The following is a 57,671-nucleotide window of genomic DNA, read 5'->3' on the forward strand; positions in this document are numbered from 1 at the left end:
GCGCTGCGGATGACGCGGCTCGTCGGCGGCACCGAGGTCGAGACGATCCGGTCCGATCAGCGCGGCGCCTACTGCGGCGCGACGCAGTTCTTCGTGCACCAGGAGACCGAACACACCTACGGCGCTTCGGTGCACGCGGTCAGCGACCTCACCTTCCTGACCTTGCCCGCGGCCGAGTTCGCCACCGAGTTCCGCCGCTGGTTCCCGATGGCGACGCATCTGCTGGAGGGCATGTACCTCGGCTGGCGCAACAGCGACACCGTGATCGGTTCGCGGCGGCGGCTGCTGGCGCTCGGCGAGCTTTCCGCCGGGTTGACCCATGAACTCAACAACCCGGCGGCCGCCGCCGTCCGCGCGACCGCGGCGCTGCGGGAGCGGGTCGCCGGGATGCGGCACAAGCTCGCGATGCTGGCGAAGAAGAACGTCGACCCGGCGCTGCTGGAGCAGTTACTGGACATCCAGGAACAGCTGGTCAAACAGGTCGCCTCGGCCCCGAAGCTGACCGCGATGCAGCAGGCCGACCGCGAGGACGAGATCGGCGACTGGTTCGACGGCCACGGCATCGACCAGGGCTGGGACCTCGCCGACATCTACGTCCGCGCCGGGCTGACCGTGCCGGATCTGGACCGGCTGCTCGACTCGGTCGGGGAGACCTTCCTCGACGGCGCGGTCCGCTGGCTGGCGTACGCGCTCGAGACCGAGATGCTGATGGGCGAGATCGAGGATTCGACGACCCGGATCTCGGTGCTGGTCGGCAAGGCCAAGCAGTACTCCCAGATGGACCGTGCCCCGCACCAGTGGATCGACGTCCACGAAGGACTCGACTCGACCCTCGTCATGCTCGCCGGGAAGATCGGGCCGGGGATCCGGGTCGTGAAGGAGTACGACCACGCGGTGCCGAGGATCCCGGCATACGCGGGCGAACTGAACCAGGTGTGGACGAACATCATCGACAACGCGCTCGGCGCCATGGGGCCCGACGGCACGCTGATCCTGCGGACGTCCAGAGTGGACGATCACGTACACGTCGAGATCGGCGACACCGGGCCCGGTATCCCGGCGGAGGTGCGGCAGCGGATCTTCGAGCCGTTCTTCACCACCAAGCCGGTGGGACAGGGGACCGGGCTCGGCCTGGACATCTCCTGGCGCATCGTCGTCGAACGGCATCAGGGTGATCTCCGGGTCGACTCGGCGCCCGGCGACACCCGCTTCACCGTGTGCCTGCCGGTCTCGGAGCAGTCCGTGATCTGATTTTCCTTCTACCCCAACGGTTCGCCAGGAACTGACGACTTCTTTCGTTCATCGATCGTTCACTTCGAAATGGCTCACTCGCGCGTCAAAAGAGTCGAACGGGCTGAAAGATCGAGCTGGTGAACGAGGGGGTGGGCCGGTGAAACGCCGTCTGTCGATCGGCCTGGCAGTGGTGCTGCTGCTGGCCGTGGTCGCCGTGATCGTCTGGGGCCGGGACGGTGACGAGAACACCGCGCGGGGGGCCGAGCTGACCACGGTGCGCGGCGTCATCGGATCGGAGAAACTGGCCTTCTTCTCCGATCGGCGGGTGGCGGAAGCGTTCGCCAAGCACGGGCTGAAGGTCGAGGCCGACACCGCCGGTTCGCGGCAGATCGCGAGTATGGACCTCGGGAAGTACGAGTTCGCGTTCCCGTCCTCGTCACCGGCCGCGCAGCGGATCCAGCGCGACCACAAGGTGACCGGCGTGCACACGCCGTTCCAGTCGCCGATGGCGGTCGCGACCTTCGAGCCGATCGTGAACCTCCTGAGCGCCAACGGGATCGTGCGCAAGGGCGCCGGCGAGTATCAGGTGCTCGACATCGCGAAGTACCTCGAACTGGCGCAGAAGAGCACGCGCTGGGACCAGCTTCCCGGCAACACCGCCTTCCCGGCCCGCAAGAACGTGCTGCTCACGACCACGGACCCGCGCGAATCGAACTCGGCGGCGATGTACCTGTCGATCGTCTCCTTCGTCGCCAACGGGAACAACGTGGTCAGCACGCCGGAGGCCGAGGCGAAGGTGCTGCCCGCGGTGTCGAAGCTGTTCATCGACCAGGGCTACACGCAGAACAGCACCGAAGGCCCGTTCGAGGACTACCTCGCGGCGGGGATGGGCAAGACGCCGATGGCGCTGATCTACGAGTCGCAGTTCGTCGACAGGCTGGTCCGTGCCGACGGTTCGATCCGGCCGGATATGCGCCTGCTCTACACGGCGCCGACGGTGTACTCGAAGCACACGCTGGTCCCGTTGAAGCCGAACGGCGACCAGGTGGGCAGGCTGCTGGCGACCGACCCGGAACTGGGGAAACTCGCCGCCACCTTCGGCTTCCGCACCGGGGATCCGCGCTTGTTCGCCGACGTCGTCGCCGCGGCCAAGGCGCCGGTGCCCGCGGATCTGGTGGACGCCGTCGAGCCGCCGTCGTTCGAAACGCTGGAGCGTCTGCTCGACGCCGTGAAGAAGCAGTACTGATGGACGATTTCACGCTCACTCCACCCGAACCGGTGGAGGCGATCCCGGCCGAGCGGGCAGCGGGCCTGGTCACCCTCGCGCCGGAGGTCCACGCGGAGGTCGCGAAGCGCGCCGAAGACTTCGCCCGCCGCCTCGAAGCGCTCGACGTCCGATCGCCGGAGTTCACCCGGGTCCTGGACGAACTGCTCGCGGTCGGCGAGTCCGACATGCGGGCGGCCGCGACCGTCGCCGGCGCGCTGCTGGACCGCTCGACGCGGGCGCTGGCGGAAATCGGCTCACCGCAACAGCAGGCAGCGGTCAGCTTGGCCGGGCTCCGGCGGACAGTGGCGGAGATCGATCCGGCGAAACTGCCGATCACCGGCCGCAAACTGATGGGGATGATCCCGGTCGCGGGCAGCGCGAAGAAGACGCTGGACCGCTACCGCGCCGCCAACGAGCCGGTGAACGCGCTGGTACTGGAGCTGCGTGCGCGGCAGGACGTCCTGCGGCGGGACAACGCCGCGCTCAAGGGCGAGCGCGAGCGGTTGTGGGCGACGCTCGGCAAGTTGTCGGAAGCGGCCGCGTTCGCCGAAGCCGTCGACATCGCGGTCGAACGCCAGGCCGGGATCTTCGACTTCACCGACCCCGCGCGAGCCAAGTCGCTGCGGGCCGACGCGCTGCATCCGATCCGGCAGCGGCGCCAGGACCTGCTGACCCAGCTCGCGGTCAGCGCGCAGGGCTATCTGGCGCTGGATCTGGTGCGGCGCAACAACGACGAGCTGATCCGCGGGATCGAGCGGGCGGTGTCGACCACGGTCGCGGCGCTACGGGTCGCGCTTTTGGTGAGCGGGGCACTCGCCGGTCAGCGGGACGTCCTCGACGAGGTCCAGGCCGTGCAGGCCACCACCGACGGGCTGCTCAGGGCCAACGCGGAGATGCTGGAACTGCGCAGCGCCGAGATCCAGCGAGCGGGCAGTGATCCCGCGGTGGCGGTGGAGACGATCCGCGAGTCGTTCGAGCGGATCTACCGGAGCATCGACGCGATCGACGAGTTCAAGGCGGGGGCCGTCTCGACGATGGCGGCGACCGTGGAGGCGCTGTCGGGGGAGATCCGGCGGGCCGAAGACCATTTGCGCCGCTCTCACGAGACGGCGACGGCCGAGGGGGCATCGTGAAACGCTGGGCGGTCTTGGCGGTCAGCGCGGTTTGCGCGCTGTCACTGGTTTCGTGCGATTCGAGCGAAGGCGGGACGCAGAACCTGGGGGAGGCCGAGCCGGGCACGTTGCGGGTGCTCGCGGGCAGCGAACTGGCCGACCTGCGGCCGCTGCTGGAACAGGAGGCGGCCGCGACCGGGGTCAAGGTGAAGTTCCAGTTCACCGGCACGCTGGAGGGCACCGAATCGCTCGCGAACGGCAAGGTGGACGGCCAGTACGACGCCGTCTGGTTCTCGTCGAACCGCTACCCGGCGGCGGTTCCGGAGGCCGCGAAACGGCTGGGTGAGCAGGTGAAGATCATGAGCTCGCCGGTGGTCCTCGGTCTGTCGGCGTCGTCGGCGCAGCGGCTCGGCTGGACCGGACGGCCGGTGGGCTGGGGCGAGATCGCCGAGCAGGCCGGGAAGAAGGCCTTCACCTACGGCATGACCGATCCGTCGGCGTCGAACTCCGGTTTCTCGGCGCTCGTCGGGGTGGCGTCGGCGCTCGCGGGGGCGGGCAACGCGGTCGACGCGCGGCAGATCGCTTCCGTCACCCCGAAACTGACCGAGTTCTTCAGCGCGCAGGCGATGTCCGCGGGCTCGTCCGGCTGGCTTTCCGAGGCCTACCGACGACGGGCGACCGGCGAAGATCCCGGCAAGAAGGTCGACGGCCTGATCAACTACGAGTCCGTCCTGCTCTCGATGAACGCGAGCGGGAAGCTTCCCGAACCACTGACGCTGGTGTACCCGTCCGACGGCGTGGTCACCGCGGACTACCCGCTGACGTTGGTGCGGAGCGCGAATCCCGACGCGCGGGACGCGCACCGCAAGCTGGCCGAGCGGCTGCGGACGCCGGACACCCAGCGCAAGATCGTGGAGACCACGCAGCGCCGTCCGGTCGTGCCGGGTGTCCAGCTGGGGCAGCAGTTCGCGCGGAAGGACCTCGTCGAGCTGCCGTTCCCGGCGACGCAGCAAGCGGTCGACGCGTTGCTGGGCGCCTACTTCGACAAGATCCGGCGGCCGTCGCGGACGCTGTACGTGCTCGACACCTCCGGCTCCATGGCGGGCGACCGGATCGAATCACTGCGCACCGCGCTGATCGGGCTGACCGGCGCCGACGGTTCGCTGACCGGCCGGTACCGCCGGTTCCGCAGCCGTGAAGAGGTCACGATGCTGCCGTTCGACACCGTGCCCGGCAGCCCGGAGACGTTCACCGTCCCGGAAGGCGATCCACAACCCGCGCTGGACAAGATCAAGCGATTCGCCGAGGGCCTCGACGCGAACGGCGGTACGGCGATCTACGACAGCCTCCACCGCGCGTACGACATCATGGGACCTTTGGTCGCGCGCGACCCCGATCGGTTCACCTCGATCGTGCTGATGACCGACGGGCAGAACGCGAACGGCGCCAAGTTCTCGGACTTCCAGCTGAGGTTCCCGTCGCTGCCGGAGGCCGTGCGGCAGATCCCGGTGTTCACCGTGATCTTCGGCGAGGGTGACTCCACCGAACTCGGCGAGGTCGCGAAACGGACCGGTGGCAACGTGTTCGATGCGCGAGGCGACGTCCTGCCCAAGGTGTTCCAGGAAATCCGCGGGTACCAGTGATCGGGTACCTCGGCTCCACGAAGAACCTGGCCGGCTGCGTCGGCGGGCTGATCGGGCTCGCGCTGTACCTGACCGGCGTCGTCGGCGGATTGTGGCCGCTCGTCGTCGCGGGGCTGTACGCGGTGTTCGCCCTCCTCGCGCCGCCAGAGCGGGTCCGGCTGGTCTCGGCGGACGCCGTCGCCGAGGCCGGGCAGCTGCGCGCTGACCTCGACTCGCTGGTAGGCAAGGTGACCGCGCGGGCGCAGCGAATGCCGGAGTCCTCTGTGGACGGTGTGCGGCGGATCGCCGAGGTGCTCGATGAACTGCTTTCGCGGCCGGAACGGTGGGCGGCCAACCCGGACGTCCAGCACGCCGTCACCCGGTTGGCGCGAACCGATCTGCCGCTGTCGGTGGAGACCTACCTGAATCTGCCGTGGTGGTTCGCCGCCAAACGCCGGGCCGGCAGTGAGCCGAGCGCGTCCGATGAACTCCTCACGCAACTGGAACTGCTGGAGACCGAAGCGCATCGCATCGCCGAGCGGTTCTACGCGGGCGACGTCCATCGGCAGGCCGACCACACGCGCTATCTGCGCGAGCGCGGCGAATCCGGCTGAGAGTCCCGATCATCGGCAAGCGAAAACACGTCTGCCGGTCGTTCTGCATGGGCATGCCGATCTTCCCGTGGTGAACTCGGGAAGCCGATCCGACCGTGGTCGGTTTCCGTTTTCCCCAGGGAGTTCAGACGTGCACAAGTACAGACTCGGGGCGGCCTTCCTGGCCGCTGTGGTGATGTGTCTCGCCGGCGGTGTCCCGGCGAACGCCGAGGAGCGCGGCGAGCACTGCGTCGCCGACACGGCGACCGGAGTGATCCGGTGCTTCGACAGCGTCGGAGATTCCCTCGCCGCGGCGTCGGCAGGCGAGGTCGGCGCGTCCGCGACGGTGATCAGCGTGCTCTACGAACACGGGAACTTCGGCGGCGCGAGCCTCACGGTCACTGGATCGCCGTGCGTCGAGGGGACCAACCAGAACCTCGGCTTCCTCGGTGCCTGGAACGACAAGATCTCCTCGTTCCAGACCTTCAACAACTGCTACATCACGATGTACGAGCACGCCGAATACCAGGGCGGCTCCCAGGAGTGGTACGCCAACGACAGCGGCAACTACGGGTCGAACATGAACGACAAGGGCAGCTCCGTGGTGTATTCGCGCGGGCCGTCCCGCGCCGAGCTGCTCAAGGACTGCGGCAACGCGACCAAGACCTGCAACGCCCACGTCGACCAGCGCGGTCAGGACTTCTACGGCAACTGGGGCCGGGTCGACACGGTGTTCAACTGCAGCGCCAACAAGATCACCCAGGTGATCGGCAAGCGGGACACCCGCAGCGGGAAGAACACGGTGTCGAACGAGATCAGCGTGAGCGCGGGCTTCAAGTTCCTCGTCGACTGGTCGGTCGCGTACAAGCGCACGTGGGGCCAGGAATGGGGCTGGGAGACCAGCGAGAGCGTCGAAACCCGGATCGAGGTCAACCCCGGCTACTGGGCGGGCCTGGACCGCTCACCGGTGATGCGGGTGGCCAGCGGCTCGTACGACATGTGGTACGACAAGCGCAGATGGGGCCACCACCAGTGGTACGTCTGGAACTTCAGCGGTGAGGGCCCGGCGCCCGGTGTCGTGGGCCAGACCCGGACCGTCGGCAAGAAGATGACTTCGGACGAGAAGAAGAAGGTGTGCGGGAAGTCGGCCGGTCTCGTACGGTCGTCCGCCGGAACGCAGGCGGAAAGCGCCGCCGCGACGTCGGTGCCCGCGGTGCGTGTCGCGGAGGGACCGCTGCACAGCTAGTTCGGCAGTGGTCACCATGGTCGTGAGTGGTGATTCGGATTCTTGAGGGGTGAAGGCAGATGTGGCAGATTGCGAAAGCCACTTTCGCAACGTCTGAAAGCGGCTTTCGCAACGTCAGCTGAAGTGGCCGGCCCAGGTGGTGGTGAAGGCCTCCTTGCCTACCCTGAAGGTAGGGAAGGAGGCCTTCGCTACGCCTCCGACGGGGTCACGAGCGGATCGCCCACCGCACCCGCCACGTTTGCCTTACCCCTCAATAGAACCCGAATCGTCATTCACGACCAGCCGTCAGCGGCCGCCGAGTCCCGGCAGGGTCAGCGTGGCCACCGCCGTCGTCACCCAGCCCAGCAGATCGCCGAGCGGGATGGTGGACAGCTTTTCCGGCCATTCCTCCGCCAGCGCGTGCAGAACAAGGTGACCGTCGTGCGCCTCGACCGCGATGAGCCGGATCCCTTGCGGAAGTTCGGGCAGTGGCAGGACGATCGGCTTGAGGCGGGACGGCGGGCCGAACCGTCGGCGTCCGATGTGGACGGACATCGGCCGGAGGACGACGGCGTCGTCCTCCACAGTGGACTCCAGGGCGAGATGTCCCCAGCGGGGCCGCTTTTCCCAGCGGACGTGGAAATGCCCGTCCTCGCCGGGGGTCACGATGATGCCCGGCCGGACCTCGGCGACGCGCGCCTGGAGAACTTCCGGTGACACCCGGATCGCCATCTTCACCTGCTCGGGGATGGCGGCCGGGGACGGGAGCGAGCGGAGACGGACGTTCGACGCCAGCACGGTGATGCGTTCGAGCGGCGTCTCCGGCCAGTCGACGTCCTCGACGACGATGCGGACGTCGCCGATCCTGCCGGTCGCGGCCAGGCTGAGGCTGTCGGCCTGGTAGTCGAGCCCGGTCAGGGTGAGCCCGACGTCGTGCTCGTCCACCTTGGCCGTCAGCCGCCGCCCGACCAGCTGTTCGGTGACGGTCTTCAGGATCGCGGCCGGGGTCACGGGCACATTGGGCAGCAGCGCCCGCCCGGCGGCGGCCAGGCCGAACAGCTCGGGAAGCGGGTTCAGGTCGAACCATCTGCCGTCGCTCATCCGTCCAGTGTCGCCGAACGGGACGCCGATCGCCGCCGCAGGGGGTCAGCGGGCCGCGAAACGGGCGATCACACCCGCCAGGATCACCCAGAACGCGGCGGCCAGACCGTAGTCGAGGATGACCGCGAGATTCGGGTCACTCACCGGGAAGAGTCCCGGCCAGAACAACGCCAGCGGTTTGGCCAGTGCCTGGATGAAGATGAAGAAACCGTTGCCCGCGTTGGCTCCCGCGAGCACCATCACCATGTACAGCAACTCGATGAAAGCGAACACCGCGCCGATGCCGGTGATGACCCGCACGGCGGTGTTGCTCCTGCTGGTGGTTCGCCATCTGGACATACCGGAAATGTTCCCGGGCTCCGTCGTGGCAAACGCTTCAGGTGCCAAGTTGCGCCGATCGGCCGTACCTCGCCCACTCCTCGGAGGCGTCCGGTGACGGAACGCCGTCTCGCTGATATCGATTATCATTGTCACTGTGACTCTTGGGGATTGGAACGACCGCTGGGAACGCCTCATGGCGAAGTACCAGCCAGGACGCGAGCGGGCGATCGAGCGGATGATCGACCTGGTCGCGTCGCGCTGTGACGGTCCGGCGCCGCGGGTGCTGGACGTGGGTGGCGGCACGGGCACGCTCTGTGCTCGTCTGCTCGAGCGCCTTCCCGGGGCGGAGGTCACGCTGGTCGATCTGGATCCGGTGATGCTGACGATCGCCGGTGCGTCCCTGCCGTCCTCGGTGGAGGTGGTCCGGGCCGACTTGCGTGACCCGGACTGGGCCACGCACCTGCCGGATGGCGGCTACGACGCCGTTCTGGCGGTCATGGCGTTGCATTACCTGCCGCCCGGGCGGCTGACCGAGTTGTACGCCGAGCTCGCCGGGCTCGTGCGGCCGGGCGGGTTCGTGGCCACTGTGGACGACATGCCGGACGTGGAGGTCGCGGCGTCCCCGAGCGACGGCGGCGAGAATCCCTGGGGTGCTTGGTGGGAGCAGGCCGCGGTGGATCCGGTGCTCGGTCCCGCGGTGGTGGAACGGGCCCGGTTGTTCGGCGATTCGCCTTCGGCCGAATGGCATCCTCCGGTCGCGTGGCACCTGCGCGCCTTGGGAGCCGGGCCGGTCGAGGAACCCGTCGTGGCTTGGCGAACCGGTATTCAAGCCGCCGTGGTGGCCGTCAGGCCTCGCTGAACGGCGCCGTGCTCTCCCGGCCGCTTCAGGCGTCCAGAGGCGTGCCGCGCCACTGCCAGCCGGCGCGGGAGGGCCGCCCGGGGAGGCTCGCCCGATCGGTCGCCCACAGCAACGCCGTCCATGGATCGACGCCGGCGGCGTCCACCTCGGGGAACATCCGCGCGAGCACTCGCGAACAGACGTCGCGCGGGGGATCGAGGGTGACGTCGAGTCCTCTGGCCATGTCCTCGCCGTGGACCAGGACCTCGACACAGCCCATTCCGGCGAAACCCTCGAGGTCGGCGCGGCCGCTCGGGTGGTACGCGCGGACGTCCGGGGCCACCGTGCGGAGGGTGGCGCTCAGGATGCCGCCGCCTACCGTGACGAATTCCAGCATCTCCGACGGAGTCGCGGCCCGGTCGGCGACGGCTTCGAAGCAGACGAAACGCGGCGTCGACGGCCGGGCGATCAGCAGTCCCGCGTAGGAGATGAGGCAGTCGCCGAGATGCTCGGCCGTGCGCCAGGCGTTGAGTTCGCCGGTGCCCGGCGCGGCCGGCCAGTCACGGCCCGACGCCTCGCACAGGCTGTCCGTCACGCTCGCGATCGCCGCGTCGAGGTCGTCGGGGGTGACTGTCATCGTGGCATCAGCTCAAAGGTGTCGGGAACGCGACCGGACCGCGGCGGCCGTTCTTACCGACCGCGCGCACACCGAAGAACACGTTGTCCTTCGACAGATCCACTTTAGCCTCGGTCCTGTCGCCGACCTTGATCGCGTGCGTCCAGTCGGCCGCCGTCGTCTCCCGCCAGACGACCTCGTAACCGGCGAGATCCGGGTCCGTCCCGCGCCGCCACACCAAATCCGTGTCGTTCGTAAGCTGGTTCGTCCGGATTCGGACGTCTTCGGGGGTGCCCGGCGCGGTCGCCAGCGACCACATCGTCGCGGCGTTGACCCGCGCGACCCTGGCGATGAACGGGAAGTCGCAGAACTCCGGCAAATCGCCGAACCGCTTGCCGTTCTCCACCCGGACGTCCTGGTGCTGGTGCGCGTAGTCCTCGTGCGGTTCGGTGAACCGCGCGGCCGGATATCCCTGCTCGAGGAACGGGATGTGGTCGCCACCCCGGAGGTAGCGGTCTCGCCGGTGGATCACCCGCACGGTCATACCGGTCGCCTCGTTCTCCGCGACCGACCGCACGAACCGCGCCAGCTGGCGGGAGGGCGAATCGTTCTCCCCGCCGACCGCGCGCCGGATGTCGGCCTGTGCCGGGGTCTCCGACGTCGGCACGCCCTCGGCGAACAACCGGATCGTGCGCGGATCCCTCGTGCCGTCGTCCGCCCGGCTCGAACCGACGATGTCGTTGGTGAACATCGCCTGCACGTTCGTGCCCGCCGCCTTGTACAGCGTGGCCATGTGCCGCGCGCCGAACAGGCCTTGCTCCTCGCCCGCGACCGCCGCGAACACGATGGTCGCCGCCGGGCGGCGAGTGGCGAGCACCCGGGCGAGTTCCATCGCGACGGCCACTCCGGAAGCGTCGTCATCGGCGCCTGGAGCGTCCTTCGTCGCGTCGAGCGGATCCGAACACCGGGAGTCGTAGTGGCCCGACACGACGTAGACCCGTTCGGGGGTGGTGGAGCCGCGCAACGTGGCGACGACGTTGGTGATCGTGGTGGCCACCGGGATACGGGGCGGGGCGGGCTGCTGGAGATACGACTGCAGTTCAACCGTCATCCTGCCGCCCGACCGCTGTGCGGATTTCGTCATCTCCGCGAAGATCCAGTCGCGGGCGGCGCCGATTCCTCGGACGGGATCGGTCTGCGAGGACAACGTGTGCCGGGTTCCGAAGGCGGCGAGTCTGCGTACGGTGGCCTCGATGCGGTGTTCGTCCATTTCTCGGAGGATCGCCCGGAGTTCCGCGTCGGGGCGTTGCGGAGAGAGGCGTTCGCCTGGGCCTCGGACTTCTGGTTCTTCGGGGCCGGCTGGAACATCAGCGAGGGCAGGGGAAGACAGGGCAGTGGTCGACAGGGCGGTGGAAGACAGGGCGGCCGCCGAGAGTGCCGCCGAGGTGGACAGGAAAACTCGTCTGGACCTTTCCTCAACCATTCTCTTGTTCCTACGCGCCTTGTGGTCGGGCGTGCAGTCGGAACGCCACCGACGGCCCGGCTCGCCTGCTTGAATAACTGAGTGAGCGAGGACTATCCGAGACTGCTGGAAGACCGGGAAGTGCTGGTGGCGCGGGGCGCCGAGCGACGACAAGCGCGGCTGCGGGGCTGGCTGGACGGCTACGACGGGCCACGGCCGCTCTATCGGATCGAGCTGTTCCTCGACGGTGACCGGTATACGGCCACCGCCATGGACATGTTCGAGTCTCTTGTCCGGCTGCGTCGTCAGCTGGAGCCTGGGGGTTGGGCGATCGCCGTTCAAGGGGCCCGCCGCGATACGTACCCGAGCGGGATGTGCAGGGATATGGGCGGCGGTTCGCGGATCTACGTCATGCGGACCGGCCACAAGGCTTCGGAAGCCGACCTGGTCGCCACGCTGGCCGATGCCGAGCTCGACCGGATCGCAACTGTCGCGGAACAGGAGACCTGTCACGCCGAATGGCGGGAAGCGGCCACAGGCCGCCGACTCTGAGCGCACGTGACGTCGTCGGCTCACGCCGCTGGGCGGTGCAGGAAACCGGTACGAGCCAGTCGCCAGTACCTTGATCCCTCGGGTGATTCGCGACGATTGCTCTCCGGGCTCGATCGTCAAGTCACCGGTCGCGGCCCAGCCGGTCGGGGTGAAACCTCTGGAGGGTGACCCGCGGCCACACCTGGCCGTACTGATGGGACGCATCGATTCCAGCTCTCTTTCGAGGGACTTCCAGGTTCGGACTCCGTCCCAGTCTCGCTGGTCATCCATGTGCTGCTGGAAGAACTCCGCCTAGCTCGGCAAGAAGAACTGTGGCGGACCACCTTCGGCGGCATCGGCCGTCCGCTGAGGCCACACCGGATGGGAGCCGTGACATGACGGCGCGGGCGGCACGTCACAGCCGGGCGGGAAGAAGAAACCGGCCGTCGGCGAAGTGGTGGTGAAAGCTGACTGCAGACGGGAAGGACCCACATGTCAGAGGCGGGCACATGACAGCGGGAACGGGCGAGCAGGTGACCGATGCCGACCTGGCCGCCCGGTTGCCGCAGGACCCGGAACTGTTCACCGAAGTGCACGATCGCTACTTCGCGGCCATCTACCGGTATGTGGCCGGACGGCTGGACGCGCAGACCGCGGAGGACATCGCCGCGGAGACGTTCCTCGTCGCGTTCGACCGACGCGGCGCGTTCGACGCCGAACGCGGTGAGGTGCGGGTCTGGCTGTTCGGTATCGCCACGAATCTGGTGGCCAGGCACCGCCGCAGGGAGGCTCGCCACTATCGGGCGCTGGCACGGGTGAGCGTCGCACCGGCGGTCGAGGGGCACGAGAGCAGGGTGGTCGCGTCGGTGGCCGCCAGGCGGCTGCTTCCTCAGCTCGCGAACGCGCTGTCGCGGCTGTCCGCCGGGGAACGGGACGTGCTGCTGCTCGTGGCGCTCGGCCAGCTCGGGTACGAGGAAGTGGCCGCGGCGCTCGGTATCTCCTCCGGCACGGTCGGTTCCCGGCTCAACCGTGCACGCAAGAAGCTCAACTTCATCCTCACCCCGGAGGCACTCGATGAATGACCTGCAGACGCTGCGCGCCGCGCTGGCCCTGGACGAGCCGTCCCAGGACGTGGTCGACCGCAGCCGGCACCGGCTCCAGAACCGGATTCGCGGTGGCCGGACTTCCCGGCGGCGGACCGGATGGCTGGTCGCGGGAGCCGGACTCACGGCGGCCGCCGCGGCCGCCGTGGCGATCGCGGCCATGCCGGCCGCACCGGTCGACGGTCCGCCGGTGCGAACGGTCACTGGGCAGGAGATCCTGCTCGCGGCCGCCACCGCCGCTGAGCGTTCCCCTGAGGGGGCCGGCACGTACTGGCACGTGAAGATGACCGAGGCGGAGGGCTCCGCTGCTTCGAGTGGGTATGAGTACTGGATCAAGCCGGACGGTCAGTCGTGGATGCGGGGAGCGAAGACGGGAGGCAAGGTCACACCGGTGAAGGCGCTTTCGACCACCCCGTTCTCACTGGTCGCCGTCGATCTGACCCTCGAGCAGTTGCGTGCCCTGCCGACGGACCCGGGCGCGTTGAAGGCCTGGATCGCCGAGGCCCTCGAGCGCAGCGACGCCAGGACGAGCGCGGGTGAGCTCACCGCGAGCGACCGGGAACAAGCCGGCTTCCAGTCGTTGATCTCACTGGTGTCCACCCTGCCGGCCACGCCGGAGGTCCGGGCCACGGCCTTGCGCGTGATCGCCGAATATCCAGGTGTCGAAAACCTCGGCACGGTGCCGGGCGGGCTGGGACTGTTGCTGCCCACGGGCGAGCGGCTCGTCGTCGATCCGGCGACCGGACGGGTGAACGGGACGTCGGTCTTCGTCACCATGGACGGGGCGGTGTACAAGGTGGCCGACCCCGCCGGCGCCAGGATCGACGCCGAGTGGACCGACACCCTGCCCGAATAGCGGGCCGGTGGCCGGGGGCATGTCCCGCTCCCGGCCACTTGCGTGCGGTGGATGCGGGAAGTCCGGCGGTTCGAGCCCGAGCGGCGTTCAGGGCGTCCGCACTCCGCGGTGAACCAGCACGACGACCGCACTGGGCGTTCGGCGCGGTCCTCACGGTCAGAGGCAATGATGGGTCGTTCCCGGCCGGCCCTGACCTGGAAGTTGTTACGCCCCTTCAGAACCGGGGTCGCCGCCTCGGTCCCAGAGCGCGTAGAACGTAGCTCGGGAAACAGGTGTGAGGCCGGGGTCGAGTGCCTGGTCGGTGAGCCCGCCGGTGTCGTCCTCGATGTTCCGCCACCAGTAGCGGTGAACAGCCCCGGAAGAATCCTGCTCGATCTGCTTGATGGCCACGGTCTCGTGGTCGACCGCGATCGCCTCCCACAGCCAGCGGGCTCCTTCGTCGACCAAGCCTTCGTGGTCCACGTACTCGTAGTACTGGCGAGGCTCGGAACCCTCGTCCAACGCCCGGTACCACGCGACGCTCGCCCGGAACGCGGATTCGGTCTCCGGTGGCCAGTGTCGTTGTGCTGCCAGACGTCGGTAGTGCGTCTCCACGTCCGCCGGAAAGTCGGTCACGGCCAGAGTGTGCCGGTGTACCGAGCCGGGCGCATCCGGGCACGCGGGAGACCGCGCCGGCCTTCTTTGTCGCGCAAGCATTTCCCGACTGGATCGACGCGGTGCGGGGATCACCCGCCGTCTCCCGCCCCCTGAGCCTGCTCAAGGCCCCGGACATGTCCGTGGGACGGATCGGCCCTTGCTCATGCGCAGGATCAAAGCGACCGCGGCCTCCGAGTGGCCTGCCGGAGTCAGGACCTCCTGGAGGAGAAGGCCACGCATCGCGGCAATGGTGACGGTGGCCAAAGTCAGCGCTTCCTCGGCGTCGAGTCCTTCGCGTTCCGCGAGCGAGGCCAGCATCTTGGTCAGGTCGTCGAGCGAGTCGATGAACTCGCGAAAGTCCTCTGGGCTGTACGCGGCCAGACCTACGACGTGGAAGAAGCCGCGGACACGCGACAGCTGCTCCGGACGGGTGTAGGCCCGCCAGGTCGCCACGACGAAGTCGTCGAAGGTGCCCCGCTGGGCGGCCTCGAAAAGCACCTCGTTGTCACGAGATCGCTGCGCCTTGAGCATGGCTGCCAACACGCCCGGGAGCGACCCGAAGTGGTATCGCAAGAGGGCGTGGCTGGTCCCGGCCCTGGCGGCGATCTCACGGAGCGACACCTCCGGCGCGGGAAGCGCCTCGTCGAAGGCGTCGAGAAGCCGAGCCAGGAGACGCTCGCGTGCGTCGCCCTTGCGTTCCGCGCTTGACAAGATCACTCCCACAGTTTATCCATTGGAAAAGAAGCGCTGACGGTGCCGTGTCGCGTCACACATGGTCGCAGCCGGCTCGCAACGGCGGAGGGAACGACTCGTGGGACGGGTTCAGGTGGTCGGCGCGGCGGTCCTCGACGGATCGGGTCGCGACCCAGCCGACGCCGACGTCAGCATTGAAGACGGTCATATCGCCCACGTCGGTGCCTCCGGCGCACACGGCGAGCGCCTGGACGCCGGAGGCCTGACGATGACGCCCGGCCTGATCGACGCTCACGTCCACTTGGGCTTGTCGAGCCCGATCCAGCCGCAGTTCTCGTTTCGGATGAGCGCCGCCGAGCTCGCGGCGGACATCTTCGCGACGGCCGGCGCGGCGCTCGATTCCGGGTTCACCACCGTTCGGGACACCGGCGGGATCGACGGCGGCCTCGTCACCACGATCGCCAAGGGCAAGGTCAGGGGGCCACGCGTCCTGTCCTGCGGACCGGTTCAGTGCCAGATCGGTGGGCACGGCTACTACGGAGCCGACTGGGAACCCACCGAGCTGTGGAGCAGCCATCACGTTCCGGGTCTGTGCGCCCTGTCCATGATGTCGGGCAACGCGGACGAGCTGCGGCACAACGTGCGCGAAGCGTTCCGTCGCGGAGCCTCCTTCCTGAAACTCTGCGTGACCGGCGGCGTGGTCGGAGCGCACGACCGGCTGACCGACACCCAGTTCACCGTCGAGGAGATCGCCGTCGCCGTCCAGGAAGCCGCGGCGCGGGGCACCTACGTGACCGTTCACGCCCACAACAACGACGGCATCCGGAACGCGGTCGAGGCCGGGGTGCGCTGTGTCGAACACGGCACCGACCTCGACGAGTCCACGGCCACCCTGATGGCCACTCGCGAGGTCGCCCTCGTGCCCACGTTCGCCGTCGTCGAGCAACTGCTGCACGACACCGCTGGCGCCGGCCTCGACGAATCGACCCGCGATCGTGTGCTGGGTGTTCGCGAGCGGATGACCGAGGCGCTCGCTGTCGCCAAGGAGGCCGGAGTGCGGATCGGGCTCGGTTCCGATCTCATCGGTCCGGCTCAGCACCGTCGAGGTGAGGAGCTCAGGCTGCGCGCAAAGCTCGAAACACCGATGGAAGCTCTCGTGGCGGCCACCAAGACCAACGCCGAGATCCTCGGACTGTCCGGCCAAGTCGGTGTCATCGCGCCCGGCGCGCAGGCAGACCTCGTGTTGTGGAACGGCAACCCGGTCGAAGACCCGGAGCTGTTCGCTGATCCCGCCAATGCCGTCCTCGTTCTCAAGGCCGGCCGAGTCGTGAAGGACCTTCGATGAGCACTATGTGGCACGGCTGTCTCGCCGGCACCGACTACTTCGAGATGCGCTCCAGCGGTGGGCACGACTACGGCGTCTGGGTCACCACACCACCGGGCTACGACCCCGCCACGACGCAAGCGCCTGCCGTGTATGTGCTCGACGGCAACTGGGCCGTGGGCATGACGGCTCCGCTCATCGTCACCCAGGCGGACCCCATGCAACGGATACAGCCCTACATCCAAGTCAGCGTCGGCTACGCAGGCGAGGAAGCACAGCACTGGGATCGGCTGCGCAACAGGGACCTCGTGCCACCCGGCGAGCCGATCGCCAAGGAGCTCATCGATGCCGTGGAGATGGGAGTTCGAGCGGGCGCGAGGACCCGGGAGGAATCCGATGCCTACCTCGCCGAACTGCGCGACACCCACGCCGATGCGTTCCTGGGCTTCCTCACCGCGGAACTGCACCCGCGGATCGAACGCGACTACGGCACAGCCACGAGCGGTCACGGGCTTTTCGGCTACTCCTACGGCGGCCTGTTCAGCCTCTACACCTGGCTCACCGGTTGCACGCTCTTCGAGAGCATCGGAGCGGGCAGCCCCGGCGTCGCCAGTGAAGACAGCCAGATCTTCGCCCAACTCCAAGAGCTGGGGGACAGGCACCATGCCACCCAGCTGCATGTGACCCTCAACGAGCGAGAGCTGCTCGGGGACCTGGCCATCTACCAAAACCTCACGAAGAACACGGCCACCGTCCTGCACCGCCTCTCCTCACGCGGCGGAGCGGTCACCAGCGCGGTCCTGCGCGAAACGCACGTGACCCGGCTGCAGGCTTCGTTCCTCAGCTACCTCAGGACCTGCCGTGCCCGGTAAGCGCCCGAGTGCCGACGTGGTCGTGATCGGGACAGGGGTGATCGGTTCGTCGATCGCCCTCGAGCTCGCCCGGTCGGGGTACCGGGTCATCGCGCTCGATCGGGCCGCGGGGGCCGGACAGGGGTCGACCTCGGCATCGAGTGCGATCGTCCGGTTCAATTTCTCCACCACCGCCGGGGTGGCGACGGCGTGGGAGGCGCATTTCGGCTGGCTCGACTGGGCAGGCCACCTCGGGCACGATGTCGGCGACCTCGCGATGTTCCGCAAGAGCGGGCTGGTCATGCTGGACGTCGAGGCGGCTCCGCGTACGTCGTGGCTTCCGTTGTTCGATGAGATCGGGGTTCCCTACGAGGAATGGGACAGCGCGACCTTGGCCGAGCGCGTTCCAGGTATCGACGCCGGCCGCTATTGGCCGCCGAAGCGGCTCGACGACGAGGAATTCTGGGAGGACGCGAAACACTCGCTCGGTGGCGTGTACACCCCGGACGCCGGTTATGTCTCGGACCCGGGCCTCGCCGCCGTGAACCTCGCCTCCGCGGCCTCGGCAGGCGGGGCGGAGTTCCGCTTCCGCAGCACGGTGACAGCGGTGGAGAAGGCAGGCGGGCGCGTGACGTCGGTGCGACTGTCGGACGGCACCCGGATTCCCTGTGCCGTCGTGGTCAACGCGGCCGGTCCGTGGTCGGGCGCGGTGAATCGCTTGGCAGGCGTGGGTTCCGACTTCACCGTCGGTGTGCGACCGATGAGGCAGGAGGTAGCGCACGTGCCGGTCCCGGAGGGCTATGGAGGGCCCGTGGTGGCGGACATGGATCTGGGCACCTACTTCCGCGGTGAAGGAGGCGAGGGCCTGCTCGTCGGCGGAACGGAACCGGAGTGTGATCCGATGCAGTGGACCGACGACCCGGACGCCGTCGACATCCACCCGACGGCCGCGGTCTTCGAGGCTCAGGTGACGCGAGCCGCGCGGCGGATGCCCGAGCTGGCGGTGCCCAACCGGGCGCGCGGCGTGGTGGGCGTCTACGACGTCGCCGACGATTGGACTCCGATCTACGACCGCACCGATCTCGAGGGCTTCTACCTCGCGATCGGAACGAGTGGCAACCAGTTCAAGAACGCGCCGGTCGTGGGGCAGCTGATGACGGAGCTGATCGACCAGGTGGAGAACGGCGCCGACCACGACGCGTCGCCCGTCCGGTTCCGGGCCCCGCGCACCGGCCTGGAGATCGACCTGGGTGCGTTCTCCCGTAAGCGCGACCGAAACGCCGCGAACTCGGGCACGGTGCTGGGCTGACCGTCACGGACCGGCGGCCGGGTCGTCGAAGCCGAGTGGCGGCATCGTCGCCGCGTCCTTGGCCCAGGTGTCGCGAAAACCCGGCTGGACCGCGAGATCGACCAGCTCGATCCGGGCCCCGATGCTGTCGAGCCGGTGGTAGGTGAAGGAACGACCGTACGGGCAGGAGTCGAACTCGATCGGCGCGCCTCGATCCGCCAGGCGCTGTTTGTCCGTCATGACGTCCTTGGACCAGTAGCCGATGTGGTCGAAGCGGGAACCGCCGGTCGCGTCCCACGGACTGCCGGCGGGTCCTTGGATCACCTCGAAGAACGGTGGCCCGTCGGTCGAGAACACGATTTCGTAGTCCCAATCCCCGAGGGTGCCCGCACGGACTGGACTCCAGGTCACACCGAGAGTGCGGGTGAGGTCCTCGGTCGCCTGTCCGATATCTCGGACGACGAAGCACAGGTGATAGAAGGCGTTCACCCGTCCTGTCTATCAACCCTCAGCGGACGAAGGGCGTTATCGTTGATCGATGTCGCACGCGGTCGTTCTCGGTGGGACCGGGCTGATCGGTCGCGCCACGGCACGCCGGTTGCTGGCCGCCGGTTGGGAGGTGACCGTTGTCGGCCGGGACTCCTCGCGCATGCCCGAGGACATCGCGGTCGCGGGCGGCCGGTTCGTCGCCGGGGACCGCGGCGAACCCGGCAGCCTCGCGGCGGCGCTCGGTGCGGGGGCGGATCTGGTGGTCGACTGTCTGTGCTTCACCGCCGCACACGCCCGTGATCTGCTGCCGCTGCTGGACGATGTGGGGTCCACGGTGATGATCTCCAGCAAAGCCGTGTACGTCGACTCGGCGGGCAACCACGTGAACTCGGCCGTCGCGCCGGTTTTCGACGGGCCGATCCGCGAGTCGCAGCCCACCATGGCCCCACGCGAGGAGGTCGACTACCGCACTCGCGACGGCTACGGCGCCAACAAGGTGGCCGCGGAACATGTCCTGCTCGACAGCGGATACCCGGTCACCCTTCTGCGACCGTCCAAAGTCCATGGAGAGGGGTCGGCCAAGCCCGGCGAATGGGTGTTCGTCAAACGCGTGGCCGACCGGCGCGAAGTCCTTCTCCTGTCCCGCGGTGGCCGCGGCGTCGACCACCCGAGTGCGGCCGGGAACATCGCCGCGCTGATCGAAACCGCCGCGGAAAGCCCGGGCAGGCGTGTCCTCAATGCCGCGGACCCGGACGCACCCGACGCCCTGGACATCTCGAGAACCGTCGCGAAACACCTCGGCCATCGGTGGGAGGAAGTGCTCCTCGACGACCACGCCCCCGCCGGACTCGGCCGGCACCCCTGGGACCGTCTGCCGGGTATCCGGCTGGACATGTCCGCGGCCGGGCGACTGGGCTACCGGCCGGTCGGCGACTACGCCGCCACCGTGACCGCCGAGCTGGACTGGCTGGGCTCCACCGATCGGCTCCCGGCAGGTTTCGACCACGACTATTTCGCGCCGATGTTCGACTACGCCGCGGAGGACGCCTACCTCGCGGAGCGATAGGCAGGCCCGAACCCGCCTCAGCCCTCGCCCGCGGGGAGCAACTCCCGCAGCATGGCCAGCAGCTCCCGCCGGTCTCCGGCGCCGAGTTTCCCCCGGATCCGCGCCATGTGGTGCTCCACGGTCTTCCCCGAGATGAACAGTTTGCTCCCGGCCTGCTTGTACGTCAGCCCGTCGACGACCAGCCGGGCGACCTCCAGCTCCCGTTCACTCAGCGCGCTCAGCCCGGTGGGCGCGGCGGGCTCCGGAGCGCGCCCTTGGAACTGCCGCGCCGCTTCGAGCAGCTGGACCATCGCTTTCCGGTCCGAGGTCCGGATCGCCGCCTGCCCGGCCAGCCGGGAAGCGTCCCAGCAGAGCCCGAGTTCGTGCAGTTCCGAAGAGGACGCGGTGATCGCCTCGGGATCGACGGTTCCGGTCAGGACGGCGAGCCAGCCGGTCGCGGCGGCGGCGAGTGCGGCCGGATAGCGGCCGCAGGACGCGAAGTCGTTGAGCGCGGCCAGATGTTCGCCCGCCGACGCGTGATCTTCGACGGTGATGGCGGCGTGAAGTTCATGCCAGCGCAGGGTGGCTGTCCACAGTGGAGGGTTGCCGAGCGCGTCGAGTACGGAGTGCGCCCGTTCCAGCTGGCCCGCCAGTTTGGCGCCCGCGCCGCCCCGAGCGGCCGCGATCGCGAGTTCTCCCAGTGGCAGCAACGAATACAGGTCCGGCTGCTGCCGCATCGAAGCCTGGTACGCCCGGTCCCAGGAGCGTTGCAGACCGGGAAGATCGCTCGCTCGCCGCGCCAGCCCCAACTGCAGGGTGGCGGCGAAAAGTTCGTCTCGTGCTTCGAGACCGTCCGGCGGCATCAGCGCCTCGGCGGCCGTCTTGAGGTCGCCCGCGGTCATCGCGACCCAGCCGAGCAGAAGCCGGTGCCGTTTCGCGAGCAGATCACCGCCGATCCGCCCGTCCACCGCGCGTCTCAGCACCGACTCGGCCAGCGCGAGTTCGCCGGAATGCAGGCCCACCAACGCCGCGAGGGCCGCCGGGCTGTCCGGGAGCGGCGCCGGCGCGCCCGCCGATTCCAGCATCGAGGCCGCGCCCAGCAGGGCCGACAGCGTCTCCGCGCCGCAGCCGGACACCGAATCGGTGACCGCCCGCGCCATCCGTGAAGCGGCGCCCGCGAACAGGGTCGGGACTTCGGGAGTCTCCAGCACGCCTCGGGCGGCTTCGAGATTTCCGGTGCCCAGCAACGCGATCGCGGCTAACGCCTTCGAGCCCGCCCGGCCGGACCATTGGTACAGCTCCGCGCTGTGCGCGAGTTCGCCGCGATGCGCCAGCACGGTCGCCGCCACTTCGGCGCCCGCGGCCCTGGCGTCCGTATCCGATGTGCTGCCGAGCATGCCGTCGCCGAGCCGGAGCGCGGTGTCGAGGTCACCGGCCAGCGCCGCGGCGTGCGCCCAGCCGACGGTGAGCGCCGCGCCGCGCCCACCGGCCTCGGACGCGGCTTCGTAGAACCGCGCCGCGAGTTTCGTGTCGTCGGACATCGCCTCACGGGCGGCCGCCTCGAAGGCCGCCGCCGCGCTCGCGCCCGAACTTCCGGTCCCCAGCAGGGAACGAGCGAGCTCCAGCACCGGAAGCCCGTCCCGCAGCTGGAGTTCAACCAGCCGCTGCAGCACCGTCAGCCGCCGCCCTGGCGACCCCCAGGTCCGGATGGCTTCGGCGGCGATCGGCAGCAGCACGTCGTCCTCGCCGAGCAGACCGGTCGCCCTGGCACTGTCGAAGACCTCGGGCAGCCCTTCGCGATCGCGGTTCAGCAACGCCGCCAGCAGATCGAGATTCCGGCCCGCGCCCGCCTCCGCCGCGATCAGGTAGCGGTGCACGTCGTCGTCCAGCTGCTCCAGCTCACCGCGGAAGTCCGCGAGCCTGCCGGTGACCGCGCGGAGCACGAATCCCGGGACACCGCCGGTCCTGGCGTGGACGTCTTCCGCCATGGCCACGTCACCTCCGGCGTGCTCGACGAGCCGCCGGACGTCGTCGACGCCGAACGCGCCCAACGCCACCGACCTGCCGAAGGAATCGGCGAGGACGCGCAGGGTCGTCGTCCGCGCCGCCGGCCGGAACGCCAGCACCACGGGTGCCGTGGTTTCTTCGGCCTGGGCCTTGATCTTCGCGATCTCGTCGTCGTCGAGCTGGTCGGCGTCGTCGACCAGCAGCGCTTCGACCCCCGCGTCCGCGTAGTGACGTCCGAGCTGGCCGAGCAGATGGGTCTTGCCGTGCCCGCCGGGGGCGACGACGGTGACCCGCACCGGGAGTTCCGGGGCGGTGGTCACCTCGTCGAGCAGGCGCCGGGCACCCGGATGGATGATGCCGGGCTTGTCGAGCAGTGCGTTCAACAGCGACCTTCGGGGGTGGACGGCGTGGCACCGGGGGTGGGCGGCGCGCACGAGCTCGAAGTGGTGGGAGGGGCTTCGGGACCCTTGTCCGCGGTGGCTTCTCGAGTGGTCAGGGTGAGCAGCAGGGTGGACGCGGCCAGCACCACGACCGCGGCTCCGGCGACGAGAGGCTTGCGCCGGCTGAGCAGTTTCGCCGCCCCGGTGCGTTCTGGCAAGGGGAAGGGGGTGATGTCCACCGGCGGCCGTTCGGGTCGCTCGGTGAGCTCTTCGGGCATGTCGACCCGGGGGAGCAGGGTGGTTTCGATGGTCGCGACGGCGTTCGATCCGGCCCCGCCGGGTTGAGGAACGTCACGTCGCGCGGCGATGTTGGCCGCCCCGGTCGCCACCGTCAGCACCGGGTCGCTCGACGCGAAGAGAGGGCACGGGGTCCGGCCGGGAACCGGCGGGGCTTCGCCGCAGAGCACGATGCCTGCCAGCGCTTGGGGCGGGATCCCGGCGCCGTGCGCGAGTTCGAAGACCTTGCCGACGGCCTCACCGGGCTCGACGCCTTCCACCGTTTTGACCGGCTGCCAGCCGTTCACCCCGGCGGCGGCGATCGTGACCACCGCGCCGTCCGGGCCGAATTCGCAGACACCGGCGGTGACGTCGCCGTGCGGGGCGAGATACGCGTGCAGGGCGGCGACAGGCGCCGCCACCAGCGCGGCACGGGGGAATCCGGCCTCGGCCAGCGCCCGGCGCAGCAGGTCCCGGCGGAACGAACCCCAGCCGACGGGGTGCGTGAGCACGATGTGGCGCGGTTTCTCGCCGAAGCGTTCGGCCGCTTGATCCACCGCGGCGTCCACGAGGACCGCGCTGAGGGATTCGGGCGGGAACCGTTCACCGCCGACGATCACGGGGACGTCGTCGCCGACCCGTTCGTGGAACCCGGTGAGCAGGCGGGCGGGCGCGGACCGGCCCGCCTCGACCGCGGCGTCCCCGGTGAGCAGGTAGCCGTCGTCGTCGAGGAACACCGCGGACGCCGCCGCCGGGCCGCGCGCGCCGAGCCACGACGGCTCGGGCACGCCCCAGCCGTCGCCGGAGTCCACGCAGGTGGCGGCGGTGGTGCGGGTCGAGGCGATATCGATGCCGAGGACGTAGGGCAACGAGCATCCTCCTTCGCTTGACCAGCCCCTAAGGACCAAATAGGGCCACTCACCTGAACGGCTTGACCCATCCGGGTGAGGGTTGGCATTAAACCCAACCGAGTGCGTCTCGGTTAAGCCCCTAACGCCCTAACGATGTCATACCGATCCCCTATTGGCTGAGTGAGCGACGACCAGGAGTGATCCCCGATGTGCCCAGTGGCACCGGCTCACTAACTTCGGTGACCTGCGCTCAGCCGTGCCCTCCGGCCGCTGTGCCAGCCCCATCGACCTAGACCTCCAGGAGAGTCCTTTCATGGGTTCCGTCCAGACCCTGCACGACTTCACGCTGAACCTGCTGAACGACACCGCGGCCCGCGCGGCGTTCGCCAACGACCCGCAGCAGGTGCTGGCCGACGCCGGCCTCGGTGACATCAACGCCGCCGACGTGCACGAGGTCGTCCCGCTGGTGCTCGACTTCGTCCCGGTCGGCACCGCCACCGACCTCACCGGGAGCACCGCGGCCACCGCCGACAACCTGGCGGGCTTCGGTGGCGTCACGAACGCCGTCAACGGCACCGACGGCGAGTGCGCCGACGGCGTCCAGGGCGCGATCGACCAGCTCACCGCGCTGACCGCCGGCCTGCCGGTCGCCGTCCCCGGTGCCGACGCCCTCCCGGGCCTGCCCGAGGCCGGTCTCCCGGGTGTCCCGGCGGTGCCGGGTCTGCCGGAGCTGGGCCTGCCCGCCGTCCCGGCCGTGCCCGCCGTGGGCGACCTGCCGGTCGACGTCCCGGGCCTGCCCGCCGTCCCGGCCGTCTCCGACGTGACCGACGTGTCGAACGCCGCCGCCGGCGTGACCGCCCTCGCGCAGAACACCGTCGGCAGCTTCGGCCTGACCGGTGACCTTTCGCGTGGCCTCGACGCCGCGTCCCTCGGCCAGGCCGGCGACATCGCCAACGGCGCCGTCGACACCGCGACCGGCCTGGTCCCCGAGGTCCCGGCCGTGGACGCCGTCCAGGTTCCGGCCGTCGACTCGGTGCCGGCCGTCGGCGACCTGAGCAGCGACCTGCCGCGCACCGACGGTGTCGCGGGCGGTGCGCCGGACTTCCTGTCCGAGGTGGGCGACCTGACCAGCACCATCGGTCACGTCGACGTCGCCGACGTCACCACCAAGGTGCACGACATCGCGAACAACTACGGTGACGTCGCCAACAACCACGGCGACGTGACCGGCGAGGTCGCGGGCAACGTGGCCAACGAGGTCGCCAACGTCGCGAACCACGCGGGCGTCACCGAGGTCCACGACACGGTTTCCGAGGTCACCAACACCATCGGCAACATCGGCGACGTCAACATCGGCACTGGCGACATCGCGTCGAACAACGACATCCACATCGGCTGATACGAACATCTTTCAGCTTTGTGTCAGGGCCCCGCGACCGCACCAGGTCGCGGGGCCCGCACGGCGTTGTTGGCCCATGCCACATTGATTCCGCGCTTGGTTAAGGGAACACTGCATCCCCGTGACAGCCCCCGCCTGGCTCGACGTGCTCAACGAGACCTTGGACGCCTGTGCCGCCCACGGCCGCGCCGACCTGGCCGAACGCCTCCGGCGCAGACGAGACGAGCGAGCGCCGGGCACCCGGATCGCGGTGGTCGGTTTTCCCAAGCAGGGCAAGGGTTACCTGCTCAACGCACTGGTGAACGCGCCGGTCTGCGCGGTCGGGGACGCGAGTACGCCCGCCGTTCCCACGGAGATCGGCTACGCCGCCGATCCCGCCGCGACGCTGGTCGGGCATGCCAGGGAAAGCGTGCCGGTCGGTGACCTGGCCAAGGAACTCGAAGTCCGGCCGCCCGGTTCCCTGCGCCGGGTCGAAGTCGGCCTGCCGCGCGAACTTCTCGGCACGGGACTGGTGCTGGTGGACACCCCGGCGATAGGGGATCCCCGATCGCCGCGCACTGCCGCCACCCTCGACGTCCTCGCCGACGCGCACGCGGTGATCCTCGTCTCCGACGCGACACAGGAACTCCAGCCCGCGGAACTCGCGCTGGCGAGGCATATCCGCACCTGGTGCCCGGCGTTGGTGCTGGCGCTGACCAAGATCGACGTGAGCCCGGACTGGCGGGAACTCGCCGCCCGCAATCGCACCGCGCTGTCGGAGACCGGTGTCGTCGCCGACGTCTTCCCGGTGTCCGCGACGGTGCGCCAGGCCGCCGCGAAGGCCGGTGACGCCGTCCTCAACGGACGGTCCGGTTTCCCGGAACTGCTGAATTGGGTGGGGGAGCAGGCCGCGCGCCCGATCGAACGCACCCGTGCGCTCGCCGCCGCGGTGAGCGTGCGCGCGGCGGCGGTCGAGCTGGTCGAGACACTGCAGACGCGGCTCAACGCGGTCTCGCAGGACAACGGGGTCGACCAGGTCACGCTGCTGCACCAGGCACAACGGCGCACCGAGGAGCTGCGGCGGCAGAACGTCCGCTGGCAGAACATGTTGTCGGACGAGATCACCGATCTGATCTCCGACGCCGAATACGACCTGCGCGAGCGGACGCGGATGATCGTGCGGCATATCGACCGCACCTTCGACGAAGGCGACCCCGTGCAGATCTGGCCGGATTTCCAGACCTGGCTGGAGGAGAACCTCGCCGAGGCCGTCGAAACGAACTACAACTGGGTGTCCGACCGGTCGGAGTGGATCGCGCAAGCGGTCGCCTCGACCTTCGGGCCGCACTACGGCCAAGCGCCGGAACTACCACTGACCGGGTCCGGAGTGGACTCGATCCCCGAGGTCGGCGCACCCAGGATCGAGCGGTTCAAGATCGGGCAGAAACTCTTCACCGGCTTGCGTGGTTCCTACGGCGGCGTGCTGATGTTCGGCCTCGTCACCAGTCTCGCCGGGCTGCCGCTGATCAACCCGGTGTCGCTCGGCGCCGGTGTCGCGTTCGCGACCAAGAGCGTGCGCGACGAAGGCGGGACACGCTTGCAGCGGCGTCAGGCGCTGGCGAAGGCCGCCGCGCAGCGCCACGTCGACGACGTGTTCATCCGGTTCAGCAAGGAGATCAAGGACGAGGTCCGTCAGGTGCAGCGGCGCCTGCGCGACCATTTCGCCGCGGTGTCCGACCAGCTCTCGGAAGAGCTGACGCGGCAACGGGAACTGATCATCGCCGGATCCGCCGAACGGGACCGGCGCACCCAGCGGGTCAAGAAGGAGATCGACCGCCTCGCCGCCCTGCACCGGAAGGCGGGGGCGCTCGGCACCGGCGCCGCGCCGCGCCGGGAGCTTTCGGCGTGAACACCGCCTTGGACGTCCGGGAACTCCTGAACGAAGCGGCGGCGCACTACCGGGATCGCCCGCACGCGGTGTCGATGCTGCGGGAATGCCTGGAGCGCTTGGAAGAACCGCTGCGTGTCGGCTTCACCGGCACGCCGGGAACCGGAAAGTCCACTTTGGTCTCCGCGCTCGCGGAATGGCCGACGCGGGCCCTGCGCGAAATCGAGTTGTCCGACACCCCGGCACCCGCCGAACACGTCGACGCGACGGTGCGCCTGGTTCGCCATCTGGAACCCGACGAACTCGCGGGCACCCGGCCGGTGGGCGGTTCGGCGTTCGCCCGGCAGACGGCGGTGAACTCCGTACTGGTGCTCGGCAGGGCGGACGAGGTCGGCGCGGGCCGGATCGACGCCTTGCTCACCGCGAAACAGCTGGCGCGGCGGGCCTGGCGCGAGAACCCGGACTGCGCGGGATTCCAGGGAGTCATCGCGGTCGCCGGGCAGCTGGGTTACGCGGGGCGGGCGCTGCGGGACGACGAATTCGAGGTGCTGCGCGCGCTGGCGTCGGTCTCCCGGCCGGAACTGGAGCGGTATCTCCTGTCCGTTGATTCCTTTGTGGACGATCCGTTCCCGGTGGGGGTCCCGCCGGGATCGAGGAAGCACCTGGTGTCGCGGTTCGGGCTCTACGGGGTACGGCTGGCGCTCACCCTGATCCGCACCGGTTGCGAGAGCAGGCTGAAACTCTCGGCGGAACTCGTGCACCGCAGCGGTCTCGGCGACCTGAGGGACACGCTCGCGGGCTGCTTCGTCGCGCGGGCCGAGGCGTTGAAGGCGCGCACGGCGGTAGTGCGGCTGGAAGGTCTTCTCGCCGCGGAGCCACTTCCGCACGGCGACCGGCTCGCCGCGCGTGTCGAGCGTTTCGCCGCGGCGGCGCACGACTTCCGGGAACTCCGGCTCATCGCCGGTATCCGCGGTGGCCGCACGGCGTTGACCGGAGAGGTCGCCGAGGAGGCCGTCCGCTTGCTCGGCGCGCAGGGAATCGCGCCCACCGAGCGGCTCGGTCTCGAACCGGACGCGGATCCGGCCGAGATCCACGCGGGTGCGGAGAGCGCGCTCGTCCGGTGGCGGCATGAGGCGGAACGGGCCGACGCCGCGCATGCCGAACGCGCGGCCGCCCGGGTGATCGTGCGCTCGGTCGAAGGGCTGCTGAGCCTGTTCGTGGCTTGACGCCTGCCGGTCCCCGAGTCGCCATAGACCTCTCTATGGTGACTCTGACCAGGCGAACAGACTCGCAGGACACCGCCTAGGCGTTGCCGAGGACCTGGGTCACGGTGATCTCGACGACCACGCGTTCCGGGTTCGGCTTGGGCTGCCGGTAGCGCGCGGCGTAGCGGTTTTCGGCGTCGCGCACCGATTCCGGGTCTTCGCGTAGCACGGCGCGTCCCTCCAAAGTGGACCACCGGGGCCCGTCGATCTGGCAGGCGGCGACCGGAATGCCCTGTTCGCCCGCTTCTTTGATCAGGCGGGCCTTCTTGGACGAGCGGAACGTGATCACCCTGGCGATCCCGGCCTCGAAGTCCACCGTGACCCCCACCGCCACGACGTGCGGGGTCCCGTCGGGGCGGACCGTGGTCAGGGTGGCGAGGTGTCGTTCGGTCCAGAAGTCCAGGAAGGACTCGCCGCGCGCGCTCAGGTCGATCGTCATGCCGTCAACGCTAAGGCACGCGTCACGCAGACGTCCTTTGAGGTAATAGTAAGGAAACTTTCTTAACTCTCTTGTTTTTGCCCGACCCTGCTGTCACTCTCGAAACGCGCCGCCGCCATCAACGACGTTTCCGGAGGAGCCGATGAGAAAGACCGTTCGGACAGTGCTGGCCGCGGCCGCGCTGACCGCCGGGCTGGTCGCCACGACCGCCCCCGCCACCGCGGTGACCGCTCAGGGGACCCCTTACCTGCCGGGCGTTCTGCGTCCGTCCGTGGCCCAGTCGGCACAGGACGCGGCGCTCGCCAAGTACTACGACTACTGGAAGAAGAACTTCCTGACCACCAAGTGCGGGGCGGGCACGTACGCGGTCAAGGCGCCGGACGCCGACCACGCCTTCGTGGCCGAGGGCCAGGGCTACGGCATGACCATCGCGGCGATGATGGCGGGCAAGGATCCGCAGGCGCGCACGGTCTTCGACGGCATCCTGAAGTTCGTGAAGGCGCACCCGTCCGTGATCGACAAGGATCTGCACGCCGCCGAGCAGGACGAGAGCTGCAAGAGCGTCAACGGCAGTGACGCGGCGACCGACGGCGACCTCGAGATCGCGTACGGCCTGCTCCTCGCCGACAAGGTCTGGGGCAGCGGGGGTTCGGTCGACTACAAGGCCGAGGCGCTGCGGATCATCAAGGCGATCAAGCGCAGCGAGGTCAACCCCGACACCAAGTTCATGCGGCTGGCGGACTGGGCCGACAGCGGCAAGTACATCAACAGCTCGCGTTCCTCGGACTGGATGCCGGGTCACCTCCGCGCGTTCGAGAAGGCGACCGGCGACTCCTTCTGGGGCCAGGTCCGGACCCGGCAGGAGAAGGCGGTCACGCAGCTGCAGCAGCAGTACGCGCCGAAGACCGGTCTGATCCCGGACTTCGTCGTCAACACCAACGCCACGCCGAAGCCCGCTCCGGACGGCTTCCTCGAGGACCACGACCCGCACTACGGCTACAACGCCTGCCGTGACCCGTGGCGGCTCGGTGTCGACGGGATCACCGTCTCGGGCAGCCCGGCGCAGGGGCAGGTGCGGAAGATGAACACCTGGATCCAGCAGAACACCGGCGGCAATCCGGCCAAGATCACCACCGGCTACACGCTGTCCGGCTCCAAGCTGCCGGGCGAGACGGGGCAGCACCCCTGCTTCACCGCGTCGTTCGCCATCGCGGCGATGAACGATCCGGGCAGCCAGGCCTGGCTCGACAAGCTGTGGACGTCGATCACCACCTGGTCGCCGAACGCCAAGGACTACTACGGCACCGGCATCACCGTGCAGGTCCTGATCATCCTGTCGGGGAACTACGTCGCGGTCTGACCTGACTCAGTTACCCACGTGGATTCCGGCCGAGTCCGTGAAGGCCTCCTTCCCTACTTTGAGAGTAGGGAAGGAGGCCTTCACTACCTTGGTGACGGCCACGTGCGCCCCACCTGCAGCAGCGGTCGCAGCGGCTGCGCGTGAAGGCCCCTTCCCTCGGCTCAGTCGACCCCGGGTCACGGAAGCCGCGTGAAGGGGCCCTTCGCGCGCGAAACGGACATCCAGCGGACAAGATTTCAACTGTGAGTTGACCTCTTCAACAGCCAGTTGTAGCGTCGGCGACCACCTGAAGCCCCCGTGGAGGTCCGTCATGCCGTCGACGCCGCTCACTTTGACCCGAACCTGGCGCCTGGCCGTGCTCACCGGCGTTGCCGCGCTCGTCACCGCGGCCTGCGGAGGCGGGCCCGACGGAGCCGGCGGACAGGAACCCGCTGCCCCGGGCGCACCCGCCGCGATCCCGGACACGACCGCGCTGATCGAGTCCGTCCAGAAGGACGCCGCCGTCGCCGGCACCCTGCCCGCGAAGTACGCGCAGGCCGGAATGCTGCACCTGGCCTCGAACCTGCAATCCGCGCCCAACAACTTCTACGCCGCGGACGGCAAGACGCCGATCGGCTACGAGGTCGACCTCGCCAAGGCCATCGGCAAGAAGCTGGGCGTCACCGTGCACCACCAGGACATGGCGTTCGGCTCGCTGATCACCAGCCTCCAGTCCGGCCGCGTCGACCTCACGATGGCCGCGATGAACGACACCAAGACCCGGCAGGCGCAGATCGACTTCGTCGACTACTTCTCCTCGGGCATCACGATCATGGTCCGCAAGGGCAACCCCGACCAGATCTCCGGCCCGGACACGTTGTGCGGCAAGAACGTCGCGGTCGTGCAGGGGACGAGCCACCAGAAGTTCGCCGAAGAGCAGAACGGCAAGTGCACGCAGGCGGGCAAGCCCGCGCTGACCGTGACCGCGACCGATTCCGACACGCAGAACCAGAACCAGCTCCGCACCGGCCGGGTCGCCGCCATCCTCAACGACCTGCCCAGCGCGGTCTACATCTCGCGGACCGCGGGTGAGGGCAAGTTCTTCGAGGTCGTCCCCGGCGAGCCGATCAACGGCGGGCCGTACGGGATCGGCGTCAACAAGGAGAACAAGCCGCTCGCGGAGTCGATCCAGAAGGCGTTGCAGTCTCTGATCGCCGACGGCGGATACGGCAAGATCCTGCAGGCCTGGGGCGTCGAGCAGGGAGCGGTCAAGGAGGCGAAGCTCAATGGCGGAAGCTGAGCCGCTGCCGATCGTCCGGCTGAGGCACTGGGGCCGCTGGGTCAGCGCCGTCGTCATCCTCGCGCTGCTGGTGCTGCTTGGGATCGCGCTCGCGAACGCGCAGATCCAGTGGGATTCCGTCCCGGAATTCCTGTGGTACCGGGTGATGGCGGTCGGCCTGCTCAACACCGTGTTGCTGGCGGTGATCGCGCAGGGATCGGCGATCGTCATCGGGATCGTGATCGCCCTGATGCGCCGTTCGGCGAACCCGGTGGCGCGCTGGTTCGCGGCAGGCTACATCTGGCTGTTCCGCGGGCTTCCGGTGCTGCTGCAGATCCTGATCTGGTACAACCTGGCGCTGGTGTTCGAGTTCATCTCGATCCCGTTGCCGTTCGGCGGCTACCTCCTGCACGAGCAGACCAACGTGCTGATCACGGCGTTCACCGCCGCGCTGCTGGGCTTGGCGCTCAACGAAAGCGCGTACATGGCGGAGATCGTCCGCGCGGGGCTGAACAGTGTCGACAGTGGACAGACCGAGGCGGCGAAGTCGATCGGGATGTCGCCGGGCGCGACGCTGCGCCGCGTGGTGCTGCCGCAGGCGATGCGGGTGATCATCCCGCCGACCGGCAACGACTTCATCAACATGCTCAAGGGGACGTCGATGGCGTCGGTGATCGGCGTGACCGAGCTGATCCACGCCGCCAACAACATCTCGTCCAACAACCTGCTGGTGATGGAGACGCTGCTGGCCGCCGCCGTCTGGTACATGGTCGTGGTGACCGTCGCCGGGGTCGGGCAGCACTATCTGGAGCGCGCCTTCGACTCAGAAGACCGGTCGAGGAGCGCGTTCTCCCGTGCCGCCAAGGCGTTGCGCACCGCTCCGCTGGTGAGGAGTGAACGTGTCTGAGCCGCTGCTCAAAGCCGTCGGCGTCCGCAAGAGCTACGGCCACACCGAGGTGCTGGGCGGGATCGACCTCGAGGTCCACAAAGGACAGGTGGTCTGCCTGCTCGGCCCGTCGGGCGCGGGGAAGAGCACCTTCCTGCGCTGTGTCAACCATCTGGAGACGATCGACGCCGGGCAGGTCTGGGTCGACGGCGAGCCGATCGGTTTCCGGCTGCGCAACGGAAAGCTGTACGAACTGAAGGAACGCGAGGTCGCCCGGCAGCGGCGCGACATCGGCATGGTGTTCCAGCGGTTCAACCTGTTCGGCCACCGGACGGCGCTGCAGAACGTCGTCGAAGGGCCGGTGCGCGTGCTCGGTCTGAACCCCGAGGAAGCGCGCGTCCAAGCGCTCGAACTGCTCGACAGGGTCGGCCTCGCGCACCGCGCCGACGCCTACCCGGCGCAGCTGTCGGGCGGGCAGCAGCAGCGGGTCGCGATCGCCCGGTCGCTGGCGATGAAACCGAAGCTGATGCTGTTCGACGAGCCGACGTCGGCGCTCGACCCGGAACTCGTGGGCGAGGTGCTGGCGGTGATGGGTACGTTGGCCGCGGAGGGGATGACGATGGTCGTGGTGACGCACGAGATGGGGTTCGCGGCCGAAGCCGCGGACGAGGTGGTGTTCATGGCCGACGGCATGGTCGTCGAGACCGGTCCGCCGGGGGAGATCCTGAGTTCGCCGAAGCACGAGCGGACCAAGCAGTTCCTGGCACGGGTCCTCGCATGACGCGGATCTCCCCACGGTACCTGCTGCAGTTCGACGAGCCGGCCGGGTACCTCGACTTCGCGCGGTTCGGCCCGCCGTCGCACGCCGTGCTCGACACGACGGCGAGCCTGCTCGACGCCTCGACCAAGGCCGGTCCGTCCACTGTGGACGACCTGATGCGGCAGGAGACCAGGGCCAAGGCCGCCGCCGCGCGGCTTTCCGGCAGCGACACCGACCACACGGTGCTGCTGCCGCACACCAGTCTCGGGTTGTTCCAGGCGGCGTTCAACGCGCCCGGCGGCGAGGCGCTGGTGTCGGCGGCGGAGTTCCCGGCCAACACCTACCCGTGGGCGCGGGCCGAACAGGCGGGACGGCTGACCGTGCGGCGGCTGCCGCTGGGAAACGTCACCGCGGACGCGGTCAAGGCGGCGCTGACGCCGGACACGTCGCTGGTCAGCGTGAGCGCGGTCGACTTCCGCACCGGGTATCGCGCCGACCTCGCGGCGATCCGGGAGGTGGTCGGCGACAGGCTGCTCGTGGTCGACGGCATCCAGGGTTTCGGGGTGACCGAGGCGCCGTGGGAGGTCGCGGACGTGCTCGTCGTCGGCGGGCAGAAGTGGCTGCGGGCGGGGTGGGGCACCGGTTTCGCCGTGCTGTCCGACCGCGCGCTGGAGCGGATGGAACCGATCCTGTCCGGCTGGACCGGCGCCCGCGATCCGGGACTGTTCGACGACGAGATCCATCCGGCCGACGACACCGCGGCCTCGTGGTCCATCTCGAACCTGAGCCCGATCACCTCGGGCGCGTTCGCGGCCGCGCTGGAACTGGTCGAGGAAGCGGGCGTCGGAGCCATCGCCGGACGGATCGCCGAACGGGTCGCCGAACTCGAAGAGGCCGTGAAATCCGCTGGCGGGGAAGTGGTTTCGGCCGTCGACCGGCGGGCGGGGATCCTCGCCTTCACGCTTCCGGGGCACGCGGCCGAACAGGTGGGTTCCGCGCTGGCGAACGCCGGGATCGCCGCGACCGTGCGGCCGGAACACGTCCGGCTGTCGCCGCACGCGTCGACTCCGGCGAGCGCGGCGGAACAGGTGCGGACGGCGCTGGAGCGGCTGAAGAAGCCGGTCACGGTGTTCGAAGCGCCGGTTGTCGCTTCGGCGGCTTCGGGAGATCTGCTCACCGCGCTCGTCCCGGCGGTGCACGCGCTCGCGGCGATGCTGGGGCCGGGCAACGAAGTCCTGCTGCACGACCTGAGCAGGCTGCCGGACTCGATCGTCGCCATCGCGGGTGACCTCACCGGCCGGACGGTCGGCGGGCCGATGACGGATCTGCTGCTGGGCCTTGTCCGTCGCGGCACCACGCAGGACCTGACGAATTACGAGACGCACGGCCCCGACGGCCGGGCGATCCGCTCCTCGACGCTGTTCCTGCGAGACGCCGACGGGGTCGCGATCGGCTGCCTGTGTGTCAACCGGCTGTCCGACGGCGCGCCGAAGGCCGACGGACACGAACCCGAGACGTTCCCGCCGGACGTCGACAGCCTGCAGCGGTTCCTGGTCGGGCGCGCCGTGGCGAAGGCAGGGATCCCGGTGGACCTGATGAAGAAGCGGCACAAGGCGGCCGTGGTCCGGGAACTGGACGAGGCGGGGTTCTTCCTCATCAAGGACTCCGTGGACCACCTCGCCGGGGAACTCGACGTCACGCGGTACACGATCTACAACTACCTGAACGAGATCAGGGGGACCTGACGCGCGTGCCATGAAAGGTCCTTTCCTCGCAAATTTTGCAAGGAAAGGACCTTTCATGGCGTTCGGGTGGGCTAGCTCAGGAAGGACTCCACGGCGTCGGCGGCCTTGTCGATGCCGCCGTTCCCGCGCGTCTCGGCCTGGACCTCGGCGAGCCGCGCGGCCACCTCGGGCGACCCGGAGACCCGCTCGACGGCGGCCCGCAGCGTCGAGGCCGTCACCTCGTCGGCCGGAAGCTGCTCGCCGACACCCAGTTCCGCCAGCTTCGCGGCATTACCGAAACCGTCGGTGGCGAGCGGGATCGCGACGGTCGGCACGCCGTACCACAGCGATTCCGTGCTGCCGCCCATGCCGGCGTGCGTGATGAACGCCGACGCGGCCTCCAGCACGGCGAGCTGCGGCACGAACTGATGGACCTCGATGTGCTCGGGCAGCGGCCCGAGTGCGGCCGGATCGGTCTGGCCGATGGAGATGACCACGTGCCAGTCCGAGTCGCGGAACCCGTCCACGCAGGCGCGGAACAGGTCGAGCTGGTCGGTGAACGCCGTGCCGAGCGACATCAGCAGGACCTTCCTGCCGTTCGGCGGCGGGGTCCAGCTCCGGTCGGCGAGGCGTTCCGGGTCCAGCGCCGGGCCGACGAACCGGACCGACGACGGCACGCGCTCGACGTTCGGCTGCATCGCCTTCGGCAGCAGCGCGAGCACCTGGGGCGGATGGGAGATCCAGTCCCAGGCGTCGGCCTCGATGCCGTTCTCGTTCAGCCACCCGGTGAACGTGGCGAAATAGTCCTTTCCGGACGGTGAGGTCCGGATCGCGGTCAGCATCTCGCCCATGTCCTCTTCGTAGCCTTCCCAGGCGACATACGTCGGCGAAAGCTGCACCGCCGGAACGTCGTAGCGCCTGGCCAGAAGCGGAGCCGGGAGGCCGCCGATGTCGTAGAGCAGCAGGTCCGGGCGGTTCTCGTCGTAGAAGCCGGTGAGCACCGGCATCGCCTGGATGCCCTCGTCGAGGAAGACCCGCATCTGCGACGCCGGATCCTCCGGCCACGCCGCCTGATCACCGAGCGGGAGAATCGAGGGGTGCGAAACGACCTCGGCCCCGGTCGGCTCGATCAACCCGGTGAGCGGTTCGCCCACTGCGTAGCTGACCCGGTGCCCGCGAGCGACCAGCTCACGGATGATCGCCAGCGACGGATAGATATGGCTCGGCGCGGTGCTGCCGATCATGGCGATGTGCTTGTTCTGCATGATGTCCTGTCTCAATCCGTGGAGGGATGGCAGACGGCGCGCAGAAAAGGGGCCTCCCGATCGCGGGCGGCCCTGCGGTCACGCCGTCTCAGGCGGTGCGCATACGGATGTGACAGATCATGATCGAGATCCTAACGCGCGCCGCGAGAGGGGCTCAACCGATTAACGGGCTGCCCGGTTCGCCGCGATCGGGACCCGCCGTTGGTAGAGACCTTCGCCGGAAGGCTTCCGCAGGTCATGGACGTGGATAGGGTTCCGGGGCTTTCACCTTTGGCGGGAAAGAGAGAAACCTTGAGACGTGTGCTCATCACCGCGCTGGCCGTCGCCACGCTGACGTCGGTCGCGGTGACCGCGCCCGCCGTCGCGGCGGAAGAGGCGCGGCCCGCCGAGCCGATCACCCGGGGTGCTTGTACCGACCAGACCCTGATCAACGCCGGTGCCGAATGCGGCTACCTGCCCGTTCCGCTGGACTATTCACGGCCGCGCGGCGAGAAGATCCAGCTCGCGCTCAGCCGCGTCAAGCGCAAGACACCCGACGCGCGGTACCAGGGCGTCATGCTCACCAATCCCGGCGGGCCCGGCGGTTCCGGGCTGCTGCTCGCGACCCGTGGGACGCGCGTGCCGAACCACGCCGGCGACGCCTACGACTGGGTCGGTTTCGACCCGCGCGGTGTCGGCTCCAGCAAACCCGCGCTGTCGTGCGTATGGAAAGTATCCGCAAGGCGCTCGGCGCGGAGCGGCTGAACTTCTACGGCACCTACCTCGGCCAGGTCTACGGGACGCTGTTCCCGCAGCACGTCCGCCGGATGCTCCTCGATTCCACTGTGGATCCTCGCAACGTCTGGTACCAGGCCAATCTGAACCAGGACGTGGCGTACGACGTCAACCTCGACATCTGGTTCGGCTGGGTCGCTTCGCACGACGGCGTCTACCACCTCGGCAAGACCCAGGCCGCGGTGAAGCAGGTCTTCGACGAGCAGCTGAAGAAGCCGGCGGCGGTTCCGGCAGGCGGCTACATCGGGCCGGACGAGTTCCTCGACGTCTTCCAGCAGGCTTCCTACTACCAGCTGCGGTGGACGCTGCTCGGCGACGCGCTGGCGAAGTTCGTCAACAAGGGCGACTGGCAGACGATGAAGGGCCTGTTCGAGGGCTTCGGCGGACGCGGCGACGACAACAGCTACGCCGTCTATCTCGCCGTCCAGTGCACGGACGTGAAGTGGCCGCCGAGCTGGCAGCAGTGGAAGCGCGACAACTGGCGGACCTATCAGCAGGCGCCGTACTTCACGTGGCAGAACGCTTGGTTCAACGGGCCTTGCCTGTTCTGGCCAGCGAAGCCGGGCAAGCCGGTCAAGGTCGACGGCTCGAAGGTGCCGAGTGTGCTGATGATCGGCGAGACCCTCGACGCGGCGACGTCGTACGAAGGCAGCCTCGAGGTGCGTAGCCGGTTCCCCGGTGCTCGCCTGATCGGTGAGCCGGGCGGGACGAGCCACGCCATCACCCCGCGCGGCAACGCGTGCGTCGACAACCGGATCGCCGACTACCTGGCGACCGGGGCGCTGCCCGAGCGCAAACCCGGGCGGACGGCAGACGTCGAATGCGCGCCGCTGCCGCTCCCCGTGCCCGCCTAGCCCAAGTCCGTGAAGGCCTCCTTCCCTACTTTCAGGGTAGGGAAGGAGGCCTTCACGGACTTCCGGGGTTTCCGTGGCAGGGGACTTTGTGCTACAAAGTGAAAGTGAGCTTTGTAGTTCAGAGTGCTCGAAGGGGGAAAGTCATGACGGACGCGTTCAGCCTCCAGGGGCTGGTCAAGCGCTTCGGCGACGTCCTGGCCGTCGACGACGTCAGTGTGCGGGCCGCACCGGGGGAGGTGGTGGCGCTGCTCGGGCCGAACGGCGCGGGCAAGTCGACCACCATCGACATGCTGCTGGGCCTCAGCAGGCCGGACGCCGGTCAGGTGCGGGTCGCCGGGCTCGGCGCGGCCGAGGCGATGGACCGGGGGATGGTCGGCGCGATGGCGCAGAACGGGACGCTGCTGCGGGACGCGACCGTCGCCGAACTCGTCGGCCTGTTCGCCTCGCTGCACCGGAACGCGCTGCCGGTCGGTGAGGTGCTCAAGCGCGCCGGCGTCACCGAATACGCGAATCGCCGCTGCGGGAGGCTGTCCGGTGGCGAGCAGCAGCGGGTGCGGTTCGCGCTCGCGCTGGTCGGCGATCCGGACCTGCTGGTGCTCGACGAGCCGACCGCGGCCATGGACGTCGACGGACGGCGCCGGTTCTGGGCGTCGATGCGCGAGTACACCGAGACGGGCCGCACGGTCCTCTTCGCGACGCACTACCTCGCCGAAGCCGAGGACTACGCGGACCGTGTCGTGCTGATGCGGCACGGCCGGGTCGTCGCGGACGGTCCGGTCGGTGAGGTCCGGGCCGCGGTCGCCGGACGCGTGCTGCGTGCCGTCGTCCCGGACGCCACCGAAGCCACGCTCGCCGCCTTGCCCGGGGTATCGCGCGCGGTGCTGCGTGCCGGGCACGCGGAGCTGAGCTGTGCCGATTCCGACGCCGCCATCCGCGGCCTGCTGCGCGGGTTCCCGCTCGCCTCGGACATCGAAATCACCGCTGTGGGACTGGAAGAAGCCTTCATCGCGCTGACCGCCGATGCGGCTGAAGGAGCTGTGAGATGAACCTGAACTACCTCGCGCTGGAGATCAAGCGCATCGTCCGCAGCCCGCAGTTCGCGTTGTTCACCATCGGCATGCCCTTGGCGATGTTCCTGTTGTTCGGCGGGATCTTCGGCGCCCGCGAGATCGCTCCTGGGATCTCGACCGCGACGGTGACCATGGTGAACATGGCCGCGTACGGCGCCATGACCGCCGCGCTGTTCACCGGCACCCGCGTCGCCACCGAGCGCACCGACGGCTGGCAGCGCACCCTGCGACTGACACCGATGCGGGCGCCGGGCTATCTGATGGTCAAGGTGTCGGCGGGATTGTCCGTCGCGTTGCCCGTCCTGCTGGTGATCTTCGCGGCCGGGATGATCCGCGGTATCCGGCTCGAAACCGGCCAGTGGCTGACGATCTTCGGCACACTCTGGCTCGGGACGCTGCCCTTCGCGGTGCTGGGGCTGATGATCGGCCTGTTCGGCAAGGGCGACACCGTCCAGGCGGTGACCGGCGCGCTGATGCTGCCGCTGGGCATGTTCGGCGGATTGTGGATCCCGCTGCAGGTCCTGCCCGGCTGGATGAACACGGCCGGGCACCTCATGCCGACGTACTGGCTCGGCGAGATCGGCCGCGCGCCGGTGCTCGGCGGTTCGGGCACGCTGACCGCCGTGGGGGTGCTCGCGGCGTGGCTCGTGATCCCCGCGCTCGTGGTGATGGCGAGGTTCCGGCTCGACACGGCGAGACTGTGAACCCGTGTTAGTTTTCCGAAGTGGTGGAGGATGAACGGGACGGCGACGAGCGGCCGATGACGCCCGAGGAGTCGCTCGCGCTCATCGCCACGCAGGCGGAGAAGACCCGGCGCGAGATCGGGCCGAATCCGGCGGTGCTGCTCGCCGTATGGGGTCTGGTGTGGCTGCTCGGCTTCGGGCTCGTCTACCTTTCCGCCCCGCCGACCGCGCTGCTGCCGATGTGGGCCGCCGGCGTGATCGCCGTCGCCGGTTTCGCCGGGGCCATGGCGTATTCGGCGATCTACGGCATCCGGTCGGGCCGCGGGGTGCACGGGCCGTCCCGGCTCGTCGGGGCGATGTACGGGTGGAGCTGGATGATCGCGTTCGGCGGCCTGACGGTGGTGAACACCGCGCTGATCCGCCTCGGCCTCGACAGCGAGTTGATCCCGTTGCTGTGGTCCGGGACCTCGCTCATACTGACCGGTCTGATGTACCTCGCCGGCGGGATGCTGTGGCAGAGCAAGCTGCAGTACGGCCTCGGCGTGTGGATCATCGCGTGCGGCGCGGCGAGCGTGCTGGCGGGGGGACCGCACAACTTCCTCGTACTGAGCCTCGCGGGTGGCGGTGGCTTCCTGGTGGCGTCGCTGGTCTTCCTGGTGCGGGCGCGATGAGCGAAGACGGGTTGCCCCAGCTCGACCCGGTGATCCACGCGCAGGCGCGGCTGCGGGTCACCGTGGCGTTGTCGAGCCTGGGGCCGGGGGACAGCATCACCTTCCCGAGGCTGCAGCAACTGCTGGACATGACACCGGGCAACCTGTCGACCCATCTGCGCAAACTCGAGGACGCGGGCTACGTCGAGATCACGAAGGCGTTCGAGCACCGCACGCCGGTGACCCTGGTCCAGCTGACCACCCGTGGCCGGGCCGCGTTCGAGGAGTACACGAAGGCCCTGCATCGTCTTCTCGAGGTGCCGGGCGATGGGCGGGCATGACCGGTGGGTCATCCACCTCGACATGGACGCGTTCTACGCCTCCTGTGAACAGCTGACCCGGCCGACCCTGTCCCACCGTCCGGTACTGGTCGGCGGCGCGGGACCGCGCGGCGTGGTCGCCGGGGCGAGCTACCAGGCGCGCGAACACGGGATCAAATCGGCGATGCCGATGTCGCAGGCCCGGCGGCTGCTGCCGCCCAACGGAGTCATCCTGCCGCCGCGGTTCAAACTGTACGAACTGCTGAGCACCCAGGTGTTCGACCTCGTCGCCCAGTACGCGCCCGTGCTGGAACGGATCTCCCTCGATGAGGCTTTCGCGGAACCGCCTTCACTGGCCGGTGCCTCCTCGGACGAGGTGCGAGAGTTCGGTGCGCGCCTGCGGGAGCACATCCGGTCCGAAATCGGCCTGGTGGCGTCGATCGGGGCGGCGTCGGGGAAGCAGGTCGCGAAGGTCGCGTCGGATCTGGCGAAACCGGACGGGCTGCTCGTCGTCGGCCAGGGCACCGAACGCGACTTCCTCGCGCCGCTGCCGACCAGGGTGCTGTGGGGGATCGGCCCGGTGGCGGAAGGAAAACTGCGGGCGATCGGCATCCGGACACTGGGCCAGCTGACCGCGCTCTCCGACGCCGACGCGGTGTCCACTTTGGGCAGTGTGGTCGGGCGGGACCTGCGGCGGCTGGCCACCGGCGTCGACGACCGGCCGGTGTCCGACCGCGCGGAGCTCAAACAGGTCAGCGCCGAAACGACCTTCGACCGGGACCTGATCGACCTGACGAGCCTGCGGCGCGAGGTCCGCGACCTCGCCGTGCACGCGCACCGGCGCCTCGTCAACGCCGAACGGGTCGCGCGGACGGTGGTGGTGAAGCTGCGGCACACCGACTTCAGCACCGTGACGCGTTCGGAGACGATGGCCTCGCCCACCGACGAATTCGACCAGCTCGCCGCGATGGCGGAACGGCTGCTGATCGATCCGACCGAGTTCGGCGGGGTGCGGCTGGCCGGGGTCGCGTTCTCCGGGCTTTCGGTGCCGCATCAGGATCCGCTGTTCACTCTTTCGGTTCCGGCCGCCGAGACGCCCGTGGTCGAGCGAGCCCCGGCGCCGGTGCCGGTGGTGTCGTCGAGCTGGCGGCCCGGGGACGACGTCGTGCACGAGTCGTACGGAACCGGGTGGGTGCAGGGCGCCGGGCACGGACGGGTGACCGTCCGGTTCGAGACGCGCACCAGTGGGCCGGGGGTGGCGCGGACGTTCCCGCAGGAGGAACCGGCGCTGCGCAGGGGAGAGCCCGGCGACTGCCTGGCTTGAGCCGGCAAGCGGAGCGTCCACAAGGGACACTTGGCGCCAGCCGAATGCCCTTTTTGCAGAGGGGTCGTGAGTGATAAAGAGCGTTCTAACCCAATGTCACGTAGCTTAAGTTGATCTTGGGCGGGGTTGACGGGTGGGGTGAAGGCTCCCTTCGCTGTGTCTGATGCGACGAAGGGGGCGCCTTCGGTCTGGTCGTGGGTCGGGTTGGTCGTGAGTGGCGTTTCGGGTTCTAACCCGAAACGCCACTCACGACCCCCTCGTGAAATCGCCTATCCGGGCATCAGTCGGACATTGAGTCGCGCCGTACGGGCGTCTCTCGTTCCGCTGATCGTCCGGGGCGGCCATGGCGGCGATACTCCCAGGTTCCGGGGGCGATTCGCGAACGGAAAGTGCCGTGGACCTCGGTTGGGTGTCGTGCCTACGGGCCGTAAGGCAGGATGGAGGGACCTTCACCCGATCGAGGGAATAGATGTTCAGCTCCCGTGCCCGTCAGACTACTGCCCTCCTCGGCGCAGCCCTCCTGCTCGCGGGGTGCGGCAGCGCTCCGGAACAGCGGCAGCCACCCGTCACGTCCGAGGCGCCGCCGTCGAGCCAGGCGCCGGACGGGTCGTTCACCGTGGTCGCGACCGGCGACGTGCTGATCCACCCCGCGCTGACCGAACAGGCGAAGGAAGACGGTGGCGGCAAGATCGACTACCGGCCCCTGCTGGCCGGGATCAAACCGCTGATCTCCGGGGCCGACCTCGGCATCTGCCATCTCGAGACCCCGCTCGCGCCGAAGGGCGGGCCGTACAGCGGCTACCCGTCGTTCAGCGCGCCGCCCGAGATAGCCGGCGCGCTCAAGGACACCGGGTACGACAACTGCTCGACGGCGTCCAACCACACGATCGACCAGGGCGTGGACGGCGCGACCAGGACCCTCGACGAACTCGACGAGGCCGGGATCAAGCACACCGGCTCGGCGCGTTCGGCCGAGGAGGCGAAGAAGCCGCTGATCGTCGACGTCAACGGCGTCAAGGTCGCTCAGCTCTCGTACTCCTACGGGTTCAACGGGATCAAGGTGCCCGCGGGCAAACCCTGGCTGGTGAACCAGATCGACGCCGAAGACGTGATCGCCGAGGCCAAGGCCGCGCGGAAGGCGGGCGCGCAGGTCGTCCTCGCGAGCCTGCACTGGGGCACCGAGTACCAGCACGACCCGACCGCCGAACAGCGCTCACTGGCGAAGAAACTCCTCGGCGACGACTCGATCGACCTGATCATCGGCCATCACGCGCATGTCGTGCAGCCCTTCGAGCAGATCAACGGCAAGTGGGTCGCCTACGGCCTCGGCAACAGCGTCGCCCGCCATTCGGAGCCGAAGGGTTCGACCGAACAGGGCGCGGCCGCGCGGTTCCGGTTCGTGCGCGACGGCGAACGCTGGAAGGTCGACAAGGCCGAATACGTCCCGACGCTGGTCCAGCTCGGCCCGCCGATCCGCCTGCTCGACCTGACCGCGGGACAGGCCGGGAACGCCGGCGCGGAAGCGCTCAAAGCCACCGACGAAGTCGTCCTCAGCCGCGGCGCGGGCGACCGGGGGCTGACCCGCCCCGGCCGCTGACCAGAGGGGGCAGGGGCGGGCTCGTCCCGCCCACCCCTGCCTTACCGCGCCCGCCTTCAATACCGTCGCCGTACCACCAGTTTCGCGAGGGCCGCGAGCTCGGCGCCTGGGCGGTGCACCGGGTTCGAGACGGCGAGATGGTGCAGCGCGCCGGTCAGGAGCGCGTCGGCCTGCTCCTGACTCCAAGCCCGGCCGCCCGCCCGTTCCACCAGCTCGGCCGCGTGGGGCAATTCCGCGGCGTCGAGGTTTTCCTTGCGGTACAAGGCATCCAGTTCTCGCCCGGCTTCCGTCCCCGAGTGGAGCGCGGCCACCACCGGCAGGGACTTCTTCCGGTTGGACAGATCCGAGTGGACCGGTTTGCCGGTCACCGCCGGATCGCCCCAGATCCCGAGTAGATCGTCGATGTGCTGGAACGCCAGCCCGAGTGCCCTCCCGTACTCGGTCAGCCGGTCGACCTGATCCCGCCTCCCTTCCCCGGCCAGCGCCCCGAGCGTGCACGACGCCCCGAGCAACGCGCCGGTCTTCCCCTCGGCCATCCGTACGCATTCGGCGGTGTCGACGTCACCGCGTTCCTCGAACTTCAGATCGGCGCACTGGCCCTCCAGCAGGTCGATCACGGCGGTGCTGAGCACCCGCAGCGCGGTCTGCCCGAACGGGGCCAGCACCTCGAAGGCCCGGCACAGCAGGGCGTCCCCGGCGAGGATCGCCGCGCCGGTGCCGAAAACGGTCCAGGCCGTCGGGCGGTGCCGCCGGGTCGTGTCGGAGTCCATCACGTCGTCGTGCAGCAGGGAGAAGTTGTGCACCATCTCCACCGCGACACCCACCGGGACGGCGATTTCGGCGTGCCCTCCGACCGCCTGCGCCGACAGCAGCGCGAGCGTCGGCCGCAGGGCCTTCCCGCTGTCCGAAGTGGACGGACGCCCGTGTTCGTCCCACCAGCCGAAGTGGTAGCCGGCGATGAGCCGCATCGATTCGGGCATGCCGTCGACGGCCTCGCGCAAGGCCGGGTCGAGCAGATTCCGGCTCCAGGTCAGCACTTCACCGGCGGGCCGGGCTCCGGTATGGGTCTCGATGGTCGTCAACGGACTCCCTTTCAGTCGACCCGGTGAACTGCTGTTTTTCGCAATTCGTGGATACCCATTCGAGTGGGGTGGTGGCAAAGTCAACATAGCAAGGGGTAATGCCCGGGCAAACAACTCGATCGGGTTCGCGGAAATGTTCACCTGTTTGCCGGACCGCCCCGGACGCGCGGCCGGGGCGGCCGTTCGGGTGCCGAAGCTACGCGAAATGCCGGTATACGGCGGAGTCGGTGACGTCTCGTGGTGGCGACTCACTCGGTCGTGAAGCCGCGCTCTCCGACCGGTGGCGCGCCTTTCCGCCGCGTATCGGAAATTGTTTCGAGTGCTGAGAAATTGGGCCGAGCCGGTGATGATCCACTTGCTGTTGTCCGCCGCTGGTATGAATTGATTCAACCGGTCTTTCCCGTTCGGTGAAGGGTGAACTAGCTTCAGCAGTCTCCGTGGGAAGGACTCGAATGGGTATTTACCTGACCGGCATCGCGTGGGTCGTCGGCGCGGCGGCCCTCGCGTGCTTCGTCGGCTACCTCGTCCGCAGGTTCGGCTGGGACGAGGGACGGCCCGACAACAACGACGCCGCCGGTCAGGTGTTCACCATCGTCGGCGGGCTGCACGCCGTCCTGGTCGCGTTCGTCCTGATCTCGCTCTTCGACTCCGCGAGCGCGGCGCGCGAGGGCTCGTACCACGAGGCGGACAGCCTGGTCGCCGCCGTCTGGGCCGCCGATTCGCTGGGGACCGAGGTCAAGGACGAGGTGCGGAAGCTGAGCGCGGAGTACCTCACCACGGTCGAAAAGAAGGAGTGGCCGCTGATGGCCGGGGGGCAGACGAGCATCCCCGATCTCGGCTGGACACAGCTCGACCACTTGCGCAAGGCGGTGGACAAGGCCCCGTCGGACGACGACTGGTTCCGTGAGCGCAAGGCCGAGGCGGCCACCCAGCTCTGGCAGGTCTACGAGGCCAGGCAGGACCGGCTCAACGCGGTCGTGGGCGGCAGGGTCGGTGGTGTCGTCTGGTTCGCGCTCATTCTCGGCAGCCTCATTTCGGCGTTGCTGCCCAACCTGTTCGGCGGTACCCGCCTGGCCGCGCACCTGGTGATCGTGTCCACGCTGGCCGGCACGGTCACGTTGCTGCTGTTCGCGATCTACCAGCTGCAGAACCCGTTCGGCGGTGGGGTGCGGATCCCGCCGGACGCGTTCACCTCCGCGCTGGCGAGGATCTCTTGAACCGGTGAGCACTGTGGACCGGGTGACGCGGACGGCGGCGACGGTGGCGGTCGCCGGCCTGGTGGGGGCGTCGGCGCTGCTGGCCCCGATGGCCGCGCGCGCCGCCGAGTCCTGCCTGGTGGTGCAGGCGGAGACCGGGTCGCACGGGAAGTCGAAGCTGCGCTGGCTCGACGCCGGATCGGGGACCACTTCGCGCGTGACCGAACCGGGTTACCGGCTCAACGCGCTCGGGTACTCCGCGACGCGGAACCTGGTCTTCGGTGTCGCGGAAGGACTCGGCCGGGGCGCGCACGCGGTGACGATCGACCGTGACGGGAAGACCCAGGACCTCGGTCCGATCACCCGCGCCGGGAACCGGCTGCCGTTGTGGAGCCCCGTCGCCGGAGTGACCGCCGGCGCGATCGGCGGGAATTCCTGGTATCTGCTCAGGAACGGCACACTGTACACAGTGGACTTGTCGCCGGGAGAGCGGTACCTGCGGGTGATCAGGACGGTGTTCCTCCGGCCGATCACGCTCGCCCACGACGTCAACGATTTCGCGTACCACAACGGATTGCTCTACGGCGTGTCCACCACCTGGCGCGGGAAGGGCGCCGTGATCACCATCGATCCGGCGTCCGGCAAGGTCCGCGAAGCCGAAGGCACGCGTTTCCCGCCCGCTGACGTCTACGGCTCGGTCGTGCTCGGCCGCGACGGCGCCCTGTACGCCACGGCGAACCGGATCGGCGGGCGCAGCGTGCTCTACCGACTCGACCGAAGCGGGCAGGTGACCGTGGTGCGTTCGGGCCCGCCGCTGGCGGGTTCGGACGCCGCGGGTTGCCTCACCGCGCCCGAGCCGCCGAAGCCGGAGCCGCCCAAGCCGACTCCGACACCCACGCCGACACCCACGCCGACACCCACTCGGACTCCGACGCCTTCCCCGACTCCGTCCCCCAGCCCGTCTTCCACGCCCTCGCCCAGTCCGTCTTCGTCGCCGAGTTCCAGTCCTTCACCGACTCCCTCGCCCACGCCGTCGTCGAGCCCGGCGCCCACTCCGGCACCTCAGGTGGTCCCGCCGCCCGCTCCCGCGCCGAAGCCGTCTCGTTCGGCCGCGCCCCGGGAACGGAAGGAGGAGGTGGCGGAGACCGATTCCCTTGCCCGCACGAAGGAGAAGCGGCGATGGGGATTGACCGCGCTGGTGCTGATCCTCGGCGGCGGCGCGGCGGCGGGTGCCGTCCGGCGGGCCCGGTGACTCAGTACTTGAACTGGTCCACGTTCTCGCGCGTGATGAGCAGCGGATCACCGAGGAGCACGGTCTTCGTGTCTTCCTCGTACTTGATCGCGGGGAGTTCGAGGTTGACCTTGTTCGACGGGCTGAGCCGTTTGCCCTCCGCGATCTGCTTGCCCGCCCACGCGGTGAGGTAGCCGAGCGATTCGACGTTCCACAGCACCGACAGCGACGCGGAACCGTCCAGCAGGTACGGCTTGATCGCCTGCGGCGTCCCGACGCCGACGGTGAAGACGCGGCCGATCTTCTGCTGCGACCGCACGGCCTCGGCGACCCCGGGCGCGGACGTCGTGCATTCGCCGACCAGGCCGGTGAGGTCCGGGTACTTGGCCATCAGCCCTTTGGCCAGCGCGGTGGCGTTGTCCTTGTCCTCGCCGGCGTAGACCGTCTCGACGAGCTGCGCATGGGGGTACTCCGTAGCGGTATACGCGCGCTGAACCGCGATCCACGCGTTGAGGTTCTCGGCGGTCTCGCCGCAGGAGACGATCGCGTACTTGCCCGCGTTCCCCATCTTCTTCATCAGGGCGTCGGTGAGCGCCTTGCCGACGCCCTCCGGGGTCGCCTGGTTGACGAAGAGTTCGCGATCGGTGCCGGGCGCGTCGGTGTCCGAAGTGATCACATGGACGCCCTTGGCCCGCGCCTCGGTGATCGCGGGGGCGATCGCCCTTGGATCGTTCGGCGCGATCGCGATGACGTCCACCTGCTGGTCGACGAGGCCGCGCACGATCGAGACCTGCGCCGCGGGGTCCACCGTGACCGGGCCGGTCGAGGACCATTCGACACCGAGCTGCTTGGCCGCGGCCTGCCCGCCGGCGTTCATCGCCTCGAAGTACGGGATGCCCGCGACCTTCGGCACGAACGCGATCCGGATCGGCTTCGCCGCCGTCTCCGCCGGTTCTTCACCGCCGCCACAGCCGGTCAGCCCGAACACCATGCCCCAAGCGAGCACAGTGGCAACGACGAGCGTCTTCGTCGGCCCTCGCATCTCCACCCCATAGTCACGGAACTACCTGAACCAGCCGATCGGTCTACGCGCGGTGGAGACCTCCGGCGAAACTAGGGGTCCTCGGTTACCCCGGTCAACCGGATGAGCGCAAAGGGTTACGGAAGTGAGTTCATCGACCTGGGCTGATTACCGGGTCGGCCTACGGGGGTCACGGTGAGCGACCACGAGACACGGATCACTGCGCCATCCATACGGGTGGGGGGTATGGTCTCCGCATGAACGAGACACGGCATGGAGCAAGCTGGTCGATGGCGGCTTCGGCGACTCTGCACTGCCTCACCGGCTGTGCGATCGGTGAGGTCTTCGGCATGGTGATCGGCACGGCGCTCGGCCTCGGCAACGTGGCGACGATCATCCTCGCGGTGGCGCTCGCTTTCGTCTTCGGCTACGCGCTGACCATGCGTGGCGTCCTGAAGTCGGGCCTGCCGTTCGGCACCGCGCTCAAGGTGGCGCTGGCGGCCGACACCGTGTCGATCGTGGTCATGGAGATCGTCGACAACGGGGTCATGCTGGTGGTGCCGGGTGCCATGGAGGCGGGGCTCGCGAGTCCGCTGTTCTGGGGCGCGCTGGCGTTCGCGCTGGCCGTCGCGTTCGTGCTGACGGTGCCGGTGAACAAGTGGATGATCGGGCGCGGGCTGGGGCACGCGAAGGTCCACGCGCACCACGGCGGCCATGAGGGTCACGGGGGCCACGGCGGACACAGTGGTCACGGTGGTCACGAGGGGCACCACGCGCATTGAGCGCCCTTCGCTGCACGGCCGCGGCCGGAAGGAGGCCTTCACTACCTTCAAAGATGCCGCTGCGCGTGAAGGCCCCCTTTCCTGTATCTAGGCGCAAGGAGGGGCTTTCATGTACTTCGGACGGGCAAGGAGTACTGGTACCCAGCCGGTCGGGCCTCGTGAGTGTTTCGGGTCGTCAGAACGACCCGAAACACTCACGACCTCACCCGTCGTCAGACGCTCGACAGGTCGATCGCCCTGTCGATCTCCTTCGGCATCAGCACCCGCAGAATGCCCTCCAGCAGGTAGTAGTCGGCGTAGGGCAACGAAACCTCGACGCCGTCCTCGGCCCGGCGGTTGCGCGTCCCCCGCGCCACGATCGCCTCGGCGCGGGTGGACTTCGTGGTCAGGCAGGTGTCGCACAACGCGGTGAGGATCCGGATCGCCGCCTCGCGGTAGTGCGGCCGGTTCGCGACCTTCGCCAGGTCGAGCAGGCCACACGCCATCACCGCGCCGGCCGAGGAGTCCTTGATGTCGTACGGCGCCTGCGGTGCGAGGTAGTCCCACACCGGCACGGCGTCCGGGGTGAGGGCACGCAGCGCGAAGTCGGCAAGGCGTTGCGCGGTCCGCAGGAACAGCGGGTCGCCGGAACGCCGGTACATCGTGGTGAACCCGTAGATCCCCCACGCCTGACCGCGCGACCAGCAGGACGCCGGGCTGTAACCCTGCACGGTGTTCGGGCCGATTTCGGCGCCGGTCTCGGGGTCGAAGTCGAACACGTGCGGCGTCGAACCGTCCGGGCGCAGGAAGACCCGTTCGGTGGTCTTCGCGTGGGAGACGGCGATGTCGAGGTACTTCCGGTCACCGGTCTGCTTGCTCGCGAAGGTCAGCAGATCCAGGTTCATCATCGTGTCGATGATGACCCGGCCTGCGTTGTTCGGCGTGCCGAGCGCGCCCCACGCTCGGATGAACTTCCCTTTTTCGTTGTAGCGCTGGATGAGCGACGCGGCGGCGGTGAGCGCACCGGCGCGCCATTTCTCGTCGCCGGTGAGCCGCCAGCCGGTCACCCACGACGGGTAGAAAAGGAATCCTAGGTCGTGGTCCCGCGTCTCGTGCTGGCGCGGCGCGAGCTTTTCCGCCGACGCCATGGCGAGGGTGCGGAATTGCGGATCGCCGCTGTAGATCGAGGCGAGCCACAAAGTGCCCGGCCAGAATCCGCCGATCCAGCCGCCGTTCTGCGAATAGGTCCATTTCTCGAATCGGGTGATCTCCGGAAAGGCCGTCACGCCGGGTGCGACGGCCCGCAGCTTGGTCACCGCGTAGTCGGCCGTTCGGCGGAAAGTCCTTAGTCCGTCGGCCTCTTCCCCGGCCGCACTGGCGGCAGGGGTGATCGTCGTCGCCGCGACGGCGGCACCGGCCGCCGTGGTCAAAAGGGTTCGCCGGGAAACGCTCACAATACCCGCCATTCGTCAGTGGGAAATGCGTCACGGGAGTTTCGCACGACGATCACGGCATTGTGAAGACCATTCAAGGTTGTGAATAAACGGCTCACTCAGCGGGACGGATGTTCGAGTTGTGCCGGAACACGTTGTCCGGGTCGTGCGCCGCCTTGCCGGTGGCCAGCCGCGCGTACTTCTCCGCGCCGAACGCCGTGCGCACCCGGTCTTCGTCGTATTCGTTCATGAAGTTCAGGTAGCCGCCGTAGTTGTTGGAATGCGGCAAGAGTTCTTCCCGCAGCGCCCGCGCCCAGATCCGGTCGGCGGCCAGGAATTTCCGGTGTCGGGGCGGTGTCACCAGACCGACGACGAACCCGGGCGTCCGCGGCCCGCCGAACGCGGTCGCGTCGTCGGGCACAGTCGAGAACGTGTCCTGCAGTGGCACGATCGGCAGCACGGTCATCGGCGACGCCTTGTCCGGCAGGCGCGCGGCGATCACGTCGATGACCTTTTCGGACAGTGAGGCGACGTACAGCGACTTCTCGTAGGCGAGAATGCCCCGTGGCGCGGTCGGGTCGAGCAGTTTCTGCAGCTCCGTGTACCGCATCGGGGTGACCAGTTCGAACGCCGCGGGCAACCCGCCCCGGATCCGCTCGACCAGCCGGGCGTCCCGTTCGGGACCGTCGAAGCCCCGTCGGTCACGGCGGAACCGCTGAAACTGTGCCCGCCGCCGCGCACGGTGATCTCGAGACCCTTGTCGCGGCCGAAGGCCAGCGCGGTGACCACCGCACCGGACAGACTCCGGCGCAACGCGGTCGTTTCGGGCCGGCTACCGCACAGTCTCGATGGCGGACGCCCCGGCCCCAGGTCCGCCCGCGCGGGAAAAAGGGCGGACGAAAGGGCGAAGGCCCGGCGTTATGGGGTACGCCGGGCCTTCGCGATCTGTGTTCGACCTTTGAACCCGCGACCGCGATCGACGTCGCCAGGGGCGCCCTGCCACCGCGATAGCGAGGCCTTCGGCCGAAGCGGGTTCAGGGGGTCACGAGCACTTGGGCGCCACCGGCAGGTCCGAGCCGGTCTGCACGTAGGTGTCGGAGACGTAGTGCCCCGGGCCGATCCGGTTCCAGATGTTGCTGGTGCCGAACCTGCCGGTGACGGTCTCGCCCTCGACGTAGCACTCGATGTTGACCTTCGCGTAGTTTGCCGCGAGGCCCTTGATCGCCGCGGTGGTGCTCGCCGAGGCCCGGACGTTCATCGGGTCGCCCGCGGTGGTGATGACGCCGGTCGGGCCGGAGCCGGTCCACAGGTAGGAGACGTTGACCCAGCCGTTGTCCGTCATCTTCAGGCCGTCCCAGAAGGTGCCGTCCGCGAGGTCGATCCCCGCCGGGTTGGCCACCTTGCGGCCGAACTCGTCCTTGCCGCCGTTGTAGCCGTCCTGGTACGCCGCCTGCGCCTCGGGCTTGCCCTGCGGCAGGTTCTTCCACATCTGGCGGGTGGCCGACGGGTTCCAGTAGTCGTCCTTGGTGTTCCACGGGCCGACGTCCCACACCGGCGCGTACTCGCAGCGGCTGTTGTCGGTGCGGCAGATCCGGACGGTGTAGTTGCCGGTGTTCTTCGGCGCCAGGCCACGGCCAGAGGGGAGGGCGACGAAGTGGTCGCGGGACTTGATCACGTGGCCGTTGGCGGTGGTGCCGCCGACGAGGCCCTCGCGGGTGCCGTAGACCCGGTACGTCAGCGGGGCCGCGGCCGCGCCGATCGCGTTGACCTGCGGGCCGACATCACCCTGAAGGGTGATGTCGCTGACCTTCGCGGTCACGCCGTCGGTCACCGTGCGCAGTCCGACGCGGACCTGGACGGTGGAGACGGAGGCGGACAGGTGGGCGGCGCCGCCCTCGGTGGGCGTCCACTCCGTCCAGTCCTGGGAGTTGAGCTTGCCTCGGACGTCGACCTCGACCTCGGTGCCCTTCGGCGCGTCGGCGGTCACCTGGGCGGTGACGCGGTTCACCGGCTTCCCGAGCTTCTGCTCGGCGAGCAGCAGGTAACCCTGGCTGCCTACGGAGTCGGGTTTTCTGTGCCAGGCGGCGTTTTCCAGGCTGAGCACGCCGCCGTCGCTGCGGACGTTGACGTCGTCGCCGTCCACAGTGGACAAGTCGGCGCGCCAGCTTCCCTCGGGCGCCGCGTTCGCGGGGCTGGCGGCCAAGGCGGTGACCGCCCCCACGGCCAGCACGGCCGCCATCACCCGGCGGGCCTTAACGGTCCGGACCATTCCGGTCTCCCTTCGAGCACTCTCGGTTGCCACGAAGGGAGCTTCGCCGGGGCGTGTACACGATCGATACAAAAGCAAGTCGGCACCTGATCGCGGTGGGTGAACCCGCAATCAGGTGCCGAAGTGCGAAAAGGTCAGGCGCTCGCGGAGTCGTTGTAGGAGGCTTCGGCCGCTTCCTGCAGGCGCGAAGCGAGTGCGGATTCCTGTGGCCGCGCGGAGAGTTCCCGCCACAACGCCAGTGCGCGCTCCGAGTAGGTCCGCGACCGCTCGGGCTGGCTCAGCGCCTCGTGCAGTTCCCCGAGGAGCTGGGATACCTCGGCCTCGGACCGGCGGTCCCCGTTGCGCCGGTGCACGCTCAGCGAATTGACCAGCAGCAGCTGCGCGTGGGCCAGATCGCCGCTGTGCAGATACAACTCGCCGAGGTTCTGGTTCGCGTAGCCGACGCAGTGGTCGTCGCCGAGTTCGTTGAAGATCGCGATGGCACGGTCGACCCACTCCCGCGCGCCCGCGAGGTTGCCCTGGTGCTGGCGCAGCATGGCGAGCCGTTTCAACGCGTGCGCCTCCCGGTGCCGATCACCGATCCGGGCGGACTGGTCGAGCGCCTCGGTGAACCAGCGTTCCGCGTCGGCGTACCGGCGCCGCGCCAGCCACACCGCGCCGATCGCGATGCGCGCGACGGCCTCGCCGTGTGGATCGCCTGCCGCCGAGAACTGGTCGAGCGCCGCGTGACAGTGCTCCAGCGCGACGGTGTCCTCGCCCTTGATCCGCAGCACGGTGCCGAGCCCGGCCAGCGCGATCGCCGCGCCCCGCGCGTCGCCGATCTTGTCGAACAGCAGCTGCGACTGCTCGAACGCGATCAGGGCCTCGGCGTAGCTGTCCTGGTACAGCTGGATCTGCCCGAGGTTGCGCTGGATGATCGCCTCGCCGCGGACCTCGCCGGAGCGGCGCGCGGCGGCCAGCGCGACGGCATGGGTGTGCATCCAGTCGTCCTGGTGACCGCGCTGGTCGAAGTACGGGGCCAGCGCGGCGGCGAGACGCCAGGCCAGCGAGTCGAAACCCAGGTCGGCGGCCAGCGAGACGGCGGCGACACAGGTGTGCCGCTCGGCGGCGAACCACGCGGCCGGGTCCTCGATCAGATGCGCGGTACCCGGTGGCAGCGCGGGCTGGACGGCCGTGTCGTCCCGGTAGAGCCCGAAGAAATGGATCGGCATCCGATCCGCGGCCTCGACCGCGAGCGCGAGATAGCCCTCCAGCACCCGTTTCGTGGCGTCGCGCGCCTTCGCCGGGACGTCCTGCGCCCGGAGTTCGAGGGCGTAACACCGCAACAGGTCGTGCAGGCGGTAGCGGGGCTCGCCGGTGGCGTCCGAGCCGCTGAGCTCGACCAGATGAGCGTCCACCAGTACATCGAGGACGTCCTCACCGTGCGTGCGGCCGAGCAGGGCCGCGACCACCCAGCCGGGGAACTGGACCGAGCCGAGCCCGCCGAGGCCGCGGAACGCGGTCGCCGCCGACATCGGCAGGAGGTCGTAGCTGAGGGTGACACTGGCCCGCACGGCGAGATCTCCGACGCGGAGTTCGTCCAATCTTCGTCTTTCGTCGCGCAGCCGGTCGGCCAGCACGCGCAACGTCCAGCCCGGCCGATGGGTCAGCTTCGCCCCGGCGACCCGGATCGCCAGTGGAAGATATCCGCAGTGGCGGAGGATCGCGGTCGCGCAGTCCGGCTCCGCGGCGACCCTTTCCGCGCCGACGATGCCTTCGAGCAGCTTCGCGGCCTCGGCCTCGGGCAGCAGGTCGACGTCGACCGGGGTGGCCCCGGCCAGATCCGGCATCCGGACCCGGCTGGTGATCAGCACCGCGCAGGAACCGGCGCCGGGCAGCAGCGGGCGGACCTGCGCCGCGCTGCCGGCGTCGTCGAGGACGACGCACATCCGCAGGGTCGCGAGCCGGGAACGCAGCAACGCCGCGCGCTCCGGGAGATCACGCGGCAGTCCCGCGTCGGGGACGCCCAGCGCGCGGAGCAGCTCGGCGAGCACGGTCATCGGAGGGCGGGACGAGGACGACGTCCCGGCGAGGTCGACGTGCAGCTGACCGTCCGGGAAGTCGTCACGGACCGCGTGCGCCACCCGGATCGCGACGGAGGACTTGCCGATCCCCGGCGCCCCCGACAGCACCGCGATCGCGGGTTTTCCCTGCTCCCGGCGGTCGTGGAAGAGACCGACGAGTGCGCTGACCACCTCGTCGCGGCCGGTGAAGTCCGGCAGGTCCAGCGGCAGCTGGCAGACCGGCGTCACCGGCACGGTGAGGGCGGCGGTCACCGCGTCCTGGGTCGCGGACGGCGTGAGGACCAGCGAAGCCCGCAGTTCCCGCAGCCGCGGCCCCGGTTCGGTGCCGAGTTCCTCCGCGAGCACCTTCTCGGCCGTTTCGTAGGCCTCGATCGCGTCGGCCGTGCGGCCGTCGGCCCGCAGCGCGACGATCAGCTGCTGCCAGAGCTCCTCGCGCAGGGGATGTTCGGTGACCAGGCCGCGCAGTTCGGCGACGGCTTCGGCGGTCCGGCCGAGTTCGATCCTCGCGCGCAGGCGCTGTTCCTGGACCGCGAGCCGCAATTCCGTCAGCCGGGCGACGGTCGCGCCCCAGCCGTGGTCGTGGGGGAGACCTTCGAGGACTTCGCCGCGCCACAGCGCTTCGGCTTGATCCAGCAGGCCCAGCGCGGATTCGGCTTCCCCGTGGCCGAGCGCGTCCTGCGCGCGGGTGGCCAATTCGCCGAAGCGGATGTGGTCGATCTCGTCGGGGGTGGCTTTGAGGATGTATCCGGATGCCCGGCTTCCGATGCGCTCCCCGAGCTCGGGGTCGTGGTCGGCGAGGCGTTTGCGGAGTGAATGGACGTAGGTACGGATGTTCGCCGCCGCCGACCGGGGAGCGGACGAAGGCCACAGGACCTCGATCAGCAGTTCGGTGGAGACGACGACGTTGGGCTGGAGCAGGAGAGCGGCCAGCAGCAGCCGGGGTTTGGGCCCGCCGAGCGGCACCACCTGCCCGTCCACCGCCACTTCGAGCGGACCGAGAACGCGAAACCCGAGAATAGTCACCTAAACCGCCAATACGGCAGGAGCCCCATATCCGCCGATAATATTGCCGTCCCGCCATGGTTGGCTAGATCCATTCGCATGCATGTGCAGACAGCCGGTCGGCGTTTGTACGTGATGTGTACGACGCCGGTCGACGCTGAAGTCATGAAGCGTTCAAGTGTCCGGCGGCTCGCCGGTTTCTTTCTCGTGCTGGTGACGGCGGGCGCCTTGGGCCTCGCCGGAGCCACTCCCGCACTGGCCGCGGCCACCGGGACCGTGAAGACGGCGGGTGATCCGCTGAACGTCCGCCGCGCCCCGAGCACCTCCTCGACCGCGGTGCGCACGGTGGCCAACGGCGCCACGGTGACCATCGACTGCCAGACGGTCGGGACCTCGGTCACCGGTCCGCTGGGTACCACGACGTTGTGGGACTACGTCCCCGCGCTCGGTGGTTACATCTCGGACGGCTACGTCTACACCGGCTCGGACCAGCGGATCGCACCCGACTGCGGAGTCGGCTCCGGCAGCGCCGAATGCTCCACCGGCGTCTGCGCGGGTGAGGGGCGGTTCCGCTCGTCGGACGCGCATTTCCTCGTCTACGACAGGAACGCCGACGGCAAGTCCGCCGTGGTCGCGTACTGGCTGAAGGGTGGCGCCGGCCCGTTCTACGTCTGGGCATCCGGCGGTAACGGCACCCACGTCGACAAGGCCGTGCCGGTCGCGAAGGGATCGTGGGTCTATTACAAGGTCTGCGTCGCCGACGCCGCCGCGAATCCGACGCTCGAGGCCTGTAGTGGCGGCATCACCGATTACGCCGCGTGAAATCCCTCCCCGTTCTTTCCCCACTTCGAAAGGTTGAATTTTCATGGGCCAGGTGAATCGGCGTGCGGTACTCCTCGGTGGGGCCGCGGCGGTTTCGGCGGCGGCGTTGTCGTCGACGGTGCCTTCGTGGGCGAACGCGAGAACACTGGCGGCGGCGCCCGCCATCCACGACCCGTTCCAGCTCGGTGTCGCGTCGGGTGACCCGCTGCCGGACAGTGTCGTGCTGTGGACGCGGCTCGCTCCCGCCCCGCTGAACCCCGACGGTTTCGGCGGCATGCCGGACGCTTCATACACAGTGGACTGGGAACTCGCCAACGACCAGGCGTTCTCCTCGGTCGTGCAGAAGGGCACCGTGACCGCGGCGCGTTCCTCCGGACACAGCGTTCACATCGAACCGGTGGGCCTCGAGCCGGGACGGGAATACTTCTACCGGTTCAAGACCAGCGGCCACATTTCGCCCGTCGGCCGGACGCGGACCGCCCCCGCCGCCGGTGCGGCGGTGAACCAGCTGAAGTACTGCTTCTCCTCCTGCCAGCATTGGGAGGAAGGCTGGTACCACTCGTACAAGGGCATGCTCGCGGACAACCCGGATCTGGTGCTGTTCCTCGGCGACTACATGTACGAGCGGAAATCCGGCCGTGCCGCCGCCGACCGGAATCCGCGCAAACTGGCGTTCACCGAGGACGTGAAGACGCTCGCCCAGTACCGCGCCCGGCACGCCCAGCACAAGACCGACGCCGACCTCCAGAACGCGCACGCGATGGCGCCGTGGATCGTGGTCTTCGACGACCACGAGGTGATGAACAACTGGAACGGCACCACCAGCCCGGCGACGGACGCGCGCAAGGCCGCCGGTTTCCAGGCGTTCTACGAGAACATGCCGATCCGGTCCACCGCGAAGCCGAGCGGCGCGTCGATCCGCCTGTACCGGCAGTTCGGCTGGGGGAACCTCGCCCGGTTCCACATGCTCGACACCCGCCAGTACCGCAGCGCGCAGGTGCCGGACCCGTCCGGTTCGGCGGGCCCGTCGTGCACCGACATGCGGTCGACGTCGCGCAGCATCCTGGGCACGGCGCAGGAGGCGTGGCTGCTGAAGGCGCTGGAGACGCATCCGGCGAAGTGGGACTTCCTCGGCCAGCAGGTCTTCTTCGCCACCCGTGATGGTGACGGGAACAAGGCGACCTGTGAGAGCCCCGATTCCTGGCAGGGTTACGAGGCTTCCCGCGACCGGATCGCGAAGGGCATCGTGGACCGCAAGGTGCCGAACCCGATCGTGCTGACCGGCGACGTCCACCGGCACTGGGCGGCCGACCTGCGCCGCGACTACTTCAACCACAGCGACCCGGTGTTCGGTTCGGAACTGGTGACGACCTCGGTCACGAGCAACAGCGACACCGCGACCGATCCGTCTTCGACGTGGCTGTCGAACAACCCGCATGTCAAGTACTGCCGGGGAAAGCGTGGTTACGTGCGGGTGACGGCGTCGCAAACGCAGATGCGGGCGGACTTCATGACGGTTTCGGACACCACTGAGTACGACTTCTCGAAGGTCGTCCTGGCCGCGGACCGCAGTTAC

At 69.0% G+C, this 57,671-nt stretch carries 50 protein-coding genes and 2 pseudogenes (1 of these 52 running past the window's edge); 34 read left to right on the forward strand and 18 right to left on the reverse strand.

Annotated elements, in window-relative coordinates:
* The 6 genes from AC069I_RS28835 to AC069I_RS28860 form a co-directional block, all read left to right on the forward strand.
* The coding region (locus AC069I_RS28835) for a sensor histidine kinase (RefSeq protein ID WP_478230493.1) at positions 1–1,251 on the forward strand (1,251 nt) is incomplete at its 5' end.
* Between the two features lie 139 nt (positions 1,252–1,390).
* Entirely contained in the window at positions 1,391–2,479 is a 1,089-nt protein-coding gene (locus AC069I_RS28840; protein ID WP_478230494.1) for a hypothetical protein, read from the forward strand.
* Entirely contained in the window at positions 2,479–3,633 is a 1,155-nt protein-coding gene (locus AC069I_RS28845) for a toxic anion resistance protein (protein ID WP_478266820.1), read from the forward strand. Before AC069I_RS28840 ends, AC069I_RS28845 begins: the two co-directional genes overlap by 1 nt.
* Complete coding sequence (locus tag AC069I_RS28850; RefSeq protein ID WP_478266821.1) at positions 3,630–5,255, forward strand: substrate-binding domain-containing protein; 1,626 nt, start codon at positions 3,630–3,632, stop codon at positions 5,253–5,255. Before AC069I_RS28845 ends, AC069I_RS28850 begins: the two co-directional genes overlap by 4 nt.
* Positions 5,252–5,848, forward strand: coding sequence for a hypothetical protein (locus AC069I_RS28855; protein ID WP_478266822.1), 597 nt, complete (start codon positions 5,252–5,254; stop codon positions 5,846–5,848). The genes AC069I_RS28850 and AC069I_RS28855 overlap by 4 nt, the downstream gene beginning before the upstream one ends.
* A 130-nt stretch (positions 5,849–5,978) precedes the next feature.
* Entirely contained in the window at positions 5,979–7,073 is a 1,095-nt protein-coding gene (locus AC069I_RS28860; protein WP_478230498.1) for a peptidase inhibitor family I36 protein, read from the forward strand.
* 285 nt (positions 7,074–7,358) lie between these two features.
* Here the strand turns inward: AC069I_RS28860 and AC069I_RS28865 are convergent, their stop codons facing one another.
* Positions 7,359–8,153 (reverse strand): LmeA family phospholipid-binding protein, encoded by a 795-nt coding sequence (locus tag AC069I_RS28865; protein WP_478230499.1) that lies wholly within the window; start codon positions 8,151–8,153, stop codon positions 7,359–7,361.
* A gap of 45 nt (positions 8,154–8,198) precedes the next feature.
* Positions 8,199–8,453 carry a hypothetical protein gene (locus tag AC069I_RS28870; protein WP_026467456.1) on the reverse strand — a complete coding sequence of 85 codons (255 nt, stop codon included), beginning with the start codon at positions 8,451–8,453 and terminating at the stop codon, positions 8,199–8,201.
* Positions 8,454–8,628: 175 nt separating this feature from the next.
* Between AC069I_RS28870 and AC069I_RS28875 the strand changes: the two genes are divergently transcribed.
* Positions 8,629–9,333 carry a class I SAM-dependent methyltransferase gene (locus tag AC069I_RS28875; protein ID WP_478266823.1) on the forward strand — a complete coding sequence of 235 codons (705 nt, stop codon included), beginning with the start codon at positions 8,629–8,631 and terminating at the stop codon, positions 9,331–9,333.
* A 25-nt stretch (positions 9,334–9,358) separates the two neighbouring features.
* Here the strand turns inward: AC069I_RS28875 and AC069I_RS28880 are convergent, their stop codons facing one another.
* Together AC069I_RS28880 and AC069I_RS28885 are read right to left on the reverse strand one after the other, a co-directional pair.
* A complete protein-coding gene (locus tag AC069I_RS28880; RefSeq protein WP_478266824.1) occupies positions 9,359–9,949 on the reverse strand; it encodes a maleylpyruvate isomerase mycothiol-dependent enzyme family protein in 591 nt (196 codons plus the stop codon).
* Positions 9,950–9,956: 7 nt separating this feature from the next.
* Positions 9,957–11,411: a M20/M25/M40 family metallo-hydrolase gene (locus AC069I_RS28885; protein ID WP_478266825.1), complete on the reverse strand. Its 1,455-nt coding sequence runs from the start codon at positions 11,409–11,411 to the stop codon at positions 9,957–9,959.
* Between the two features lie 81 nt (positions 11,412–11,492).
* Between AC069I_RS28885 and AC069I_RS28890 the strand changes: the two genes are divergently transcribed.
* Positions 11,493–11,942, forward strand: coding sequence for a hypothetical protein (locus tag AC069I_RS28890; RefSeq protein ID WP_478230503.1), 450 nt, complete (start codon positions 11,493–11,495; stop codon positions 11,940–11,942).
* A gap of 78 nt (positions 11,943–12,020) precedes the next feature.
* On the opposite strand, the pseudogene AC069I_RS28895 reads toward AC069I_RS28890, so the two are convergent.
* Positions 12,021–12,221, reverse strand: a pseudogene (locus tag AC069I_RS28895) (DUF6228 family protein); the annotation flags it as partial.
* 209 nt (positions 12,222–12,430) lie between these two features.
* On the opposite strand from AC069I_RS28895, the gene AC069I_RS28900 reads away from it, so the two are divergent.
* Complete coding sequence (locus tag AC069I_RS28900) at positions 12,431–13,003, forward strand: RNA polymerase sigma factor (protein WP_478230504.1); 573 nt, start codon at positions 12,431–12,433, stop codon at positions 13,001–13,003.
* Positions 12,996–13,880 (forward strand): CU044_5270 family protein, encoded by an 885-nt coding sequence (locus tag AC069I_RS28905; RefSeq protein WP_478266826.1) that lies wholly within the window; start codon positions 12,996–12,998, stop codon positions 13,878–13,880. Before AC069I_RS28900 ends, AC069I_RS28905 begins: the two co-directional genes overlap by 8 nt.
* 204 nt (positions 13,881–14,084) lie before the next feature.
* On the opposite strand, the gene AC069I_RS28910 is transcribed toward AC069I_RS28905, so the two are convergent.
* Positions 14,085–14,495: a hypothetical protein gene (locus AC069I_RS28910; RefSeq protein WP_478266827.1), complete on the reverse strand. Its 411-nt coding sequence runs from the start codon at positions 14,493–14,495 to the stop codon at positions 14,085–14,087.
* Between the two features lie 141 nt (positions 14,496–14,636).
* Positions 14,637–15,233, reverse strand: coding sequence for a TetR/AcrR family transcriptional regulator (locus AC069I_RS28915; RefSeq protein WP_478230507.1), 597 nt, complete (start codon positions 15,231–15,233; stop codon positions 14,637–14,639).
* A 94-nt stretch (positions 15,234–15,327) separates the two neighbouring features.
* Between AC069I_RS28915 and AC069I_RS28920 the strand changes: the two genes are divergently transcribed.
* Genes AC069I_RS28920 through AC069I_RS28930 form a run of 3 tightly spaced genes read left to right on the forward strand, consistent with a single transcriptional unit; the run spans position 15,328 to position 18,693 of the window.
* A complete protein-coding gene (locus AC069I_RS28920; protein ID WP_478266828.1) occupies positions 15,328–16,554 on the forward strand; it encodes a metal-dependent hydrolase family protein in 1,227 nt (408 codons plus the stop codon).
* Positions 16,551–17,405: an alpha/beta hydrolase gene (locus AC069I_RS28925; RefSeq protein WP_478266829.1), complete on the forward strand. Its 855-nt coding sequence runs from the start codon at positions 16,551–16,553 to the stop codon at positions 17,403–17,405. Before AC069I_RS28920 ends, AC069I_RS28925 begins: the two co-directional genes overlap by 4 nt.
* A complete protein-coding gene (locus AC069I_RS28930; protein WP_478230510.1) occupies positions 17,395–18,693 on the forward strand; it encodes an NAD(P)/FAD-dependent oxidoreductase in 1,299 nt (432 codons plus the stop codon). The genes AC069I_RS28925 and AC069I_RS28930 overlap by 11 nt, the downstream gene beginning before the upstream one ends.
* Positions 18,694–18,696: 3 nt before the next feature.
* On the opposite strand, the gene AC069I_RS28935 is transcribed toward AC069I_RS28930, so the two are convergent.
* On the reverse strand, positions 18,697–19,161 hold the full coding sequence (locus AC069I_RS28935; RefSeq protein ID WP_478230511.1) for a VOC family protein: 465 nt from the start codon (positions 19,159–19,161) through the stop codon (positions 18,697–18,699).
* Positions 19,162–19,210: 49 nt separating this feature from the next.
* Here AC069I_RS28935 and AC069I_RS28940 point away from each other — a divergent pair, with 49 nt between their 5' ends.
* A complete protein-coding gene (locus AC069I_RS28940) occupies positions 19,211–20,227 on the forward strand; it encodes an NAD-dependent epimerase/dehydratase family protein (RefSeq protein ID WP_478266830.1) in 1,017 nt (338 codons plus the stop codon).
* A 17-nt stretch (positions 20,228–20,244) separates the two neighbouring features.
* Here AC069I_RS28940 and AC069I_RS28945 read toward each other — a convergent pair whose 3' ends face one another.
* Positions 20,245–22,596 (reverse strand): helix-turn-helix transcriptional regulator, encoded by a 2,352-nt coding sequence (locus AC069I_RS28945; RefSeq protein ID WP_478230513.1) that lies wholly within the window; start codon positions 22,594–22,596, stop codon positions 20,245–20,247.
* A complete protein-coding gene (locus AC069I_RS28950) occupies positions 22,593–23,738 on the reverse strand; it encodes a molecular chaperone DnaK (protein ID WP_478266831.1) in 1,146 nt (381 codons plus the stop codon). Before AC069I_RS28950 ends, AC069I_RS28945 begins: the two co-directional genes overlap by 4 nt.
* Positions 23,739–24,033: 295 nt before the next feature.
* Between AC069I_RS28950 and AC069I_RS28955 the strand changes: the two genes are divergently transcribed.
* From AC069I_RS28955 to AC069I_RS28965, 3 genes are all read left to right on the forward strand, one after another.
* The gene (locus AC069I_RS28955) at positions 24,034–25,119 is read left to right on the forward strand and encodes an IniB N-terminal domain-containing protein (RefSeq protein WP_478230515.1); all 1,086 of its coding nucleotides are present in this window, start codon (positions 24,034–24,036) and stop codon (positions 25,117–25,119) included.
* Positions 25,120–25,240: 121 nt separating this feature from the next.
* A complete protein-coding gene (locus AC069I_RS28960; RefSeq protein WP_478235119.1) occupies positions 25,241–27,007 on the forward strand; it encodes a dynamin family protein in 1,767 nt (588 codons plus the stop codon).
* Positions 27,004–28,212 (forward strand): GTPase, encoded by a 1,209-nt coding sequence (locus AC069I_RS28965; RefSeq protein WP_478266832.1) that lies wholly within the window; start codon positions 27,004–27,006, stop codon positions 28,210–28,212. Before AC069I_RS28960 ends, AC069I_RS28965 begins: the two co-directional genes overlap by 4 nt.
* A 76-nt stretch (positions 28,213–28,288) precedes the next feature.
* Here AC069I_RS28965 and AC069I_RS28970 read toward each other — a convergent pair whose 3' ends face one another.
* Positions 28,289–28,690: a PPOX class F420-dependent oxidoreductase gene (locus tag AC069I_RS28970; RefSeq protein WP_478266833.1), complete on the reverse strand. Its 402-nt coding sequence runs from the start codon at positions 28,688–28,690 to the stop codon at positions 28,289–28,291.
* 142 nt (positions 28,691–28,832) lie between these two features.
* On the opposite strand from AC069I_RS28970, the gene AC069I_RS28975 reads away from it, so the two are divergent.
* The 5 genes from AC069I_RS28975 (at position 28,833) to AC069I_RS28995 (ending at position 34,699) form a co-directional block, all read left to right on the forward strand.
* Complete coding sequence (locus AC069I_RS28975; RefSeq protein ID WP_478266834.1) at positions 28,833–30,050, forward strand: family 8 glycosyl hydrolase; 1,218 nt, start codon at positions 28,833–28,835, stop codon at positions 30,048–30,050.
* 310 nt (positions 30,051–30,360) lie between these two features.
* Positions 30,361–31,329, forward strand: a complete 969-nt coding sequence (locus tag AC069I_RS28980) for an ABC transporter substrate-binding protein (protein WP_478230520.1) — start codon at positions 30,361–30,363, stop codon at positions 31,327–31,329.
* The gene (locus AC069I_RS28985) at positions 31,316–32,215 is read left to right on the forward strand and encodes an amino acid ABC transporter permease (RefSeq protein ID WP_340685035.1); all 900 of its coding nucleotides are present in this window, start codon (positions 31,316–31,318) and stop codon (positions 32,213–32,215) included. The genes AC069I_RS28980 and AC069I_RS28985 overlap by 14 nt, the downstream gene beginning before the upstream one ends.
* Positions 32,208–32,975, forward strand: coding sequence for an amino acid ABC transporter ATP-binding protein (locus tag AC069I_RS28990; RefSeq protein ID WP_478230521.1), 768 nt, complete (start codon positions 32,208–32,210; stop codon positions 32,973–32,975). The genes AC069I_RS28985 and AC069I_RS28990 overlap by 8 nt, the downstream gene beginning before the upstream one ends.
* Positions 32,972–34,699, forward strand: coding sequence for an aminotransferase class V-fold PLP-dependent enzyme (locus tag AC069I_RS28995; protein WP_478235117.1), 1,728 nt, complete (start codon positions 32,972–32,974; stop codon positions 34,697–34,699). The genes AC069I_RS28990 and AC069I_RS28995 overlap by 4 nt, the downstream gene beginning before the upstream one ends.
* Before the next feature lie 71 nt (positions 34,700–34,770).
* Here AC069I_RS28995 and AC069I_RS29000 read toward each other — a convergent pair whose 3' ends face one another.
* A complete protein-coding gene (locus tag AC069I_RS29000) occupies positions 34,771–35,943 on the reverse strand; it encodes a macrolide family glycosyltransferase (protein ID WP_478230523.1) in 1,173 nt (390 codons plus the stop codon).
* Between the two features lie 291 nt (positions 35,944–36,234).
* Between AC069I_RS29000 and AC069I_RS29005 the strand changes: the two are divergent.
* From AC069I_RS29005 to AC069I_RS29035, 7 genes and pseudogenes are all read left to right on the forward strand, one after another.
* Positions 36,235–37,571, forward strand: a pseudogene (locus AC069I_RS29005) (alpha/beta hydrolase).
* Positions 37,572–37,714: 143 nt separating this feature from the next.
* Positions 37,715–38,617 carry an ABC transporter ATP-binding protein gene (locus AC069I_RS29010; RefSeq protein WP_478230524.1) on the forward strand — a complete coding sequence of 301 codons (903 nt, stop codon included), beginning with the start codon at positions 37,715–37,717 and terminating at the stop codon, positions 38,615–38,617.
* Positions 38,614–39,345, forward strand: coding sequence for an ABC transporter permease (locus tag AC069I_RS29015; RefSeq protein ID WP_478235113.1), 732 nt, complete (start codon positions 38,614–38,616; stop codon positions 39,343–39,345). The genes AC069I_RS29010 and AC069I_RS29015 overlap by 4 nt, the downstream gene beginning before the upstream one ends.
* A gap of 20 nt (positions 39,346–39,365) precedes the next feature.
* Positions 39,366–39,995 (forward strand): hypothetical protein, encoded by a 630-nt coding sequence (locus AC069I_RS29020; RefSeq protein ID WP_478230526.1) that lies wholly within the window; start codon positions 39,366–39,368, stop codon positions 39,993–39,995.
* Entirely contained in the window at positions 39,992–40,315 is a 324-nt protein-coding gene (locus tag AC069I_RS29025) for a winged helix-turn-helix domain-containing protein (RefSeq protein WP_340685043.1), read from the forward strand. The genes AC069I_RS29020 and AC069I_RS29025 overlap by 4 nt, the downstream gene beginning before the upstream one ends.
* Positions 40,302–41,618 (forward strand): DNA polymerase IV, encoded by a 1,317-nt coding sequence (locus AC069I_RS29030; protein WP_478230528.1) that lies wholly within the window; start codon positions 40,302–40,304, stop codon positions 41,616–41,618. Before AC069I_RS29025 ends, AC069I_RS29030 begins: the two co-directional genes overlap by 14 nt.
* A 469-nt stretch (positions 41,619–42,087) precedes the next feature.
* Complete coding sequence (locus AC069I_RS29035) at positions 42,088–43,215, forward strand: CapA family protein (RefSeq protein ID WP_478266835.1); 1,128 nt, start codon at positions 42,088–42,090, stop codon at positions 43,213–43,215.
* Between the two features lie 56 nt (positions 43,216–43,271).
* Here AC069I_RS29035 and AC069I_RS29040 read toward each other — a convergent pair whose 3' ends face one another.
* Entirely contained in the window at positions 43,272–44,297 is a 1,026-nt protein-coding gene (locus AC069I_RS29040) for a family 2 encapsulin nanocompartment cargo protein polyprenyl transferase (protein WP_478266836.1), read from the reverse strand.
* 452 nt (positions 44,298–44,749) lie between these two features.
* Here AC069I_RS29040 and AC069I_RS29045 point away from each other — a divergent pair, with 452 nt between their 5' ends.
* Both AC069I_RS29045 and AC069I_RS29050 read left to right on the forward strand, forming a co-directional pair.
* On the forward strand, positions 44,750–45,514 hold the full coding sequence (locus tag AC069I_RS29045; protein WP_478226664.1) for a bestrophin-like domain: 765 nt from the start codon (positions 44,750–44,752) through the stop codon (positions 45,512–45,514).
* A 4-nt stretch (positions 45,515–45,518) separates the two neighbouring features.
* Positions 45,519–46,745 carry a DUF6923 family protein gene (locus tag AC069I_RS29050; protein WP_478266837.1) on the forward strand — a complete coding sequence of 409 codons (1,227 nt, stop codon included), beginning with the start codon at positions 45,519–45,521 and terminating at the stop codon, positions 46,743–46,745.
* Position 46,746: 1 nt separating this feature from the next.
* Here the strand turns inward: AC069I_RS29050 and AC069I_RS29055 are convergent, their stop codons facing one another.
* Positions 46,747–47,772, reverse strand: a complete 1,026-nt coding sequence (locus AC069I_RS29055; RefSeq protein WP_478226662.1) for an autoinducer 2 ABC transporter substrate-binding protein — start codon at positions 47,770–47,772, stop codon at positions 46,747–46,749.
* Positions 47,773–48,002: 230 nt separating this feature from the next.
* Between AC069I_RS29055 and AC069I_RS29060 the strand changes: the two genes are divergently transcribed.
* Positions 48,003–48,527, forward strand: a complete 525-nt coding sequence (locus AC069I_RS29060; RefSeq protein ID WP_478266838.1) for a DUF4396 domain-containing protein — start codon at positions 48,003–48,005, stop codon at positions 48,525–48,527.
* A 212-nt stretch (positions 48,528–48,739) separates the two neighbouring features.
* On the opposite strand, the gene AC069I_RS29065 is transcribed toward AC069I_RS29060, so the two are convergent.
* The 4 genes from AC069I_RS29065 to AC069I_RS29080 form a co-directional block, all read right to left on the reverse strand.
* Positions 48,740–49,960, reverse strand: coding sequence for a glycoside hydrolase family 88 protein (locus tag AC069I_RS29065; RefSeq protein WP_478226675.1), 1,221 nt, complete (start codon positions 49,958–49,960; stop codon positions 48,740–48,742).
* 94 nt (positions 49,961–50,054) lie between these two features.
* Positions 50,055–50,579 carry a BBE domain-containing protein gene (locus AC069I_RS29070; RefSeq protein ID WP_478226661.1) on the reverse strand — a complete coding sequence of 175 codons (525 nt, stop codon included), beginning with the start codon at positions 50,577–50,579 and terminating at the stop codon, positions 50,055–50,057.
* Positions 50,580–50,981: 402 nt separating this feature from the next.
* The gene (locus AC069I_RS29075) at positions 50,982–52,208 is read right to left on the reverse strand and encodes a hypothetical protein (protein WP_478226660.1); all 1,227 of its coding nucleotides are present in this window, start codon (positions 52,206–52,208) and stop codon (positions 50,982–50,984) included.
* A gap of 134 nt (positions 52,209–52,342) precedes the next feature.
* Entirely contained in the window at positions 52,343–55,294 is a 2,952-nt protein-coding gene (locus AC069I_RS29080) for an AfsR/SARP family transcriptional regulator (RefSeq protein ID WP_478266839.1), read from the reverse strand.
* A gap of 144 nt (positions 55,295–55,438) precedes the next feature.
* On the opposite strand from AC069I_RS29080, the gene AC069I_RS29085 reads away from it, so the two are divergent.
* Both AC069I_RS29085 and AC069I_RS29090 read left to right on the forward strand, forming a co-directional pair.
* Positions 55,439–56,095, forward strand: coding sequence for an SH3 domain-containing protein (locus AC069I_RS29085; protein ID WP_478226658.1), 657 nt, complete (start codon positions 55,439–55,441; stop codon positions 56,093–56,095).
* A 43-nt stretch (positions 56,096–56,138) separates the two neighbouring features.
* On the forward strand, positions 56,139–57,671 hold the 5' portion of the coding sequence (locus tag AC069I_RS29090) for an alkaline phosphatase D family protein (RefSeq protein ID WP_478226657.1). 39 nt of this gene lie beyond the right edge of the window; the window shows 1,533 of its 1,572 coding nt (coding positions 1–1,533); its start codon is at positions 56,139–56,141; its stop codon lies off the right edge, out of view.

The sequence above is a fragment of the Amycolatopsis sp. NPDC043885 genome, from assembly GCF_056435685.1.

Excerpts from the sequence above, each read along its gene's own strand:
- AC069I_RS28845 (WP_478266820.1), top strand. The coding sequence starts at position 2,479 with ATGGACGATTTCACGCTCACTCCACCCGAACCGGTGGAGGCGATCCCG.
- AC069I_RS28865 (WP_478230499.1), bottom strand. The coding sequence starts at position 8,153 with ATGAGCGACGGCAGATGGTTCGACCTGAACCCGCTTCCCGAGCTGTTC.
- AC069I_RS28880 (WP_478266824.1), bottom strand. The coding sequence starts at position 9,949 with ATGACAGTCACCCCCGACGACCTCGACGCGGCGATCGCGAGCGTGACG.
- AC069I_RS28885 (WP_478266825.1), bottom strand. The coding sequence starts at position 11,411 with ATGGTTGAGGAAAGGTCCAGACGAGTTTTCCTGTCCACCTCGGCGGCA.
- AC069I_RS28900 (WP_478230504.1), top strand. The coding sequence starts at position 12,431 with ATGACAGCGGGAACGGGCGAGCAGGTGACCGATGCCGACCTGGCCGCC.
- AC069I_RS28905 (WP_478266826.1), top strand. The coding sequence starts at position 12,996 with ATGAATGACCTGCAGACGCTGCGCGCCGCGCTGGCCCTGGACGAGCCG.
- AC069I_RS28925 (WP_478266829.1), top strand. The coding sequence starts at position 16,551 with ATGAGCACTATGTGGCACGGCTGTCTCGCCGGCACCGACTACTTCGAG.
- AC069I_RS28940 (WP_478266830.1), top strand. The coding sequence starts at position 19,211 with ATGTCGCACGCGGTCGTTCTCGGTGGGACCGGGCTGATCGGTCGCGCC.
- AC069I_RS28955 (WP_478230515.1), top strand. The coding sequence starts at position 24,034 with ATGGGTTCCGTCCAGACCCTGCACGACTTCACGCTGAACCTGCTGAAC.
- AC069I_RS28970 (WP_478266833.1), bottom strand. The coding sequence starts at position 28,690 with ATGACGATCGACCTGAGCGCGCGCGGCGAGTCCTTCCTGGACTTCTGG.
- AC069I_RS28975 (WP_478266834.1), top strand. The coding sequence starts at position 28,833 with ATGAGAAAGACCGTTCGGACAGTGCTGGCCGCGGCCGCGCTGACCGCC.
- AC069I_RS28980 (WP_478230520.1), top strand. The coding sequence starts at position 30,361 with ATGCCGTCGACGCCGCTCACTTTGACCCGAACCTGGCGCCTGGCCGTG.
- AC069I_RS28985 (WP_340685035.1), top strand. The coding sequence starts at position 31,316 with ATGGCGGAAGCTGAGCCGCTGCCGATCGTCCGGCTGAGGCACTGGGGC.
- AC069I_RS28995 (WP_478235117.1), top strand. The coding sequence starts at position 32,972 with ATGACGCGGATCTCCCCACGGTACCTGCTGCAGTTCGACGAGCCGGCC.
- AC069I_RS29000 (WP_478230523.1), bottom strand. The coding sequence starts at position 35,943 with ATGCAGAACAAGCACATCGCCATGATCGGCAGCACCGCGCCGAGCCAT.
- AC069I_RS29010 (WP_478230524.1), top strand. The coding sequence starts at position 37,715 with ATGACGGACGCGTTCAGCCTCCAGGGGCTGGTCAAGCGCTTCGGCGAC.
- AC069I_RS29015 (WP_478235113.1), top strand. The coding sequence starts at position 38,614 with ATGAACCTGAACTACCTCGCGCTGGAGATCAAGCGCATCGTCCGCAGC.
- AC069I_RS29025 (WP_340685043.1), top strand. The coding sequence starts at position 39,992 with ATGAGCGAAGACGGGTTGCCCCAGCTCGACCCGGTGATCCACGCGCAG.
- AC069I_RS29030 (WP_478230528.1), top strand. The coding sequence starts at position 40,302 with ATGGGCGGGCATGACCGGTGGGTCATCCACCTCGACATGGACGCGTTC.
- AC069I_RS29035 (WP_478266835.1), top strand. The coding sequence starts at position 42,088 with ATGTTCAGCTCCCGTGCCCGTCAGACTACTGCCCTCCTCGGCGCAGCC.
- AC069I_RS29045 (WP_478226664.1), top strand. The coding sequence starts at position 44,750 with ATGGGTATTTACCTGACCGGCATCGCGTGGGTCGTCGGCGCGGCGGCC.
- AC069I_RS29060 (WP_478266838.1), top strand. The coding sequence starts at position 48,003 with ATGAACGAGACACGGCATGGAGCAAGCTGGTCGATGGCGGCTTCGGCG.
- AC069I_RS29075 (WP_478226660.1), bottom strand. The coding sequence starts at position 52,208 with ATGGTCCGGACCGTTAAGGCCCGCCGGGTGATGGCGGCCGTGCTGGCC.
- AC069I_RS29085 (WP_478226658.1), top strand. The coding sequence starts at position 55,439 with ATGAAGCGTTCAAGTGTCCGGCGGCTCGCCGGTTTCTTTCTCGTGCTG.